Consider the following 57,671-nt stretch of genomic DNA (forward strand, 5'->3'; position numbering starts at 1 on the left):
TATCTCCGACTTCGATAGCGGTGTTCACGGGGACTTCATCGTCGGCAAATGCCAGCTCAATTTCAGCCTCGATCTCGATTTTAAATTCATCCCTTATTTCAGCAATCAGTTCTTCATTCAGGATCTTCTCGTCGCGCAGGTACTGTTCGAAATTGTTAAGCGGGTCTTTCTTCTCCCATTCGGTAAAGAGCTCCTGCCGGATATATTTAGTGCCCGAAGCTTCTTCGTGCCCGCGCATACGAAAGGTCATACACTCGACCAATACCGGCCGAGGTTTTTGCCTGATATTTTCGGCAATATCACTGATCGTATTGTAAACTTCCAGGATATTATTTCCGTCTATCTGGTAACCTTCCATACCGTATCCAATTGCCCGGTCGACAAGATTTTTACACCGGTATTGTTCGTTTACAGGAGTTGAGAGGCCGTAGGCATTATTTTCAATAATAAATATAACCGGGAGGTCCCAGACGGCGGCCACGTTAAGAGCTTCATGAAAATCACCCTCGCTGGTAGCGCCCTCACCTGTAAATACCAGTGTGGCATTTTGTTTATTTTCCAGGAGATCAGCTAAGGCAATGCCATCAGCTAAGGCAAGCTGCGGGCCCAAATGGGAGATCATCCCAACAATGTTAAACTGCTTTGTGCCAAAGTGAAACGAGCGGTCACGGCCCTTGGTAAAACCGGAGCTCTTTCCCTGCCATTGAGCCATAAGCCGGGATAAAGGGATGCCCCGGCTGGTAAAGACGCCCAGGTTCCTGTGCATGGGGAGGATAAATTCATGAGGCCGCATGGCGAGGGTCGTGCCAACGGCAATAGCCTCCTGGCCGATGCCGGAAAACCATTTGCCAATCTTTCCCTGCCGTAAAAGGATCAGCATTTTTTCCTCTATCATCCTGGGTTTAAGGAGATGCTTATAGAACTTTAAGAGGCTGCTATCGGAAAGATCTTTACGGTCGAATTTCATTGTGTCTGTGAGCTACGGGCTATGAGATATGAGCCTGAAGTATCTTTTTAAACAATATATTTTATTCAACTCTGATTACTGTTTACCGGCCACCGATCACTAATTACTCGTCCCCTTACCAATCTTTCCAGCCCACTGCTTACTAAATGACTCTTTAGAAACTTCCGGAAGACCGCGGTTCTCCCCCCAGTTCTTCTTGAAAAACGTCTTTAGCAAGACGTTTTTCCATCTGCCGTTAAGCAGGTCCATCATTTTGCGTTTCATCATGCCTAGTTTCCAGGCTTTCCAACCCAAGCTTTCAGGGCCTGAATTTAATCCTTCTTTCACGGCATCCCTGCGGTTCAGCAGGAGCATTTTGTGGATATCAATTTTCACGGGGCAAACTTCTGAGCATTTTCCACAAAGGCTGGAAGCGTAGCTCAGATGCTTGAATTCCTTCATCCCGGCCATATGCGGGGTAATAATCGAACCTATGGGGCCGCTGTAAGTAGTCTCATAGGTGTGTCCGCCGATATTTTTGTAGACGGGACATGCGTTAAGGCAGGCACCGCAGCGGATGCAGTAAAGTCCCTGCCGTTGATCTTTTTGCGCCAGAAGATTGGTTCTGCCGTTGTCGAGCAAGATAACATACATTTCCTCAGGTCCGTCAGTTTCCTCAGCCTGCCGGGGTCCGCCCAGGATAGTATTGTAAACTGTTAAGTTTTGTCCCGTTCCGTGTGTCGCAAGCAGGGGCCAGAAAAGATCAAGGTCCTGCATGGTCGGAATTACTTTTTCTATACCAACGATAGCAATATGGATCTTTGGAAATGTTGTTGTAAGCCTGGCATTTCCCTCGTTCTCCGTAAGCGCGATGCTGCCTGTATCTGCTATCAGGAAATTGCCCCCGGTAATTCCAATATCTGCAGTGGTATACTTTTCCCGCAGCAGTTCCCGGGCTTTTAATGTTAATTGTTCGGGTGTAGCGTCTATAGGAGTACCGAATTTCTCATTAAATAACCTGGCGATATCTTCTTTGCTGAGGTGCATTGCCGGGGTAACTATATGATAAGGTCTTTGGCCTAACAACTGAACGATATATTCCCCAAGATCACTTTCCACCGTGCTGATGTTATTATTTTCCAGAAATTCATTTAAATGAATTTCTTCAGTCACCATAGATTTTGATTTTATAACGCTCCGGGCATTGGCTTTCTGGATTATGCTAAGGATTTCCCTGTTAGCCTCCGCTGCATCATTCGCCCAGATTACTTTGCCGCCTTTACGCTGGAAATTAGATTCAAACTCTGGTAAGAGCTTATCCAGGTTTTCCATCACCTTCCACTTGATCGTATGAGCTTTTCGCTTGGAATTTTCGAGATTGGCAAACTTCGAGAGTCCACGTGCTACTGCTGTATCATACTTCCCGATGTTGTTGTTGATGATCCGCCGGTGGTCCGGGTCAAAAGCCTTTTTGGCAGAAGTGGAGACAAATTCTGATGCGAGTGTACTCATTATGCGAATTTAGCTATTCTTATCTCGAATTGGGCATATCATTAGTCACATCAACAACTGGCCTCTTATCCCTGTTTGCCAGGTCCCAGCCGGTATAAAACACCAGATGAGCCCGTTTGGTCAGCACGTCAAAATTGATCTTCCTGAACTCATCACTGGGTTTATGATAATCTTCGTGCACACCATTGAAATAGAATACGATCGGCACGCCGTGTTTCGCGAAGTTATAATGATCTGAACGATAGTAGATACGCTCGGGGTCGTTCGGGTCATTGTATTTATAGTCTATCTTCATTTTAGTGTAAACGGCATTTGCATTTTCGCTGATCTTGTGAAGGTCCGTACTAAGCTTATCAGAACCAATCAGGTAGCAATAGTTTGCCGAGTCCGGGGAAGTCTTGTATTCTTCGCCGGTTCTCCCAATCATATCGATATTCAGGTTTGTGATGGTATTAGCCATAGGGAACACCGGGTTTAATGAATACCATTCTGAACCCAGCAATCCTTTTTCTTCTGCTGTTACAAACAGGAACAGTATACTTCTGCGCGGCCCTTTGCCCTCTTTTTTCGCTTTGGCATAAGCCCTGGCGATCTCAAGAACTCCTGTTGTGCCCGAGCCATCATCATCAGCCCCGTTATTCACTTTATCTTTTCCACCATCTTTGGTTAGACCGATATGGTCGTAGTGTGCAGAAAAAACCAGTACCTCATCTTTCAGATCGGAGCCTTCAAGGTAACCCATGACATTCATGGAGCGTACATCCTTTTTTACCGGACCGTATGTAACTGCCAATGTCGAGTTTATGGATTGAGTCTGCGGTGTGCCGCTGATATCCACTGAAGATTTTAATGCTGAATATGTTTTTCCGGAATTCCTGAGCATGAGATCGGCTACTTCAGGTGCAATAGTTATTATCGCACCCGAACCCCCACGGGGTGCGGGTGCAGCTGCGTTCTCTTTTTTAAGGCTAAGCCTTCCGGATGCGGGAACGTATTGTTTCAATGCTTTGCTTACCTCCGGATTAACTACAATGATCAATGCCGGGCCCCGACTTGCGACATTCTGCAAGCGTTTCATATACTGATATGGCTCGCTCGATTTAGTAATTGCGGATAAGCCGTTATTCATTGGTTCGTTCGTACCGATCAGCATGACCACTTTTCCGGTCAGGTCTGTTCCTTTGAGGTCGTCGTAAGTTTCTGAACTTATTCCGTAACCAGCAAAAATAATTTCATCTGCGTTTATCGATCTGCCAGCGCCGCCACCCTGAACAAGTAAAAAATCTTTTCCCTGATTCAGAGAATTGCCATTGGCTGTGAAAGTAGCGAATTCAAATACTGTTTCTGTCAGAGGTACTTCCTGGAAATACGAGCCGTTTACCGGGGCAGTTAAACCGAGCTTTTTCAATTCGGCTGCAATATAATTAGCTGCCTTTTCCGCGCCCGGTTTTCCCGTTTCCCGGCCTTCAAATTTATCCGATGACAGGACCTTCAGATGCTTTCTTGCCAGTTTAGGAGTGATCTGTTCGGCATATTTCTGTGCTACCGGGTCCTGAGCAAATGCGTGTACGGAAATTCCTACAACAAGCAGTGCCCATAGTGCCTTTGTTTTCATCATTTTTATAAGGTTAGTTTAAAAAATTAACAGGACATTTTATTTACCCTGTTGGCATGACGTCCGCCCTCGAACGTTGAATTTAAGAATTTAAATGTAATTTCTTTCGCCAGTTCAATAGAGACAAACCGGGCAGGAATGCAAAGTACGTTTGCATCATTATGGCCCCTGGCGAGTTCAGCAAGTTCGCCATTCCAGCATATTGCGGCGCGAATTCCCTGGTGTTTATTAGCTGTGATGGCAACTCCATTGGCACTTCCGCAGATCAGGATGCCAAGTTTAAACTCACCACTCTCTACCGCACTTGCAACCGGATGCGCGAAATCAGGATAATCAACAGAATCGGTACCATAGGTTCCGAAATCTTTGATCTGATATTCCTTAAGAAAGTCGATAAGAACTTTTTTATATTCAAAACCGGCGTGGTCTCCGCCGATAGCGATGCTGATAGAGTTGTTCATGAGACAAAATTAATTTTTTAATAAAACAGGATCAAAGGTTCATTAGTCTTTATAAAATTCAATTTCGGCCTTTTTCTTCCGCTGTTCGACTATTGCCGAAACATATATACTCGCTTCATATAGCAGGAATAAAGGTAAGCTTACCGTGAACATGGTGATCAGGTCTGGCGTAGGAGTTACAACGGCAGCTATGATCAGGATAAGCACTGTGGCGTATCTTCTGGACGACCGCATAAACTTAGGCGTCATTATTCCCAGTTTTGACAGGATATAGATAATTATTGGAAGTTCAAATATTATACCCGCGCCGATACTTAATGTAGCCAGGATCGAGAAATATGAGTCGATCTCGATATTGTTGTTGATGATGGAACTTACCTCGTAATTAGAGAGGAAATTTATTGACAGGGGAGATATAATGTAATACCCGAAAAGAACTCCCACGATGAACAGCAATGATGCCCAGAAAACAAAGCCTGTAGCCGAATTGCGCTCATTTTCATGGAGTGCCGGCTTAACAAAACGCCATATTTCAAATAGCAGGTAAGGAAAGCCCAGAACTATCCCAATCATCAGAGATGAGTTTAACTGCAATGTGAACTGTCCTCCAAGCTGGGTATTGATAATAATAAAATTCAGCTTGGTAACACAGAATTCAGCTCCAAGGTTAAATTTCTCGGTGGCGGCGCACATCATCCTGTAAGTCCAGAAATTAGTCCTGCCGGGAGCCATGATTATCTTTTCAAAGATGAAATCGTAGAAGCTGAACGCGAGAATTGTAAATACAACTATTGCAATTGCAGCTCTTATCAGATGGCCGCGAAGCACATCCAGATGGTCAAAAAATGACATCTCGGCTTCTATCGTTTTGCCTTTTTCCTTGATGGCCTTAACAAGGTCGGTACGTTCTTCGCTCATATTTCAAAAACAAAAATACCATTCTGTTTGACTTGAGAATGGTATTCTGTTGATATTTAATAATAATCAATTTATTTGTGACATTTAAAGCAGTACACATATTGTATTCGCTGCTTTTGACAGCCAATTAGTTTTAATTCAGGCTATTCTGTCAAATCGAAGCTCTCCATAAATTTGGTCGTGAAATTACCTGCACGGAAGTTTGGATCTCTCATTAAACGCAAATGAAAAGGGATAGTTGTCTTCACACCCTCAATTACAAATTCGCTCAGTGATCTTTCCATGGTGCTTATAGCTTCTTCCCTGGTTTGGGCAACACAGATCAGCTTGGCGATCATGGAGTCATAGTTAGGAGGGATCTGGTATCCGGCATACACGTGAGTATCCACACGCACACCGTGCCCGCCCGGCGAATGAAAGTGAGTAATTAGACCAGGAGATGGCCTGAAGTTGTTGAACGGATCTTCCGCATTGATCCGGCATTCGATAGCATGCATCTCAGGAATATAGTTTTTACCTGAGATAGGGATGCCGGCAGCAACCTTTATTTGTTCCTTGATGAGGTCAAAATTGATGACCTCCTCTGTTACCGGGTGCTCCACTTGTATGCGGGTGTTCATTTCCATGAAATAAAAGTTGCGGTGCTTGTCGACAAGAAACTCAACAGTTCCGGCTCCTTCATAATTTACAGCCTGGGCTCCTTTGATGGCAGCTTCACCCATTTTTTCCCTTAGTTCGGGAGTCATGAATGGAGAGGGAGATTCCTCTACCAGTTTTTGGTGACGCCGCTGGATAGAGCAATCTCTTTCAGACAGATGACAAACTTTGCCGTATTGATCGCCAATTACCTGGATCTCTATATGACGCGGGTCTTCTACATATTTTTCAAGATAAAGACCATCATTGCCAAATGCGGCAGATGATTCCTGGCGTGCAGAGTCCCATGCGGGCTCAAACTCGTTATCATTCCACACAATTCGCATTCCGCGGCCGCCACCACCTGCTGTTGCTTTAAGTATGACAGGGTATCCGATTTCGTTTGAGATCTTGAGGCCTTCCTTAACATCGGTAAGCAAGCCTTCAGAACCGGGTATGGTTGGTACGCCTGCAAGCTTCATTGTCTCCTTCGCAGAGGCTTTGTCGCCCATGCCGTTAATCTGTTCGGCGGTTGCGCCTATAAATTTGATCCCGTAGTCATGACATATTGCCGAAAATTTAGCATTTTCCGATAGAAAGCCATAACCCGGATGGATTGCATCGGCGTTGGTAACTTCAGCTGCAGAAATGATATTGGGAATGCTCAGGTATGAATCTTTACTTGGAGGAGGCCCGATACAGACCGCCTCATCGGCGAAACGGACGTGCAGGCTGTCGCGATCTGCGGTAGAGTATACAGCTACGGTTTTTACGCCCATTTCCTTACAGGTACGGATGATTCGTAAAGCTATCTCACCACGATTAGCAATCAGTATTTTTTTAAACATAGGTTTCTTTGTCGATATGAATTTACTTCAAAAGCCGGGTACTTCTCATTTGTCTCTCGTTGCCCCGCTTCCCGTTTCTCGTCTCCTTACACTGGTTCAACCAAGAATAAAGGCTGATCGTACTCAACCGGGCTGGCATTATCTACCAATACTTTCACGATACGGCCACTTACTTCAGATTCGATCTCATTGAAGAGCTTCATGGCTTCGATAATGCAAACAACCTGTCCGGCCTTAATCTCATCGCCAACATTTACAAATAACGGTTTATCAGGGCCGGATGAACGGTAAAATGTACCGATCATGGGTGATTTAACAGTGATGTAATTGGACGTTTCATCCTTATCTGCCGCTTTGGCTTCGGTTGCCGGCGCAGCCGGACTTGCCGGTGCGGCGGGGGGTACGACTGCTGAAATAGTGTGTTGCTGAACGGGGGCCGGTGCTCCTGTTATATAGGTTGGCGCCTGGTTAGTCTTTATGGTAATTTTAAACTCTTTCTGCTCAATTGACACTTCATTTACTCCAGATCTGGAAACGAACTTAATGAGTTCCTGAATTTGTTTAATATCCATTGTTTATAGTTTAGTTTTCGGTTAATCTAAATTTATAATAAAATTTTAAGTTACGAACGATTATCTATCAGTTATCGGCTATGAGCTATCAGCTATCAGCTGTCAGCTATGAGCTTTCAGTTATCAGCTTTCAGCTATTAGGTGTTAACTCCCTCAATAAGCCCACTTCAAATAAACAGAGCCCCAGGTAAATCCGCCTCCAAAAGCTGCGAGGATAAGATTATCGCCCTTTTTTAGCTTACTTTCCCATTCCCATAAACACAGGGGGATAGTACCGTTGGTCGTATTACCGTATTTTTCGATGTTAATCATCACCTTTTCAGGATCGATACCGCAACGGCTGCTGGTAGCGTCGATTATTCTCTTGTTGGCCTGGTGCGGAACTAACCAGGCAACGTCTTCCGCTAAAAGATTGTTTCGCTCCATCACATCAGCAGCCACGTCGGCCATATTGGTTACCGCGAATTTAAACACTGCCTGTCCTTCCTGGAACAGGAAATGCTCATCATTATCCACAGTCTCATGGCTGGCCGGCCTTAAAGATCCACCAGCTTTCTGGTGAAGGTAGGGGCCTCCGGATCCATCGCTTTTCAGGATAGAATCGATAACTCCGCAGCCTTCTGTATTTGGTTCAAGCAAGACAGCACCGCAACCATCCCCAAAAATAATGCAGCTTTTACGGTCTTTATAATTTATAATAGACGACATTTTATCTCCGCCTACAACTAATACTTTCTTGTGTTTGCCCGCTTCGATGAACTGAGCGCCGGTAGCTAAACCGAAAAGGAACCCCGAGCAAGCGGCGTTCAGGTCATATCCCCAGGCATTGTCAGCGCCTATCTTATGCGCAAGGACATTGGCCGTTGCCGGGAAAACCATGTCAGGCGTAGTTGTACAGAAAATAATCAGGTCAATTTCTGCTGCAGAGATGCCTCGTTTCTTTAATAATCCGTTCACTGCTATAACGGCCATGTCAGAGGTGCCCAGATTTCCCTTCAGGATGCGGCGTTCCCGGATACCAGTCCGGGTGGTTATCCACTCATCATTGGTCTCTACCATGCCCTCCAGTTCCTTATTAGTTAGAATATAATCTGGTACGTAGCCATCAACGGCTGTTATTGCAGCATGGACTTTTGACATAATATTTTAGAATGTTTATTTAAAAGCTTCTTTGATTTTATCAACAAATTGAGCTTCTATCATCGTTCGACAAAGGAGGACCATATTTTTGATTGCTTCGGGACTGGAAATTCCGTGTCCAATTAATACAGGGGCATTAACACCCAGGATTGGGCTCCCGCCGTACTGTTCGTAGTTGAACCTGTCGAAGAACTCATCCTTGAATCCTTTTTTCAGTGTCAGGATATAAAAAGTTTCGGCCAGTTTAAGCATTACATTCCCGGTAAATCCGTCGCAAACAATAACATCTGCCTTATCATTGAACAGATCGCGGCCTTCAATGTTTCCTACAAAATTGACGTTGGTTTTTTGTAGCAGGGGGAAAGTTGCCTGAGTAAGTACGTTGCCTTTTTCTTCTTCCTCACCGATGTTCATCAAAGCAACTTTAGGGTCTTTTACGTGGTAAACGTGTTCAGCATAAATGCTTCCCATGATACCAAACTGAGCCAGGACATCTGGTTTGCAATCAGCATTGGCGCCCACATCCAGCATGATGCCGAAGCCGGATTTTAATTTAGGAACGTTTGTAGCAATAGCCGGACGTATTACTCCCGGTACCGGTTTTACGCTGAACATTGCTCCAACGAGCATTGCTCCTGTATTGCCGGCAGACGAAAAGGCGTCTATCTGCCCCTCCTTAAGATATTGGAAGCCCAGGCTTATGCTTGAATTCGGCTTTTGCAGAACAGCTTTTGCCGCATGCTCGCCCATGCCGATAACCTCGGTGGTATGAATATAGTCGAAAATTTCAGGGTCAACCCCTTCTTGGGAGATCAGGGGTAAGGCTTGGTCTTTATCGCCAAAAAGAACTATCTTTTGATCTGGCAATAAGGCTTTTTGGGCTTCTATAGCTCCCAAAACTGTTGCTTTGGGAGCGAAGTCTCCGCCCATAATATCTAAGCCAATCTTCATTTCTGAAAGCTATTAGGCTACAGAAGTGTTCTCGATAACCATTTTACCGTTGTAATACAAGTTGCCATCAACTGTATATGCACGGTGAGGTAAATGTACTGCACCTGTAGTCTGACAAGTGGTTAAACCTGGAGCCACAGCTTTATAATGCGTTCTTCTTTTATCTCTTCTTGATTTCGAGATTTTCCGTTTTGGATGTGCCATTTTTTCCTATGTATTTATTTACTTTTTAATATTTTTCAATGCCTCCCACCGGGGGTCACCGCTTTCATTTTCTTCTTTTGTTCCGCCGGACAGCTGCCTTAATTTCTCGATCATTTCCTGATCACACCATTTTGTATTGCCTTCATCAGCACAACGGTTGATATAGGGTACCGCCAGGTTAATATACTCATAGATCAATGGTGCTACATTGATCTCGCTTTCGTTTTTTGTCAAAACGATGATCTCTTCAGTATCCTCTTCAAGATTGGCATTGCCTGTAAACTTGGCTATCTGCCGCTCCTCAATTTCTACCTGATAGGGATAATCGGCTAAACAAACATCGCATCCTAACATCATTTCGCCGGAGATATAAAAATTCAGGATCATCATTGTTTCCTGTTTTTCTAAATCCAGCTTTACTTTCAGCTTCCCGCTTTTCACCAGCGAATACTCAAATTTGCTGAAAAACTCGTCAGTTACTTCAAATTCAAAATCATGAACTCCAAGTTTTAATCCGGTGTACGGAATGCTGTATTGCTGTAACGATTTCAATGCACGCCAATTGAGCCTGCAAATTTACGAAAATTTATTTAGTTGGGAACAGTTTTTTCAAAATCGGGAAATGAGCCTTGAGCCCTTTAATCCCGGTCTTTTGAAAATTTGCTAAGTTTTAAAGGATTTGCGGTAAGTTCCTTGCTTTCCCTGCGGCGTTCCACGATATTTATTGCAGTAAAGAGTGCTTCACGGAAGGAGTTCTCCGACGCCAGGTTCTTCCCCGCTATATCATAACCAGTACCATGATCTGGCGAGGTGCGAACAACAGGTAAGCCGGCGGTAAAGTTTACCCCATTATGAAAGGCGATCTGTTTGAAAGGAATAAGCCCCTGGTCGTGGTACATAGCAAGGACTGCATCGAACTTGGTATAGGTATGAGCGGCAAAGAAGCCGTCGGCGGCATAAGGCCCGAATGCGAAAATGCTCTTTGCGTTTGCTGCTTCGATCGCGGGGATTATAATATCGAGTTCTTCTTTCCCGATAAGGCCGTTATCGCCGGCATGTGGATTTAAACCCAGTACGGCTATTTTGGGTTTCTGGATCCAGAAATCTTTCCTGAGGCTTTCGTTCATCAGGCTCAGCTTGGAAACTATCTTCTCAACGCTGAGTTTTCCTGGTACATCATTTACCGGAATATGTCCGGTAACCACACCCACCCGGATATCCTCGCTGACCAGGAACATCAGCGAATCTGCAGAATCGGTCTTGCTCTGTATGTATTCAGTATGACCCGCAAACTGGAAATTGTCGTTTTGTATGTTATGTTTATTTATAGGAGCAGTAACAAGCGCATCGGTATTTCCGGCTATGAGGTCGTTTAACGCATTCTCAAGCGATATGAAAGCGTATTTTCCGCCCGTATCGGTAGTCATCCCAAGCTCTATCCTGACATCTTCTTCCCAGCAGTTGATCATGTTGGCGCGCCTGTCATGGGCCTGGGCGGGATTGCTGATCACGTTAAAATTAAAGTCGTTCAGCTCCATGGTTTTCCGGTGGAAGGATGCAACCTTTGTATGGCCATAGACGATAGGGGTGCAATATTCCAGTACCCGTTTGTCCATAAGGGTTTTTATGATCACCTCTAATCCGATACCATTTACATCTCCTATAGAAATACCTATTTTAATTTTATTACCCATTTCCTTAATAGAATCCTTTATTCCCGCAAATTAAAGACTTTAATTGCAATGTACAACTAAGTTGTAGGTTGTTGGTGGTACGTTCTACGTCTGGACGGTATATTAGTGATGCGTTTTACGTTTTACGTTCTACGTCTGGGCGGAGAGCGTGGCGCTTAACTCCGCGTTGGAAATCTGTCTGTGGGAACCGTTTTTGGAACGGTGGAAAGGAAACTTACAACGTATAACGTAAAACGTATAACTCAAAAGCGTAGTTTTGCTTTAAATAAGGAGTTCCCAATGACGGTTAAGGCGAAAAAGCATCTTGGTCAACATTTCTTAACGGACAAGAATATTGCTGAAAAGATTGTAAACAGCCTCAAATCGGCTGATCAATACGAGCATGTGCTCGAAGTTGGCCCGGGCATGGGAATCTTGTCAGATTTTTTACTGAGCAGGGATAATCCAAAGGCATACCTGATAGACATAGACACTGAATCGTTTAATTTCCTTAAGAAAAAGTACCCGTTGTTGGGTGAGAGGCTTATAAATGGAGACTTTCTGGAGCTTGATTTTAAAGCGATTTTTCCGGGCAAGCTGGGTATCATCGGGAATTTCCCGTATAACATCTCCTCACAGATATTATTTAAGATGCTGGATAACCGGGACCAGGTAGTGGAACTGGTCGGGATGTTTCAAAAAGAAGTTGCGGAACGCTGTGCTGAAAAGCCGGGAAGCAAGGAGTACGGTATTCTGAGTGTTTTCCTTCAGGCCTTTTATAAGGTCGAATACCTGTTTTCTGTAAAGCCCGGTGTATTTAATCCGCCGCCAAAAGTTACTTCGGCCGTTATCCGTCTGACGAGAAATGCTACTGAAAAGCTCGATTGTGATGAAAAGCTGTTCTGGCAGGTTGTTAAAGCCGGGTTTAACCAAAGGAGGAAAACTCTGAGAAATGCATTATCATCCCTGGTCAGTAAAGATAATATGCCGGATGATCCGCTGTTCGATATGCGCGCGGAACGCCTGGGGGTAGACGATTTCGTAAAGCTGACAAACCTGGTTAGCAATTCAAGATAATTCATAATCTAAATGGATAAGAAGATACTCATAGCTGATCATTTACATCCCATTTTTAAAGAAGAGGCTGAAAAGCTGGGATTTGAATGTGACGACATGCCATTGATAAGCAAACAGGAGACCCTTGATATCCTGAAGAACTATACCGCAATAGCTATCCGGACTAAATTTCGGATAGACAGGGAGGTGATAGATGCCGGGGTGAATTTAAGGGTTATTGCGAGGGCTGGTGCGGGGATGGATAATGTAGATGAGGAATACGCACACTCCAAAGGCATAACATGCATTAATGCGCCGGAGGGTAACCGGGATGCCGTAGGAGAACATCTGGTAGGGATGCTTTTAAGTCTCCTGAATAATTTGAGGAATGGCGACCAGCAGATACGCAATGGCATTTGGGACCGCGAAGGAAACCGGGGCTGGGAACTAAAAGGCAAAACCGTGGCGATAATCGGGTATGGTAATAATGGAAGGAGCTTTGCGCAGAAATTAAGCGGTTTTGAAGCTAATGTAATTGCGTACGATAAATATAAAACCGGGTTTAGCGATGAGTATGCTACAGAGGTAGCCATGGAGCAAGTCGTGAAACATGCGGATATCCTGAGCTATCATATTCCCTTAACCCGTGAAACCAGCACTTTATTTAATGAAGAATATCTTTTTCATTTCAGGAAGCCAATCATTTTGCTAAACGCTTCGCGGGGTGAGATAGTGAACACCCAAACTGTTTTGAACGGTTTAAAGAGCGGAAAGATCACGGCCGCAGGGCTGGACGTCCTGGAGGTTGAGAAATTCCCAGCTTTATCAGAACAACCCTGGTTTGATGAGTTAAAGAAAAGTGAGAGAGTCATTTTAAGTCCGCATGTAGCCGGCTGGAGCGTTGAATCGTATCGCAGGATCTCTGAAGTACTGGCAGAGAAACTGAAATTGATTAATATTATCTGATCCGGGGAAAAGGGGTGACATTCAATTAAGTCCCGGATTCATAGAAATAAACTGTGAAGATCACCGGGGCGATGACCGCAGATAAACTTTCTAAGTCAGAAGACTCCTCCTGCGCCGGGATGACATTTTCTTATTTCAATTTGGAAATCTGAAAGCAAAAATATTATCTTCGTGTTGATACGAGCAAGACTATATTGGCTTATGCCGACATAGTCTTGTTTGTTTTTATAGACTATACCATAAACAGAGAGAGATGACGGAAGTAACATATTACACCCAGGAAGGATTAGACAGGTTAAAGGAAGAACTCCATCAGTTAAAGACCGAAGGTCGTGCACAAATATCAAAGGCAATAGCAGAAGCAAGAGATAAAGGTGACCTTTCGGAGAATGCAGAATATGATGCAGCAAAAGAAGCACAGGGGCATCACGAATCCAAAATATCAAAACTTACAAACATTCTGGCAAACGCACGGTTAATTGATGAGTCGAAACTTGATACATCAAAGGTACTGGCTTTGTCCATTGTGAAGATAAAGAATACGAATAATGGAGCCACAATGACCTATCAGTTAGTGTCGGAATCTGAGGCTGATCTCAAATCGGGCAAGATCTCTGTGAAATCTCCTATTGCGCAGGGTCTGTTGGGTAAGTCGGTCGGCGACAAGGCAGAAATCGTAGTTCCTGCAGGTAAGATCGAATTTGAAATCGTTGAGATAAGCCGGTAAGAGAACCAGGACAAGGAACCAGGAACAAAGAACCAGGAGCAAAGAGCCAGGAGCAAAGAGCCAGGAGCAACGATGAACTACAGGCTTAAACTTATAACATAAAACGTACCACCCATTATGGCATCGATCTTTTCAAAAATTGTGGCTGGTGAGATACCAGCTCATACGGTGGCAGAAACAACCGAGTTTTTAGCTTTTCTTGATATTAACCCGCTCGTTGAGGGCCATGTGCTGGTAATTCCCAAAATTGAAACTGATTACATTTTTGACCTCGATAGTGAGAGCTATGTGGGTTTAATGCTTTTCGCACGGATAGTTGCGCAAGGTCTGAAGCAGGCTATTCCATGTAATCGTATCGGGGTAAGTGTTATTGGCCTGGAGGTGCCTCATGCGCATATTCACCTTATTCCGATAAATGATATGGACGACATGAACTTTAGTCGCCCCAAGTTAAGTCTTTCTGAGGAAAAGCTGGCCGGGATTGCTGATCGGATACGGGCGGAGCTGTAGTATTTTAACGCAGAGGTCGCAAAGTGCTACGCAAAGAGCGCAAAGGCTCGGTTGTGAACGTATAAATTTTCTCTGCGTTGTCTGCGAAAATCTTTGCGGCAAAGGGACCTTATTTAACCCGTTTCACATTATCCTTCACAAAAGCATCCCATCCTGAGTAATTCTTCTGGTTACCGGAAGTGCTAATTTTTTGAAATGAATGGCATACTGCAACTGCCAGTCCATCTGTTGCGTCGAGAAATTCCGGGGTTTCTGTAAATTTTAACAGGGTCTTAAGCATCGCACTGACCTGCTCTTTTGAGGAATTGCCATTGCCAGTGATAGACTGTTTTATTTTGCGGGGCGAGTATTCAAAAATTGGAAGATTGCGGGATAAAGCCGCAGCCATAGCTACGCCCTGAGCCCTGCCAAGTTTGAGCATCACCTGGATGTTTTTACCATAGAAGGGAGCCTCAATTGCCAGGCAGTCTGGCTTATACTGATCGATCAGTAAGACTGTCTTTTCAAAAATGTGTTTCAATTTGAGCGGGTGGTCATCCAAATGGTCGAGTTTGACCACGCCCATGCATATGAGGTCAACATTGATCTTTACTTCTTTCACAATACCATAGCCCATCACACTGGTTCCCGGGTCGATTCCCAGAATTATCCGCTCGTTGGCTTTCTCCTTTAACATCCGCCAATATTACTGATTTGCTATCAAAGCTGCTTTAAAATTTAAATTCAGCGAAGCTTTTTCTTAACATTGCAGAAAGAAGTCCATTGAATCGCGAAACCAAAAAGGTACTCAGCATAATTTTTAAGATCGCCATTCTGGTACTGGCGTTTGGGTTTATTTTTCAAAAGTTAAGCAACAATAACAGCATCGGCGATTTCAGGAAGCTAACCAGAACCATTTCGCCCCCGGATGTCTGGATCGTATTGACAAGCCTTTTTCTGTTAATGCTTTTGAATTGGACCCTGGAGGCCCTCAAATGGAGGTATCTTTTACAGCGAGTAGAGAAAATTAGTACATGGAAGGCAATAGAGTCGGTCTTTTGCGGCCTGACATGGGCGGTTTTCACGCCTAACCGGATCGGGGAGTACGGAGGGCGGGTGTTTTTCTTATCCCCCCGGAAGCGCATAATTGGAATAGTATCAATGGCTCTTGGGTCAGTCGGCCAAATGGTGATAACCAACGTTCTCGGCGCGTTTGCGTTGCTTTGGTTTGTTGCCACGTTTATGGAGCTGAACCTTATTATTAATTTTGCCCTCACCTTTGTTGTGGCAATATTCTGCAGCTTTTTTCTTCTCTTTTATTTTAACATTCAGTGGATGGACGGACTTTTGTCCAGGATAAAGTTTATTAAACCTTTCAGAAGGTTTTTCAGCATTTTGGCTAAATACAAAAAGCGGGATCTGGTTAGAGTTTTGGGATATTGCGTAACCAGGTATATAGTATTTACGACACAGTATTGCCTGGTCATAAATCTGCTGATCCCGGAAATCCCCCTCTTGTCTATGGTTATGATATTGCTTATATTATTTTTTATACAATCAGCCCTGCCGTCACTGGATCTGCTTGATATTGGTGTAAGAGCGGTTACAGCTACCTATTTTTTTGCATTCGTCACGGATCAGGAAGTAGCCATTATGGCGGCTACTGCATGTGTTTGGCTGATTAATCTAATTATTCCAGCTATTTTGGGTTCATTTTTCGTCCTTAAACTTAATTTCTTTGGCAATCCTCGTAATTAGCATCTTAACAGGCTGTCTTACCTTTTTCTATATCGGCATGTTGTTTTATCTTAGAAATGGCTGGAGGCGAATCCCATATTTCCGCACGGAAGCTAATGCGCCTTCCACATTCGTAAGTGTTTTAATTGCTGCCAGGAACGAAGAAGGGAAAATAGAAAAAACTATTTTGGATATTCTGGCGCAGGATTACCCCGCCGATTTATTTGAACTTATAATCGTTAACGATCATTCTACAGACCGCACAGCAGAGATCATCTCAGGATTTTCAGATAAAGGCGTTAAGCTCATAAACCTGGATGAAAGTGAAAAGTTAAATTCGTATAAAAAGAAGGCTATAACCAAGGCCATCGACGTTTCTTCCGGAGAGCTGATCATCACCACTGATGCCGATTGCAGAATGAATAAGTTGTGGCTCAGAACCATCGTTGCTTACTACGAATCGGGAGATTATAATCTTATTTCGTCACCGGTAACTTTTTTCGAAGAGAAGAATCCATTTGAAGAAATTCAATCGCTTGAATTCTTATTTCTGATCGGACTTGGAGCTGCGGGTATCGGAAATAAAATGCCGGCAACATGTAACGGGGCAAACCTGGCTTATAGAAAAGATGTTTTTCTGAAGTTAAATGGCTTTAAAGGTATTGATGATCTGGCATCCGGAGATGATGAGCTGTTTCTTCATAAAGTAGCTTCTGCCTACCCGGGCAGCATAGGATTTTGTAAGTCTCTGGATGCGGTTGTATACACACACGCCAAGGAGAATCTTAAAGAGTTTATACAGCAGCGTAAGCGCTGGGCTTCAAAAAGCACACGATATAAGAATAAAGGTGTTGTTGTTTTGGGAGTCGCTGTATGGCTGTTCAACCTGTTGTTTATCACGAACTTCTTTTCCGGGTTTTTTAATACTGATTTCTGGTGCCTGGGGTTTGCCGCCATCATTCTTAAGATGGGGTCGGAGTTAATGTTTCTATACCCGGTTTGCTCTTTTGCAAAACGAAAGGAACTTCTTTTATATCAACCTGTTTCGACGGTTATTCATATATTTTATCTTGTTTTTATTGGCATTGCCGGAAACTCAGGAAAGTACAACTGGAAGGGTAGGATGGTGAGGTGAGCGATGGGCTATGAGCATTGAGACATGAGCTCAAAACTGACAGCTCAATGCTCCCGGTACTTTTATTTTCAATAACATTTCTCTATTTTTATGCCATACCGTCAATAAAAAGGCTTGTATTGTCAAATATTCCAACCTCAATAATTAACAATGAGAGTGAGTTAATCCAGCTCCTTTTAAAACGGCAGGCAGAGTTAAATTCCCTGCTTGAAATTACGCAGGCGATTAATAAAAACAGTTCCTCGAGTGTCCTTTTCGAGATGCTTGGAGTAATCCTGAACGTCCATCTCAAAATTGGCAGGGTTCGTCTCCTTATACGTGAAAGTGAACATTTTTATTGTGCAGCACGTTTTGGCGGAGAGTTTGAAAATGCCAAGACACTGCAGCAAACTTGCCAGGCTCTTTCTGACTATAAAAATATTACTGCTTTAAGAGCGAATCCGGATGCGCTGCTTAGTCAGTATGAATATTTTGTGCCTGTATTCCATAAAGATGAGTTTCTTGCCTTTGTTTTAATTGGTGATTTTGACACCGGCCACGAGCTTTTAGGAAATGACCTGAATTTCATTGAGACCCTCATTAATCTGATAGTGGTTGCCCTTGAAAATAAAAAATTATTCAAGGAGCGGGTTGACCGGGAACGTCTGCAAAGGGATATGGAGCTGGCTGTCGAAGTGCAGGGCATGCTGATCCCGAGGGAATTACCTAAAACAGGCGCAGTGGAAGTAGGGGCTACATACCTGCCGAACCAAAACATAGGCGGAGATTACTTTGATTTTATAAAATTAGGCCCCAATGAGTTTTTATGGTGTATAGCTGACGCCTCCGGTAAGGGAGTGTCGGCCGCATTGCTGATGGCCAATTTGCAGGCAAGTCTGCGGGCGTGGTCATCTGTAGAGAAGGATCTCGTAAAGATAATCGAACGCCTGAACGAAATTGTGGTATCGAATACCAATGGAGAGAGGTTTATAACGCTATTTCTTGGATTATATAATGAAAAGACCTGCGAACTCAGGTATGTTAACGCGGGCCATAATCCGCCGATCTTGATCAGTGGCGAAAAGGTTAAGTTCCTCACGGAAGGTACAACAGTGATTGGAGCGTTTGATAAGCTACATTCTTTAAACGAGGGAATAGAAATATTGTCGCCAGGCAGCCTTGTTTTCAATTATACAGACGGCCTCGTAGAAAGTGCCGGGGAGGAAGTTTATGTTTCTGATGAGGAGCTTGTAGCGCATTTGATGAGCAGCCGCCTACTATCAGTAGACGACCTGAACGAGGCGATTTTGCGAAACATTCAGTTAACCAATAATGCCCGTATGAATTCGGATGATATTACGATTCTCACCATCCGGATCTTATAGGATATTCACTGGAAATCATAAATTTGTCGTTTATATTCCATAATTCCAATTATGCTTTTATCGTATTTTCAGGAAGAATTAGTTGAAGCGGGGTGCGATGAAGCAGGGCGGGGCTGTCTGGCAGGCCCGGTTTTTGCTGCTGCGGTGATCCTTCCGCGGGACTTTTCGCACGATGTTCTTACCGATTCAAAGCAGCTTTGCGAAAAGGACAGGTACCAGCTTCGCGAGTGCATTGAGCGGGAAGCAATCTCTTACGCAGTGGCACAGGTTGACCACGACGAAATCGACCGCATCAATATCCTGAATGCTTCTTTTCTTGCGATGCATCTGGCATTGGAGAAGCTTCATATACGGCCCGGCTTCATCCTGGTAGATGGTAACCGGTTTAAGTCTTATCAGCAAGTTCCTCACCAATGTGTAATCAAAGGTGACGGTAAGTACTATTCCATTGCGGCGGCATCGATCCTCGCCAAGACATATCGTGATGATCACATGCAGCGTTTGGCCGACGAGCATCCTCAATATGATTGGAAAAATAACAAAGGCTATCCGACCATAAAACACAGGGATGCAGTCATATCTTATGGCATGTCACCATATCATCGCCGGACGTTCCGGGTAACAGATCCTCAAATGAGCATTGCGTTTGAGGAGTAGCCAATTATAAATTAGCCGATAGCTTTGGCTGTTTTTACTTACTTTTGCCGCTATCCATAATTAAACTTTACATGAAAAATGTAGCCCTAAACGATATCCATATAGGCCTTGGCGCCAAAATGGTTCCATTTGCCGGATTCAACATGCCTGTTCAATATGCCGGGATAAATGCTGAGCATGAAACGGTACGTACCGGCGTTGGTGTATTTGACGTAAGTCATATGGGCGAGTTTATCCTAAAGGGCGAAGGTGCCCTTGACTTAATTCAACGGGTGAGTTCCAATGACGCTTCGAAGCTCTTTGATGGCAAGATACAATATGCTTACCTCCCCAATGAAACAGGCGGCATTGTTGACGACCTCCTGGTTTACCGCATAGATGAAAAAACATATATGCTGGTGGTTAATGCATCAAATATTGATAAAGACTGGGATTGGATCTCAAAATATAATACTTCTGGTGTGGAGATGAAAAATATTTCCGATCAGACATCGCTTCTCGCAGTTCAGGGACCGAACGCTGCAAATGCCCTTCAGAGCCTCACAGATATCGATCTGGCCGCAATGGAATATTATACGTTCAAAAAGGGTGTATTTGCCGGGGTGGACAATGTATTGGTCTCCGCCACAGGATACACCGGAGCAGGCGGTTTTGAGATATATTTTGACAATAAGCATGCTGAGCACATGTGGAGAGAGATCTTCAAGGCTGGCGAATCTTTCGGGATCAAACCGATCGGGCTGGCAGCAAGGGACACTCTGAGATTGGAGATGGGATTTTGCCTGTATGGCAACGATATCGATGATACTACTTCACCTATAGAAGCCGGGCTGGGCTGGGTAACTAAATTCACAAAGAAATTTGTTAACTCAGAAAAGCTTGCCGAAGAAAAACAGAACGGCGTGAACCGGAAACTGATTGGTTTCGAAATGATCGATCGTGGAATTCCACGACACGATTATGAAATAGTTGATGCCGACGGGAATACAATTGGTAAGGTAACTTCCGGTACTCAGGCGCCTTCACTTCAAAAAGCCATTGGCCTGGGTTACGTGACTAAGGAATTCTCAAAAGAGGGATCGGAAATATTTATCAAGATCCGGGATAATAAAGTCAAGGCGCAGGTAGTAAAGTATCCGTTTAAATAGTAGACATTTCGAATAATGCAGAAGCGCAACCTGGAAGTGTGTCTTACACCGGCCCTGTTACATCTTTATGATATAAAAGCAAGCATAGTAGTTGTTATTGATATTTTCCGTGCAACTTCGTCTATCTGCTACGGGATAGATAATGGCGCCGAGGCAATAATCCCGGTGGCCACGGTGGAAGCCTGTGAATCGTACAGAGAATCGCAATTTCTGCTTGCAGCAGAAAGAAACGGGGAAGTGGTTGCAGGCTTTGATTTTGGGAATTCCCCCTTCTCGTATACGACGGAAAAGGTAAACGGTAAAACCGTAGTTCTCACAACGACGAACGGCACACATGCAATAAATCTTTCCCGTGGTGCAAGCAGGATCGTAATCGGCTCATTTTTAAATCTGACCGCTTTGTGTAACTGGCTTAAGGGCCAGCCTAATGACGTTCTGCTTCTATGCTCAGGCTGGAAAGACAAAGTGAATCTGGAAGATACCCTGTTTGCGGGCGGAGTTGTGAACCATCTTAAAGATGAGGGCTATCACCTCGATGACTCTGGAATTGCATCTGAAGATCTTTACGTAATGGCTGCGAACGACTTGAATGCCTACCTGAAAAAGACATCCCATAGCGAACGGTTGAAAAAACTCGGTATAGAGGAAGATATTGCTTTTTGCTTAAATGTGGATGTGACTACTGCTATACCTGTGCTGGATGGCGAGAGATTAGTGAGACTGGCTGTTTAACGACAGGGGTAATTGCGAATAGCGATATTAGTTTAGTTTGCTATTATTTTTGTGTCTTTCTGCATCCCGGATGCTCTTCTTTTCCAGATTCTTTTCCAGTGCATTTGTTAAATCAACTCCGGTTTGATTTGCCAGGCAGATCAGCACAAAGAGAACATCCGCAAGTTCGTCACCCAGGTCCTTTCCCTCGTCTGATTTTTTAAACGATTGTTCACCATATTTCCGTGCCATAATTCGGGCCACTTCACCAACCTCTTCCATCAGTATGGCTGTGTTGGTAAGTTCGTTGAAATAGCGGATCCCCGTAGTGTTTATCCATTTGTCAACTATTTGCTGGGCTTCCTCTAGGGTCATAGCTTTTTATTCTTTAGACTTGGTATCAATGATAATGGTTACCGGGCCATCGTTAATAAGGCTGATCTTCATGTCAGCACCGAAAATACCGGTTTGGATCTTCCGTCCAGTGGCTTTCGTTAATTCTGCAATCATTTTTTCATATAGCGGGACAGCTGCATCCGGTTTAGCAGAGCGCGTAAAACCCGGCCGGTTTCCTTTTTTTGTTGACGCATAGAGCGTAAACTGGCTGATCAGGAGAATATCGCCGCTCACTTCGGATAAGGCTTTGTTCATCGCACCGTTCTCATCGGGGAAAATGCGCATGCTGGTAATTTTTTGAGCAAGCCAAACCGTATCTTCATCCGAGTCGGCATCTTCAATACCTAATAAGACCATAAAGCCAGTCTTAATCTGCCCTGTTATTTTTCCTTCAACAGAACATGATGCCTGGCTGACGCGCTGGATTACTGCTCTCATGCCCGGGTATCGTTATTGTGGTATATGCTTAAATAGCTGTCATATCTGGAGGGTTCGATCTCTCCGTTCTCCAGGGCTTTAAGCACGGCGCACCCTGGTTCATTGATGTGACGGCAATTGTGAAACTTACAATTGCTCATCAGCCCGCGTATTTCGGGGAACAAGCGCCCGAGGTCTTGTTTCTCAATATCAAATATACCAAGCTCACGTATTCCCGGAGTATCGATCAGATATCCGCCAAAAGGTAATTTAAACATCTCTGCAAAAGTTGTTGTGTGTTTCCCCTTATCACTCCAATCTGAAATATCACCTGTTTTTAACTGGAATCCGGGAAGGAGGGCATTGATCAGTGTAGATTTGCCGACACCAGAATGTCCGCTTACCAGGGTAACCTGATCTTTCAAAAGCTCTCTTACCTGATCCAGGTTAGTCTGCTCTGTTGCAGATACGCTGTAGCAGGGATAACCGGCCTTTTCATAGATAGCCTGGTACTCTGTGAGGACATCCAGCCCTTCATCGCTAAAGAGGTCGAGCTTGTTAAAAATCAATTTTGCCGGAACATGATAGGCCTCGGCAGTTACCAGAAACCTGTCTATAAAACCCAGGGAGGTCCGCGGTGAAGCAAGTGTTACAATAAGAAAGGTCTGATCAAGGTTTGCTGCAAGTATCTGAGCCTGCTTTGAAAGATTAACAGACTTACGAATGATATAATTTTTCCTGGGATGCAGGTATGAGATCAGCCCGGTTCCGAGATCAGGCTCCAGCTCGATGTCAACGTGGTCGCCGACTGCCACGGGGTTTGTGGTTTTAATTCCAAGTGTACGGAACTTACCTTTTATCCGGCAGTTGATGGTTCTCCCGTTGTCAGTAAGTACCTCGTACCAGCTTCCGGTTGATTTTATTACTAAGCCCTGCATTGGATGTAAAGATAATATTTAGTTGCCAGTTGCCGGGCAAGACGGATGTTCATTCCGCAAGGATAAAAACAACGGACCGATAAATTATTCTTAGCATGTTAGTATAGATCGCAAAATATCTCTTATTATTATAGTTAATAAATTAGTTTGCATTTATAACCTTATCAACCGTAGAACAATTATGCAAAATATTCAAAAATCAAAACTTTTCTGGGCTAGCTGTCTGGCTCTCCTGGTTACATCATTATCATTTGGAATCCGGGCAGGCATTATGGGCCCCTTGTCTGCGGAGTTTAATCTAAGTGCGTCAGAACTGGCGACAATAACGGCTACCGCATTCTGGGGCTTTCCCCTGGCAATTATTGTTGGTGCATTTGTTGTCGATATTATAGGCATGAAACGGCTGCTGGTGATGGCATTTTTATTTCACCTGGCCGGTATTGTCCTAACAATATTTGCGCAGGGTTACTGGACTTTATTCCTGTCCACCTTACTTATAGGAATTGCGAACGGTACAGTTGAAGCTGCCTGTAATCCGCTGGTGGCTGCCCTGTATCCCGACAATAAAACAACAAAGCTGAATCACTTCCATCTCTGGTTCCCGGGCGGTATTGTTATAGGAACGCTGATTGTCTACCTCCTTACAGATATGGGAATAGGCTGGCAGGTGCAGATGGGCTTTATGCTGATCCCGGCCTTGATCTACGGCTATCTGTTCTACCAGCTGGAATTCCCGGTTACGGAGCGTGTATCTTCAGGGTATTCAACTGCTGATATGTATAAGGCCGTGTTGTCGCCGCTGTTCCTGTTCATGATCATTTGTATGTTCGGTACAGCAATTACTGAATTGTTTACCGGTCAATGGATCAGTTTGTTGATGGCAAACATTACTCAGAATGCGATACTTATCGTTACACTTACCGCGGGGGTTATGGTTGTTGGAAGGGCCTTCGCTGAACCCATCGTGCATCGTTTTTCGCCATCGGGTGTGTTATTGATCTCTGCTGTCATTGCCGTGCTGGGTCTTTATATGCTAAGCACGCTTACAGGAAACTCCATTTTCATTGCAGCACTGATTTTCGGGATCGGGGTATGCTATTTCTGGCCAACCATGATCGGTTTTGTGGCCGAATATATTCCCAAGTCAGGAGCTCTCGGAATTAACCTGATGGGCGGTGCAGGAATGTTTGCCGTTTCTTTATATATGATGTTTATGGGGGGATATTACGATGAGCTGATTGCTAAACATCTTCCTGCGGGCGCAGATCTCGATAATTATGTCAATGCGCCGGCAGGTACTCAAATGGCCGCTGCCCTGCATGACGCCAAGAACCTTGCCGGTCCGGAAGTTCTGCAAACCACCCTGATCATCCCGGTATTATTGGTGATCGCGTTTAGCGGCCTTGTATTTTATATGAGATCCAGAAAGTTGGCAAATGCGTAAACAAGCTCAATCGAAATAGGGTAAGTTTTAAAATAATTTCATAATCATTTGTTATTTCCAAAACTTAGCCCGTAATTAGCGCCACAGAAAAAACAATGAACACTAACTTTTATACCACAACAACAAATACCACAACCACGCTAACGCGGGGAAGGTAGTTGTATGGTGTAATAAAATCATAAAAAACATCAAAAGCGCCTTCCTCCGAAAACGGGGAAGGCGCTTTTTTTTATCAAAATCTTAATCTCAACTAATGAAAGTTTTAAAATTCGGAGGCACATCAGTAGGATCAGTTGAATCGATCAGTAAATTATTGCAGATCGTTGAAAAAGAGGACAAAAACACGGGTAACCCGGTGGTTGTCTTGTCTGCGATGAGCGGCGTTACGAATCTGCTGTCTGCGATGGCGGGCAAAGCATCGCAGGGAGGAACTTTCCGTGATGAGCTGAAAGAACTGGAAGAAAGGCACTTTGAAGTGATCAAAGAACTGCTGGCTGTTTCACGGCAGAATCCTGTATTTACCCAATTGAGGATTTTATTCAATGAGATAGAGGATTTGTTGCAGGGTGTATCGATGTTGCGGGAACTGACACCGCAAACCCGCGATGTGATCTTAAGCTACGGCGAACGGTGCTCTACTTTCATGGTGAGCAAGATAGCTGGCCAGGAAAAGGATAATACCATATACGTAAATGCTGCTGATCTGATTAAGACCGACAGCAGTTTCGGGCAGGCGAAAGTAAACATCGAGCTTACGGAAATGCTGATTCGCGATTTTTATGAGAAAAATAAGAATAAAATGCTGTTTGTTACCGGATTCATTGCCAGCAATGATGAAGGCAGGATAACTACGTTGGGACGCGGCGGAAGCGATTATACCGCTGCTATATTTGGTTCGGCATTGAACGCGAAAGAAATTGAGATCTGGACTGATGTAAATGGTATGATGACTGCTGACCCGAGAATGGTTAAGAAGGCCTTTTCATTGCCCGAATTGTCTTATACCGAAGCAATGGAGCTTTCGTTTTTTGGCGCCAAAGTAATTTACCCGCCAACAATGATCCCGGCTTTTATGAAGAAGATCCCGATTGTTATCCGAAATACTTTTGAGCCTGATTTCGCCGGTTCTGTGATCAAGCATAATTGTGAAAATTCTAACCTTCCTATTAAAGGGATTTCCTCTATCAATGACATAAGCATCATCAATATTGAGGGGAGCGGGATGGTAGGTAAAGCGGGCTTTAGCGGCCGTTTGTTTTCACTTCTTGCGCGCGAGCAGATAAATGTTATTCTTATTACCCAATCCTCTTCCGAACACAGTATCACATTTGCCATCCACCCGGGCGATGCAGTCCGGGCACAACAGGTGATCGAGCATGAATTTGAGCTGGAGCTGCTTGCTAAAAAGTTGGATACGCCCGTATTTGAACAAGGTCTTTCTGTGCTGGCAATAGTCGGCGAAAATATGAAGCAAACGCCGGGAATTTCCGGAAAGCTTTTCCATGCCCTGGGCCGGAATGGCATTAATGTAAGGGCGATCGCACAGGGTTCTTCAGAATACAATATTTCTGTGGTCATCTCCCGTGAGGACCTTAACAAGGGACTGAATGCTATTCATGACGCGTTCTTTGCTGACCTTCACAAAACACTTAACCTGTTCTGCCTGGGAACAGGAAATATAGGTAAAACCCTGTTCAGGCAATTGCAGGAACACCGTCAATTCCTCCAGGAGCATAATGGCATACAGGTAAGGGTTGTTGGTATCGGCAACACCCGGAAGATGTATTTCGATCCTGAGGGGATAGATCTGGATAACTGGGAAAAGGCCCTCGAAGGCACAAACCAGATAGCTGATCTATCGGGATTTGTACAAAAAATGAAGGATATGAACCTTCCAAACTGTGTCTTTGCCGACAATACAGCCAGCCTAAAACCAATCGAGTTCTACCATGAGATATTTAGCGCGAATATTTCCATAGTAACTTGTAATAAGATTGGTAATTCTTCAAGCTATGAGCAGTACAGGCTCTTTAAGGATACCGCCCGTATCCATGGCGTTGATTATTTCTACGAAACAAACGTGGGAGCCGGTTTGCCGATCGTGCGTACGCTTAAAGACCTGATGATCAGCGGCGACAGGATATTGAGCATTGAGGCTATCTTGTCGGGTACAATTTCTTACATATTTAATAACTATAAAGGTGACGTCACTTTTCATGATATCGTAAAGCAGGCACAGGAAAAAGGCTATACCGAGCCAGATCCGCGTGATGATCTTAAGGGTACTGATTTTATGCGTAAGATGTTAATTCTCGCCAGGGATGCGGGATATCCTTTAGAAGCCGAGGATGTGAACATCGAAAGTATGTTGCCGAAATCTTGTATTGAGGCCGGGTCTGTGGAGGAGTTTTATTCTGAACTAAAAAACGAGAATGCTTTCTTTGAGAATATGAAGAAGCAAGCTGAAGCGGAAGGGAAGGTGCTGCGGTATATCGCTAAGCTTGAGAACGGAAAGGCAACTATTAATCTTCAAATGGTAGACGACAGTCATCCGTTTTATGCCCTTTCGGGGAGCGACAATATTATTTCATTTACAACCGACAGATATAAAGAACGTCCTATGGTCGTTAAAGGTCCCGGCGCGGGTGCCGATGTGACCGCAGCCGGGGTATTTGCAGATATTGTAAACGTTGGTGCACAATAGGCCCGTTAAGCGAAGGATTTTAATAATTTTGATGCATCTGGGCAGAGGCGCTACATCCATCTGACAGAAAAAATTAATAATGAATAGATCAGTTAAAGTTTTTGCTCCCGCTACCGTTGCAAATGTTGTTTGCGGTTATGATGTCCTGGGTTTCGCCGTCGATCAGCCAGGCGATGAAGTGATCATGCGTTTGAAGGATGAGCCCGGGGTAACAATAACAAAGATCAGCGGAGATGACGGGCGTTTACCTTATCACCCTGCGAAGAACACCGTCAGTGTGAGTGTGCAACATTATCTCGAACACATCGGGCGGCCCGATGTGGGCGTGGAGATCGAACTGTTTAAGAAAATGCCAATCGGCAGTGGTCTTGGCTCTAGTTCTGCCAGTACCGTTGCGGGGCTTTTTGCGATAAATACCCTGATGGGTAGCCCTTTGACCCAAATGGATCTGGTTCCTTTTGCGATGAAGGGCGAGGAAATGGCGTGCGGGACAGGACACGCTGACAATGTAGCTCCCGCATTGCTGGGTGGATTTGTGCTGATCAGGAGTTACGAGCCTCTGGATATCATCAAGCTGCCTTATCCTGAGGAGCTTTATTGTTCGATCGTATTTCCTCACGTTGATGTTCCAACGCGCGACGCAAGGAAGATCATCCGCAGTAATGTGCCGCTTAAAGATGCGGTGGTACAGTGGGGGAATGTTGCTGGCTTGGTTAGCGGATTATTCCTGAAAGATATCGATCTGATATCCCGAAGTATGAAAGACGTGATCGTTGAGCCTGTAAGATCGATACTTATTCCCGATTTCTACCGGTTGAGAGAAATAGCGATGGAAAACGGTGCTCTGAGTTTTGGTATCTCCGGCTCCGGGCCATCTGTCTTTACTTTTACCAGGAACGCGGACGATGCCCGGATTATAAACGAAAAGCTACAAAAGCATTTCCTTTGGCTGGATACTGAAAGTATTGCTTACCATTCTCCAATCAATTCCAAAGGCCCAATAATACTAGACTAATGCAACTTTACAGTACCAATAACAAAGACCTCCGGGTTTCATTTAAAGAAGCCGTTTTTAATAGCTTGCCTGCCGACAGGGGTTTATATATGCCGGAAACCATCCCGGTATTGGATCCTGGCTTCATTAGAGATTTACACCTGTATAGTTTGCCTGAAATTGCATTTACAGTAGCTAAGAATATTCTTAATGACGATATTCCTGACAGCGACCTGAAGAGGATTATTGACGATGCCATAAATTTTGAGGCTCCGGTAGTCAAGTTGGACGAGAATATCCAGGTTCTTGAGCTCTTTCACGGGCCTTCACTGGCTTTTAAAGACTTCGGCGCCCGGTTTATGAGCAGGGTGATGAGCTACTTCCTCGAAGCAGGAGAGAAAGAGTTAAACGTATTGGTTGCGACCTCCGGCGATACCGGTGGTGCCGTTGCACTGGGCTTTCTGGGGGTGCCTGATACCCGGGTTACCATATTATACCCTAAAGGAAAGGTGAGTCCGATACAGGAACTGCAACTGACTACGAATGGTCAGAACATCCGTGCAATAGAAATTGAGGGAACATTCGATGATTGTCAGGCTTTGGTTAAACTGGCATTTAACGATCCTGAGCTTAAAGCCAGGTTCCGCTTAACTTCCGCTAACTCGATAAATATATCAAGGCTGATCCCGCAGACGTTCTATTATTTTAATGCTTATGCACAATTACAGCGTCAGGGAAAACATGAGGTGATATTCTCCGTGCCAAGCGGTAACTTCGGTAACATCGGTGCGGGCTTCCTGGCCTGGAAAATGGGCCTGCCGGTAAAGCAGTTCATTGCTGCTACAAATATAAATGATACGGTTCCTGCGTTCTTAAAGAGTGGTGTATATCAGGCTAAGCCTTCGGTTCAAACCTATTCAAATGCCATGGATGTGGGCAACCCGAGTAACTGGGTAAGGATCATGGATCTTTTTGAAGGCGATAGTTCAGAACTTAAACAGTTGTTAACAGCGTATACGTTCACCGATGAAGAAACTCTGAAAGCTATCGAGGAGGTTTATCACGAACAGGCTTATATCATGTGCCCTCATACTGCGATTGCCTGGCTGGCATCCAGGCAGTGGTTAAGAGACCATAACGATGAAACTGCTGAACTGGTATTTCTTTCAACTGCACACCCATGTAAATTCCCGGATATTTTCCCTGAAGCGATAGCATCCAAGATCGTTGTTCCTTCCCAGGTACAGGAACTTGAAGGACGGGAGAAACTTGCTGTTAGTCTGGGTAAGGACTTTGAAGGGTTTAAGGGGTATTTGTTGAGGGGATAGGATCGGGAAGTCAGGCAATGCCCACTCAAACATTTCCCGAAATTTCGTATTTTACTTAATATGAGTAAATTTTCGATTCCTGAAAACACCATCTACATTTGCCAGGGCAGTAAGTGCTCCAAGCGGGGGAGCAGGGAATTGTATAAGAATCTTAAGCAATACCTCAAGAGTAAAGGAGTGAAGGACGATATTGAGCTGATTGTTACAGAATGCACTGACAGGTGTAAATATGCACCGGTTCTTGCCGCCCAGCCATCAAATATCTGGCTAAAAGAGTACACGGCTAAAGATGTTGTCAAATTAGTGGAAGACATTTTAAAGAAGAAAGTCTGAGGTCTGACTGGATTTCCGGCCTCTGGCTTCCGCATCGGACCTCAATTATTTTCCTTGCCAAGCAACAGCCTGGCCTGCGTACCCCAGCCACCTATAAATACATCATTAATACCATCCTTGTTTACGTCGCCTATACAAATACCCCACGACCGCCCTTCAGTGCCTTCAGGAATAACTTCTGTGCTGACGTCGGTGAACACGCCATTACCATTGTTGCTATAAGCCCGTATTTTATCCGGACTGAATCCCGGGATCTTAACGGCGCTTAGTAAAATGTCTTCGTCGCCATCGTTGTCAAAATCGATCACATTAGCTGCATAGGTAGAAAATTTGTTTGATGGCATCCGTTTACCTGTCTCATCCTTGAATACGCCTTTTCCGTTATTTATTAGCAGGCGGGTTTGCGGGTCTTTTTCCCATTGCCCACCGTTATTTGTTAGGTTGGCAAATAGAATATCCTTGTCGCCGTCACCATCCGCATCAAATAATACAGATTCGCGGGTATGCAGAGGTACAAGCAGCTCGAGCTGAGCTGCCCGCTCTGTGAAGACACCCTTACCGTTGTTGAGGTATAACCTGTTCGGTGGAATTTCATTCCCTATAATCATATCGAGATCTCCGTCACCATCAAGGTCTGCAAGCTTTATATCCTGGGTTGAGTCATTTATTTGCGGAATATTTGAGGATGTAGCATCTGTAAAGCTGCCGGGTTTTCGCCTGTTATTAAGCCAGAGGAAATCCTGGCCCTTCGACCCTGAGTTGCCAACAAGAATATCCGGAAGGCCGTCTCCATTTACGTCGCCGACAGCCAGGCCATTTCCCTCGCTTTTTGCCGGCAGGTAATCACTCAGGTCACGGAACGTGCCGTCACCATTACCCAAATATAATTCAGGCGTTTGATCGTCTTCTGCAACAAAAACGGCATCTAGCTTGCCATCATCGTTGAAATCCGTAAGCCGGACATGTTCTGAATCTGCCTTGATCCCACGGAATATACCCTCTTTCCAGGTAAATTTTCCTGAGCCGTCATTCAGGTATAATCTGTTTACATCATTTTCTACCGCTATAACGATGTCAAGGTCGCCATCCATATCTACATCCCCAAAGGCAGCATCAAGAGAATGAAGTTTGGGCGCCTGGGGCAGGTGAGTTGCCGTTACGTCATTGAAATACGCAGTAGAATTAGCTGAGGGGGTTTGGGTTGAAGGGATGCAGGCTATATAAGTTCCAAGCACTACGATGGTTCCTGCAAAAACATAAGCATAAGTTGGGATAGTCTTCATGTTTTCAGGTTGAATGGTTAACCTAACTTACCGAAATCCATAGAATAAAAAAGGCCGTCGTTTCGGACAGCCTTTTGCTTTTTATTCAGCAGAATATTTAATATTCCCGATGTTCTTATCAATATCCCAGTAGCCTGTGCCCTGTTCTCCGATAACCTCGAACAGTTCGAGGGCCCGGCGTGCCACGTATTCTTCTTCGCGTTGTTCTCTCAGGAACCAGTTAAGGAACTCAAGGGTTACATAGTCCTGCTCTTTATGGCACCTTGCAACTATATTCTTAAAAGACTGAGTAATGGCGATCTCCTGGTCAAGGGCATCTTCAAATACTTCGCGGAATGTGCTCCAATCGTTTTTTATATTGGTGACTTCAGGAGAAACTGAGGTTCCTCCCATATCCAGAATGTACTTGTAAATTTTCAGCTGGTGCTCTCTTTCTTCATTCGACTGTTTGAAGAAAAAATCTGCCGACCCGTCGAAACCATTGCGGTCGCACCAGGATGCCATTGATAAATATATAGATGAAGAGTGGGCTTCCTTTTTAACCTGCTGATTTAACAGAGCCTCTATTTCAGTAGACAGAAGGCTTTTTATACGCATCAAATCTTTCATAACCAGTTATCTTTTTGTGTATAAACAAAACTAAAGATAATAAGTTGCAGATAAGTTGATTAAAAGTAATATGTAGTTAATCTAAATTAAGACATGACCAGGCGGTCAAGGCAATCGGTAATGATGTGATTTAAGCCGAACATGGCGAAAGCACCGTCAAGAATCTCTTTAAGATAGATAATTTCAAGGCCGGAAAGTACAAAACAATTATCCTTGATCAGGATGATCTCGATATCTGCATGCTCTATAAGCGTACACATATGGCCCAGGTCCACTTTGTCTATAATCTTCTTCAAATCGTTTAACGAAGAAAAACTAAGCCGCGACGTTTTACCTGAGAAATTAAGATAGAGGCAATTCTCAACATCAGATTGATAGATGCCACCCCTGGAAGTAATGAATACTTCTATTAAATCGGCTGTGATAATATGCTGTTCTGACATGAGAGTACAAAGATCACATTATTTAGAAGCAATCCAAATAAATTTGATAAAATATTTATCTGGATTGCTCTGTCAGCTAGTAACTAAGGTTTGGACTCAGCCATCTTTCCACATCCTCTAATGGCATTCCTTTCCTAACCGCATATTCCTCGACCTGGTCTTTCTCTATCTTACCGAGACCAAAGTAGCGGGATTGCGGGTGGGCGAAATAGAAGCCGCTTACAGCTGCAGTGGGATACATTGCATAACTTTCTGTAAGGTAGATGCCGGTGGCATTTTCTGCATCCAGGATTTCAAACAGGGTCGCTTTTTCGGTGTGATCGGGGCAGGCAGGATAGCCTGGTGCAGGGCGTATTCCAGCATACTTTTCTTTTATCAGTTCCTCATTGGAAAGTGCTTCGTCTTTCGAATAAGCCCAGTATTCTTTACGGACCATTTCGTGCATCCTTTCTGCAAAAGCTTCCGCCAGGCGATCGGCAAGGGCCTTAACCATGATACTGTTGTAATCATCATAGTTCTTCTCATACTGAGCGACGAGTTCATCCACACCAATTCCCGCAGTTACGGCAAAACCGCCCCAATAATCAGGTATGCCCGATTCTTTAGGAGCAACAAAATCGGCCAGGGCATAATATGGTTCCCCCTCAGGTTTTTCAGCCTGCTGGCGAAGTGTATGAATAGTTTTATAAACTTTCGTTCTTGTATCGTCCGTATAAAGTTCAATATCGTCACCTACAGAATTTGCAGGCCAGAAGCCTATTACGCCGTTCGCGCGCAGGGACTTGTCTTTGAGGAGTTTGTCAAGTAAAGTCCTCGCTTCGTCATACAGCTTCTTCGCCTCAACCCCCACAAACTTATCATCGAAAATCTTAGGGAAGCTGCCCCTCAGTTCCCAGGTATGGAAGAATGGAGTCCAGTCAATATACGGAACCAGTTCATCCAGCGAGAAATCAGCAAATATCTTTGTGCCTGTAAATGCCGGCTTCGGGGCTATTGATCCGTTAAGATCAATCCGGAAACGGTCGGCTCTTGCATCGGCGATGCTTTTAAAGCGCTTATCAGATTTCTTGCTTAAGTGAGCTTCCCGTGCTTTAGTGTATTCGTTATGAATGGTGGAAATGTATTCTTCTTTATTTTCATCGCTCATCAGGGTACTGCAAACGGTAACACTTCTTGAAGCATCAAGAACATGGACAGTTGCGCCGGAGTAGTTAGGAGCAACTTTTACAGCTGCATGTATGCGGGAAGTAGTTGCACCACCGATGATCAGGGGAATTTTAAATCCTTCACGTTCCATCTCTTTTGCAAAGTGAACCATTTCGTCCAGGGAGGGAGTAATCAGTCCGCTAAGGCCAATAATATCGACATTTTCTGCCCTTGCTGTTTCGATGATCTTTTGAGCTGGAACCATTACTCCCAGGTCTATGACCTCGAAATTATTACAGGCAAGAACAACACCCACGATATTCTTTCCGATATCGTGAACATCCCCTTTAACAGTCGCCAATAGTATTTTTCCGGCGTTCTTACGCTGGCTGCTGTCCACATTATCAAGCTTTTCCTGTTCGATAAACGGCAGAAGGTAGGCTACGGCCTTTTTCATTACCCGGGCAGATTTCACTACCTGCGGAAGGAACATCTTGCCCTGGCCGAACAGGTCGCCAACAATGCCCATGCCATCCATTAGCGGTCCTTCTATGACTTCCAGCGGCTTAGGATATTTCTGCCTGGCCTCTTCAACATCATCGTCAAGGTAGTCGATAATACCTTTAACCAGCGAGTGTGAAAGCCGTTCTTCCACAGTTCCCTTACGCCACTCCTCGTCCTTCACCATCACCTTGCCCTTGGTTTTAATGGTTTCAGCAAACTCTACCAGTCGCTCAGTAGCGTCCGGCCGGCGGTTTAAAAGAACATCCTCAACCAGTTCAAGAAGGTCCTTGGGGATCTCTTCATAAACCTCGAGCATGCCCGCGTTCACGATACCCATATCCAGGCCTGCCTTAATCGCATGGTAAAGGAATGCCGAATGCATGGCTTCACGAACCGTATTATTGCCTCTGAAAGAGAATGAGATGTTACTTACACCACCGCTTACTTTAGCAAGAGGCAGGTTCTGTTTAATCCATCTCGTTGCTTCAATAAAATCTACGGCGTAGTTGTTATGTTCTTCCAGTCCGGTAGCTACCGTAAGGATATTAGGGTCAAAAATGATATCCTGCGGCGGGAAGTTGACTTCGTTTACCAGGATGTCGTAAGAACGTTTACAGATCTCTTTTCTTCGTTCCAGTGAATCCGCCTGACCCTCTTCATCAAAGGCCATTACCACTACTGCTGCTCCGTACTGAGCTATTTTTCTAGCTGAAGTTTTAAAGGCTTCTTCGCCTTCCTTTAAAGAAATTGAGTTTACTATCCCCTTGCCCTGTAAGCACTTCAGCCCCGCTTCGATGACCGTCCATTTCGAAGAATCGACCATGATGGGGAGTTTTGAGATATCAGGCTCGGAAGCGATCAGGTTCAGGAACTTCACCATAGCGGCTTCGGAATCGATCATCCCTTCGTCCATATTGATATCGATGACCTGAGCACCGCCCTCTACTTGCTGACGGGCAACAGAAAGTGCTTCTTCAAATTCACCGTTTAATATGAGTTTTGAGAATTTCGGTGATCCGGTGATATTAGTCCGCTCCCCAATGTTCGCAAAGTTGGTTTCAGGAGTGAGGGTAACCGCTTCCAGTCCGCTAAGACGAAGGAAAGGTTCCGGTGTCGGAGGGACACGCGGAGGGAACGTTGCTGCTTTTTCAGCGATCTTCCGGATATGTTCCGGGGTTGTTCCGCAGCAGCCGCCAACGATATTTACGAATCCATTTGCCATGAAATCTTCCACCAGGTGGGCAGTTTCATGCGGCAACTCATCATAAGCCCCGAACTCGTTCGGAAGGCCCGCGTTTGGATAAGCTGAAATATAACATCCGGCCTTCTGAGATAACTCTTCAATATGAGGGCGCATGTCTTTTGCACCCAAAGCACAGTTTAACCCTATACTTAGCAGGTTTGCATGTGTCAGTGAATTTAAAAAAGCTTCAACTGTTTGTCCGGACAGGGTACGGCCGCTGGCATCGGTGATTGTGCCTGAGATCATGATTTCTATCTTTCTGCCAATCTCGTTCTCGTAGTTTTTAGCAGCAAACAGTGCAGCCTTAGTGATCAGGGTATCTGTGATAGTTTCGAAAAGAAGTACATCAGCTCCTCCGTCAACCAGACCCTTGATCTGCTCATAATAAGCATCAACCAATTCGTCAAACGTCACGGCACGGAAGCCGGGGTCATTTACGTCGGGCGACATGGAAGCCATTTTCGTAGTGGGGCCTAATGCTCCTGCAACGAAACGTGGCTTGTCTGGGTTCTTTAATGTGAATTCCTGTGCAACTTCTTTTGCAATCCGTGCGCCCTCATAGCTCATCTCGTAGGAAAGGTCTTCCATCTGATAGTCGGCCATAGAAATGCGCTGCGTGCTGAACGTGTTTGTTTCTATAATGTCTGCTCCCGCTTCAAGATATTTGGCATGAATAGCCTTAATAACGTCCGGGCGGGTTATATTCAGAAGGTCATTATTGCCCCTTACATCGCAGGGATGGTCTTTAAACCTCTCTCCGCGAAAATCTTCTTCCGTTAGCTGATAAGCCTGGATCATGGTACCCATTGCACCATCAATAACCAAAATGCGTTTTTGTAGTTCTTCTCTAATGCTCATACTATATTTTGATACGAGATACAAAACATAAGAAGCGAGAAGACAGGTGACCAGCTTTCAAAGTCCGCTGTGTCAATCTCATCTCTCGTCTTTCGTATCTCAAAAGCTTATCTTCGAAAAGTCGGTATGCTTTGACTTTCACTTATCTGTTCCGCCGGAGGCGGATAGAATGTAGCACCTTGTTAGCACAGGTTGCTAAGACTTCGCAGGGTCTAATCCCTCCGTCTTTCTGAATAAGCAATGCAAAGGTGGGTGATTTTTTGGTGAAATGCAAGTGCCTAACTACTTCCGTCCTCCAAAAAGACGGAGCAGCATGATAAACAAATTAATGAAGTCAAGGTAAAGCGTCAAGGCTCCCATGATCACCATTTTGCTGGCCGATGCATCGCCATACTCGATACCGGCAGCGATGCGTTTGAGGCGCTGCATGTCGTAAGCCGTGAGGCCTACAAACAGAGCTACTCCAATGAAGCTGATAATATAATCTAACTGGCTGCTGCCCAGGAAGAAATTGACAACGCTTGCTATAATGATTCCCACCAGGGCCATCATCAGGATAGCGCCGAATTTGGTGAGGTCTGTTTTTGTTGTATAGCCGGCTACTGCCATTACTGCAAAGAGGACTGATGCCGAGATAAAACACCCGATTACAGAAGCAGAGGTGTACACTAACAGGATATAGCTCAAACTAATTCCGGTTGCCGCAGAATAAAGTACGAATACTAGCGCCAGCATGGGAAATGAAAGCCGGTTCAGGCCGAAAGACATGAGAAGAACAAAGGCAAGAGGTGCAAACATAGCTATTGTACCCAGACCGGTCCTGCTACCGCTAACCGGGTCAACGAGTAAGCTCAGCAGGGCTGCATCCGTAGAAAAGAAATAGGCGAAGCCTGCAGAAAGCCCTAAAGCAATGAACATCCACAGGAAAACATTGGGAAGGAAATTGCTGGAAGTTATTCCTCCTTCGCGCATAGAATGGTTTTGGCTCCACTGGTAGCTGTCTCTGATCTCTGACATGATTCTGATTTTTCTAAATTTATCGAAATTAACTCAATTTAACCTTTTACCCAACTCTTGCTCCACATTTTTGAATAACTGCAGGGGTTTTACATTCCTCCAGTTCATTTCGTCGAGCTTGCCGCCGAAATTGATATAGTAATCAATATTATTACGCTTGAACTCACTGATAACATGTTCCCGGAAGTTGATCCCCGCAATCCAGCCCTCATCAGCGTCCTGGAACCATTCTTCATAATAGCAGTCGTCTGACGAGTGAAAGTTCAGGACATTCTCTCCGATAAGGATGAACTTCGTAATCCCATCGGTCACCATCAGGTCGAGAATTTCGCGCTTCAGGGTCATGATGTCATTATTCAGTGCGTCATTCCATTCGCCAATAAATTCAATGACTGTATAACCCCGGTCGTAATCCACATAAAGAACTTTTAAATACAATGTCTGGGAGCCAAAGAAATCCCATTGCGGATGAATAAGATAATTGTAGATCTGCTTATCGAATTCAAACTCATTGTACTTCGTGTCGAAGAAAGGCGAACGGGGATCTTCAGCCGCAATGTAGTCATCACGCCACCTGTAATATGGTTCTATATCATGCATTGCCTTTTACTCCTGAACGAAGAAAGCTAAGTTGTTCTTATGCAAGATCCATGTTATTTTTAGGCGCATTATCTATGGCCTTGCGAACACTTCCATATTTATCCAGCAATTGCTGAGCGGTTTCCTGGTCCAGGTTGGTTGATTGCATTACCATGTTTACGGCACGCCCAACAAGTTTATTGTTAGTCATCTGCATATCAACCATCTTATTCCCCTTTACCCTTCCGAGCCGGATCATGGTAGCGGTACTGATCATGTTAAGCACAAGTTTCTGGGCCGTTCCGGACTTCATCCTGGTTGAGCCGGTTACAAACTCAGGTCCGACTACAACCTCTATGGGATACCTCGCTTCAGCAGCGATGGCGCTGTTTTCATTGCAGACGATACATGCGGTTTCCAGGCCTTCTTCATTGGCTTTGCGTAACCCGCCGATAACATAAGGGGTGGTTCCCGATGCTGCAATACCGACTACAACATCTTTTTTATTAATGTTGTACTGCTGAAGATCCGTCCACGCCTGTTCCATATTATCTTCTGCATTTTCAACTGCTTTTCTGATCGCAGTATCACCACCGGCTATAATCCCTATGACCATATCAAAAGGTACGCCGTAAGTAGGAGGGCATTCCGATGCGTCGAGCACACCCAGCCGGCCGCTGGTACCTGCACCTATATAGAACAGACGTCCCCCGTTGCTGATCTTCTCTACGATCACATTCACTACCGTTTCAATAGCTGGTATAACCTTTGCTACTGCATAGGGTACTGTAGTATCTTCCTTATTTATTCCGTGCAGCAATTCTGCAACAGACATTTTTTCAAGATCATTATAATTTGAATCCGCCTCGGTCGTTCTTTTCATTTTCTAAAATTAATGTCGCTAAAATCGGAATATTATCCAATAGCTTAAAATATTAATAGAGCTAATATACATTCATCAACCGATTTGATCAGAAAAACGTAAAGAATGTAAGAATATTTGAATAATATGGTGCAAAGATAGTGTTAAACGCACATTAAGCTAGTAACTTTACGTTCTGTTTTCGTAGTAAATCAAATGGGATCTTTTACCAGGAAAAATTTATGGGTGGCCGCAGGCTATACCGCTGTATTGGTGGCTGGGCTCTTCCTGGGGCCTAAACTTGCAACCGAGGACCGGAATTCCAGGAACGGCTCTTTCCTGCCGTTTGGTTTGGGGAACCGTGCGGGTAAAGTAGAGCAGGTCATCAAGATCATCAATGATAATTATGTCGATTCTGTAAAGATCGATACGGTGCAGGATATGGCCATCCAGGAGATTTTAAGGCATCTGGATCCGCACTCCGCTTATCTTGGGCCTACAGAAGCCCGTCAACTCACAGAAGATCTTGACGGTAATTTTGACGGCATCGGCATCGAATATTATATCCTCAACGATACTTTGCTGATAACCTCGGTAAATCCAGGCGGGCCGGCGCATAAGGCTGGTCTCAAGCACGGCGACAAAATCCTGGCGATAAACAGGCAGCCGGTATCAGGCATCCGTATAACGGCTAAAAAAGTAGTTGAGCAGATACGGGGAAAAAAGGGCACACCGGTAGAGATCCTGGTAAAGCGAGATACCACCAGGAAGAACTTCAGTGTACTCCGCGAAAGAATAACGATAAGCAGTATAGATGCGGCTTACCTGCTGAACGAGCAGACCGGTTATATAAAGATCAGCAAGTTTGGTGCACGAACTGATGAAGACTTCCTTGAAAAACTGCAGAAGCTGCAAAGGCAGGGAATGAAATACCTGGTGCTCGACCTTCGGGATAATGGCGGCGGCTATCTGAGTGCTGCTACCGGCCTGGCGGATGAATTCCTTGGGGATAGTCAACTCATCGTTTATACACAAGGGCTGCATGAACCACGGACGGATTACTTTGCCAGTTCAAAAGGTAGTTTTGAAGACGGAAAGCTTGTTGTGCTGATCAATGAAAACACAGCTTCGGCCAGTGAGATTGTGGCCGGGGCAGTGCAGGACCTTGAACGTGGCACGATCATAGGACGCCGTTCTTTTGGGAAGGGTCTTGTGCAGGAGCAGTTCGATTTTGGCGACGGGTCTGCGCTTAACCTTACAATTGCCAGGTATTATACTGCCTCGGGAAGGTCTATTCAAAAATCCTATAAAAAAGGAAATGATGCCTATTATAACGAAGTAGGCGAGCGCTATAAAAACGGGGAGGTTGTGTCGGACGGCAAAAACCTGGCTGATACACTTTATGATAAGAAGAAAACCTTTACCACCAAATCCGGAAAGATACTTTACGGCGGCGGGGGTATTATGCCTGATATTTATGTTCCCGCAGATACCAGCGGATACAACGGAACTTACCACGCCCTGGCATCAAAAGGGGTAATGAACGACATGGTATTTAACCATCTCGTCAAGGACGGCCTGAGGTTTAGCTCTACCGAAGAACTGGTGAAAAGCTTTAAGCTTACAGAACCCGATGTCAAAAAGATCATTCAGCTGGCAGCAATAAAAAATGTCAGGGTAAACGAAAAGCAAATAGAATTATCCAGAAAGGAGATCGAAGCCCAGATCAGGGCCCTATTCGCCCGGTATTATTTTGGAGATGAAGGGTATTACAAAGCCTTAAACTTTGGCGACCAGGCCATCGCCCGGTCGCTGGAAGTTTTGAAATAGCTTATTTGTTTGTTGTGTCAACTACGGCGCTATCCGCATTTAATGAATCAACACTTAACGTATCGGCAGCCATAGCTGAATTTAAAATTGAATCAGCTGCAGCTGCTGCTGCGATAGAATCCTGTTTTTCTTTTTCTTCTTTTTTGACGCTGTTACAAGAAACTGCAACCATCGCTACTGCGAACAAGGTAAAGATCAATTTTTTCATATTTATTGTTTTTTAGGTTAAAAATTATTTCTGTCTGAAGTAAATCTGTACCGGGACCCCGCTAAAGTCAAAGTGCTCCCTGAGTTTGTTTTCAATAAAACGCTTATAAGGTTCCTTGATATATTGCGGCAAATTACAAAAAAATGCAAACATCGGAGATGAACCGTTGATCTGTGTTACATACTTGATCTTAACATATTTCCCTTTAACAGCAGGTGGTGGGTAGTTTTCAATGATCGGCAGCATCACATCGTTCAATTTTGATGTTGGTATCTTTTTAAGTTTATTCTCATAAACTTTCGATGCGGCTTCCAGTGATTTATATATCCTCTGTTTCTCTACAACCGATGTAAACACGATCGGCACGTCAGTGAAGGGAGCTATCTTATCCCTGATCTGTTCTTCGAACACACCGGTAGTCTTGGTGTTCTTTTCAATAAGATCCCATTTGTTCACCAGGATCACCACACCCTTTTTGTTTTTCTCGGCCAGGTGGAAGATGTTAATGTCCTGCGACTCGATCCCTTCTACCGCGTCGATCATCAGGATGATCACGTCGGCTTCTTCCAAAGCTTTGATAGTCCGCATAACCGAATAGAACTCAATGTTCTCCTTAACCTTGGTCTTCTTCCGCAAACCAGCAGTATCGATCAGCATGAACTCATGACCGAACTGGTTGTAATGAATATGGATGGAATCGCGTGTTGTGCCGGCAATAGGAGTTACAATATTTCTTTCTTTGCCGATCAGCGCATTGATCAGCGATGATTTCCCGACGTTCGGGCGGCCAACGATCGCATATTTAGGCAGCTGGTTCTCATTTTCTGGCTCATCTTCAAAGTGCTTAACGACTTCGTCGAGCAGCTCACCTGTGCCTGAACCCGACATGGCCGACAAGGAATAGATCTCTCCCAGGCCAAGGCTGTAGAAGATACTTGCATCGTTCAGACGCTGGTTATTGTCTACCTTGTTAACAACTACGAATACTGGCTTTTTACTGCGGCGCAGAAGCTTGGCGATATCATCGTCCAGGTCGGTAACGCCAGTCACTACGTCCACCATGAAAAGAATAACTGTGGCCTCTTCGATCGCGATAATAACCTGCTCGCGTATAGCAGTCTCAAACACGTCGTCAGAATGCGCCACATACCCGCCGGTATCTATTACTGTAAAGTTCCTATCAGTCCATTCTGCAGTTCCGTAATGCCTGTCACGCGTTACACCGCTATAGTCATCAACTATCGCTTTACGCGTTTCCGTCAGCCGGTTATATAATGTCGACTTACCTACGTTGGGGCGGCCTACTATTGCTACTATGTTACTCATTGTAATATGATAAAGGAACAAAGAACAAGGAGCAAAGACTGCATAAAGTCTAGGATTCTGAAGTTCATTCCTAATGTTTATTTTCGATATAATTTATTAAGGAACCGGGATCTATCCTTGTTCTTTGCTCTTTGTTCCTTGCTCTAGTCTTCGTATCCGAACGACTTCAAATAATTCTTCCTGTTCCTCCAATCCGGAATAACTTTCACGAACATCTCGAGAAAGACCTTCTTTTGCAAAAACTCTTCCATATCCTTGCGGGCATAGGTTCCTACTTTCTTTAACATTTCACCTGCCTTGCCGATGATGATATTTTTTTGAGAATCACGTTCCACAATAATTTCTGCACTGATGCGGGTGAGCTTGGGTTCTTCTTTAAAGGCTGTAATGATTACCTCGGTGCTGTATGGGATCTCTTTTTCGTAAAGTTTAAATACTTTCTCGCGGATGATCTCAGAAACAAAGAAACGTTCGTTGCGGTCGGTGAGGGCATCCTTTTCATAATAGGCCGGGTGCTCAGGAAGGTTATCCATAATGAACTGCATAACAGCGGGCACATTATGGTCGTGCAGGGCCGATACCGCAAAAACAGCTTTTGGCTTTAAGGTTTCTTCCCAGTAGGCAACCTTTTCCTTAACATACTCCTCCTGCGACTTGTCGATCTTGTTGATAACCACCGCAATAGGGGAGGTGGTTTTAGCCAGCTTTTCGAGCACGTCGTTCTCATCATATTTTTCATTGATGTCAGTGACGAACAGGATAATATCGGCATCGACCAGGGATCCATTGACGAAACTCATCATAGATTCCTGCATTCCGTACACCGGTTTTATAATCCCGGGTGTATCAGAAAATACGATCTGGTAATCATCTTCGTTCACGATGCCCAAAATCCGGTGACGGGTAGTTTGTGCCTTTGGAGTGACTATTGAAAGCTTTTCGCCAACCAAAGCATTCATAAGCGTGGATTTTCCTACGTTTGGCTTTCCGACAAGACTAACAAATCCGGCTTTATGAGACATGTAAAATTTATTTTGAAATTTATTTGGACTGCAAAGAAACGAAATATATCTTTGCAGTCCAATTTAAAAGCAACACAGGGACGTTCTTTAAGCTTAAAATTGTCGTGAATGTGGCCTTTGCCACCGAGCTTATAGCTCGTTAAAAACATAATACAGTGCGGGATGGAGCAGTTGGTAGCTCGTCGGGCTCATAACCCGAAGGTCGTCAGTTCGAGTCTGGCTCCCGCTACCTGAGAAGTAATACGTTATAAGTATTACGTTGTACGTGCCAACGTACAACGTACGACGTAAAACTTACGACTCAAAATGGCCCGTTCGTCTAGGGGTGAGGACGCCAGATTTTCATTCTGGAAACAGGGGTTCGATTCCCCTACGGGCTACGAAAAACAGTAACAAAAACGCTTAAAAGCCTGCAAATCAAACGATTGCAGGCTTTTTTGTTTTTTAAGATTTGCCAAAATATGCCTATTATTCGCATAATTCTGGTGAACGATACGGTGAACACTTTTTACACAAAATAATGTTCACCAGAAATGACATAATATCCTGACAATCAACATGTTTAACCATTAAACATCTTGCAGGACGCGGCGGCAAAGGGTAGTTTTGTTTCACCTTTTTAACCGTTTTATTATGTTCACCACATTCAATGTGCTTTTTTATCTTAAAAAGCGAAATCCAAATCAGACAGGCCCATTGCCGATTTCTTTAAGGATCGGCGTTAACGGGCAGCGTACAGAGGTATCTACCGGACGCACATGGGAAGCTTCCCGCTGGAACTCTCATGCCGGGAGAGCTCTGGGAACAAAAGAGGATGCCAAGGCACTAAATGCCTTTCTAGACACTTTGCAGGCAAAATTAAGCGGATGCCATCACCTGCTCACCGAAGCCGGGAAAGAGATCACCGCCGACAACCTGCGGGATATGCTCACCGGGAGGAAAAGGCAGCGGTCGAAAATGCTGCTCGATGTTTTTAAAGAGCATAACGACCGGATCGAAGCTTTGCTCGGCAATGGCTTTGAGCCGAACACGCTGAAAGGCTACCGGACTACCGTCAATCACCTGACCGCTTTTATCGGCTGGAAATTTAAAGCTGAGGATATCGAGCTGTACAAGCTGGATCATGCCTTTATTACGGATTTTGACTTCTACCTCCGCAGCGAATGCGGGATCAGCGGCGTATCAGGTGCCAAGTATATCAAAAACCTGAAAAAGATCGTCAACAGTGCCCTGGCACATGGCTGGCTGCCTAAAAATCCTTTCGCTAATTATAAATCGAAAGCAAAGGCGGGTGAGCGGGTTTTCCTGACCAAAGATGAACTGGAGAGAATGCATACTAAAGAAATCGCTATCGGAAGGATAGCCCAGGTGCGAGATATTTTTCTTTTCTGCTGTTATACCGGGCTAGCATATATCGACATAAAAAAGCTCAAGCGCTCAGAAATAGGCGTTGGAGTGGATGGTGAGACCTGGATCTTCACTACTCGACAGAAGACAGACACTTCTTCCCGTATTCCTTTACTAAGCCAGGCCCAGGAGATCCTGGACAAATACAAAGATCATCCCCAATGCGATGCGGACGGCGCCCTTCTGCCGGTGCTGAGCAACCAGAAGATGAACAGTTACCTGAAAGAGATCGCAGACACTTGCGGGATCACTAAAACGCTGACTTTTCATATCGCCAGGCACACGTTCGCGACTACAGTAACGCTATCCAATGGTGTACCGATTGAAACGGTCTCCAAGATGCTGGGGCATACGAATCTGAAAACGACCCAGCATTATGCGAAGATCCTGGATATTAAGGTGAGTGAGGATATGAAGATGCTCAGGAAAAAGCTGGCTCGAAACAGATAACAGAAGTCTCTTTTAACGGATAGTCGGGTAGTTTCCGATTATCCGTTCCTGTCGAAGCTGAACACACCAAGCCATTTTCATCGCGTAAGCAGCCAGAAGCGGATAGCCGGACGGGTGTCAAGGCCGGGCAAGCCGATGAACAATAATTATAAATTGCCCGCTCTGTATAGCCTTGACGCCTGTTCGGCATGGCTAAATTTGCGGAGGCGGTGAATTGGATTATTTTTCTTGCTTCTAATGGATAACAGCTCTTATCAATTTTTGCAAGTTTTCACAAAAGTGATTTATATTTCATATCATTGTAGTCAGGTTAAACCTGACCGTGTCGCTATGAGAAACAAGTATATCTCTACACAATCTAATGAACTCCTATCCTATTTTAATGAAAAGGATAGGTTCTGCTTTGGTTATGCAGAGGCTTTTAATGCTCTTCCTGAATCTAGCGAAAGTGCCGTGAAAGAACTACTAAGTGACATGACCAAAAGAGGGCTTCTAATGCGCTTAAAAGAGGGTGTTTATTATATCATACCCTATGAACAAGATGCTGAATCATTTATGCCTGACTGGCACTTGATACCGGAATTTATCGTAAAAGATGCTCAGTACTATATTGGTTACTATTCCGCTTTGCAAATTCATAACCTTATTACACAACCATCATTAAAGGAACAGATCGTTGTTTCTAAGCAGCTTAGACCTTCAGTGATTAAAATTAAGAACATTCCCTTTCAGTTTGTATACCATAATCCTGATCACTTCTTTGGCATGAAGAAGATTTGGATTGACAACTTCCACAAAGTACAATGTTCAGATCTTGAAAAAACGATTATCGACTGTTTATTTAAGCCGGATTATGCCGGAGGGATTGTTGAGATTGCAAGGGCACTTAGCTCTTCCTCGCCTCAAATTAAATTTGATAAGCTACTGGAATATGCAAATAGGTTCAAGTCACAGGCAGTGATCAAAAGGCTCGGTTTTCTCTTAGAGCTATTAGATATTGATAATCCTATCATCGAGAAGTTATTAGCAAGGAAAACAGCATCCTATGTTTTATTAGACACTGAATTACCTAAGTCAGGGAAAATGATAAGCAGGTGGGGCATTTATCAAAATCTGGAAACAGAAACTATTAAGTCCGCCATTTACACATGATTAAACCAGGAGAAATACAGCAAAAAGCAAGAGAAGCCGGGGTTCGAGATCAACAGATAGAAAAAGATTATGTGTTATCATGGATACTCAAAGGTATATCTCAACATACGCAACTCTCGAAAACTATTGTATTTAAAGGTGGGACTGTATTAAAGAAAATCTATTTCGAAAATTACCGCTTTTCAGAAGATCTGGATTTCACGCTTCTGGATGACAATATAACGAACGAGCAAATATTCACATGGTTTAAAGAAGCTTTTGAATATATAAGGGATGAAGCAAATATTCCCCTCGAAATAATAGACAATAACGAGCATGAGGATAGCGGAATAAACTTTTATATCAGCTATGTAGGGCCATTGGGAGGCCAGGGTAATAATAAAAGGGTAAAAGTAGACATTTCAAGAAGCGAGAAACTTGAATTTGAACCTGTCTCAAAACCTGCCTTTATTGATTATAGTGATTTGGAGGGCTACAGCCTTTTATGTTATCCACTGGAAGAAGTATTGATTGAAAAACTTCGTTCTGTGATGCAGCGAATGGCAGCAAGGGACTTTTATGATATCTGGTACTTATTGGTAGAACATGGAATGGAACCAGATTTTTACCTGCAGGAGTTCAGTAAGAAATGTGCTAGTAAAGGATTAGATCCTGCAGATTTCTATAAGAAGTTAATGGAACGGCTCCCACAATATAAAGGTCGCTGGAGAAGCTCTATGAGCGAGCAAATACAGAATTTGCCGGAATTCGATAAAATAGAAAGAGAGGTGCAACGACACTTAAGGAAGATGAAATTATGACACAGAAACAATTAGAAGTTTACTTATGGGGTGCAGCAAATATTCTTAGGGGAATGATTGATGCCGCTGACTTTAAACAATATATATTTCCTTTACTTTTTTTTAAACGCATTAGTGATGTATGGGATGAGGAATATGAGGCTGCATTACAGGAATCGGGTGGAGATATCACGTATGCAGAATTCAGAGAAAACCATTGGTTTGATATTCCATCCGGGTGCCATTGGAAAAACATCCGTAATAGATCTGTGGACGTAGGCAAGCATTTACAAAACGCATTACGTAAAATAGAAAATGCCAATTTTGAGCAATTGCATGATGTGTTTGGTGATGCCCAATGGACAAATAAAAGACGGATGAGTGATGAAAAGATGCTTAATTTAATTGAACACTTTTCTAAAATGGATTTGAGTTTAAAAAATGTCCCTCATGATATTATGGGTGAAGGATACGAATACTTAATTAAGAAATTTGCAGACGATAGCGGGCATACGGCTGCAGAATTTTATACCAATCGAACTGTGGTGAAACTCATGACTATGATTACCGATCCGCAGCCTGGCGAAGCTGTCTATGACCCCACATGTGGAAGTGGTGGTATTCTACTGAATAGCGCATTACATTTAAAAGAGCAAAAGAAAGAGTATCGTACATTAAAATTATACGGTCAGGAACTGAACCTGATTACATCTGCGATAGCACGCATGAATATGTATATGCACAATGTAGATGAGTTTCAGATTGTACAGGGAGATACATTGGATAATCCTCAACTGCTAGAAAGCGATGAATTGAGAAAATTCGAGGTCATTATGGCGAATCCGCCTTATAGTATAAAAAGATGGAATCAGCAAAAATGGATGAACGATCCATTTGGCCGAAATATATGGGGAACACCGCCACAAGGATGTGCAGACTATGCTTTTCAGCAGCATATCATTAAAAGTCTAAAACCTGATACCGGCAGATGCGTAGTGCTGTGGCCGCATGGGGTTTTATTTAGGGATTCTGAAAGTGAATTGCGAAAAAAGATGATTGAGGCAGACCTTGTGGATGCAGTGATCGGATTAGGTAAAAACCTATTTTATAATAGCAGTATGGAAAGCTGCTTGCTGATTTGCAGAATGAAAAAGACAAAGGAGCGGAAAGGGAAAATTATTTTTATAGATGCGAAAGAAGAAATTAGACTTGAGCGAAGCACAGCTTATTTAAAAGACGAGCACTTGAAAAAAATTTCTGAAACATTTCACAAGTTTAAAGATGTTCAGGGTTTTGCAAAAGTTGTCAGTAATGAAATTGTTTTGAATGAACTACATGGGAATCTCAGTATTCAACTTTTTGTAAAACAAGCGAGCAATGACGACGGACATGAAATTGACCACCTTCTGGAATTGGCTAGGAATAATCAGATGGAGATGAATTCAAATATTAATGACTTATTCAAAAAGCTTAAAAATTTAGGTATAGAATGAATAAGTTGAATAAAGAAAAATGGAAGAAGGTTTTTTATGGTGATTATGTTGACCATATAGAAGTTAATGAAACCAATCCTGATAAACGATATACTGCAAGATATGTAAGTGTCGAGCACATTGAGACGGGTAAATTTAAAATTGAGAATTGGATAAGTGAAGAAATGCCGACTTTTTCTAGAACATTTAAAGCTGGCCAGATTTTGTTTGGAAAAAGAAGAGCGTATCAAAGGAAAGTTGCAATTGCCGACTTTGCAGGCATTTGCTCTCCGCATATTTGGGCACTAGAAGCTAAAAAGGAATTGCAACAGGATATTTTGCCATATATTATGCTAACTGATAATTTCTATGAATATGTAAATGCAAATTCAGCGGGAACAATGTCCGTTTATTTAAAATGGCCACAGCTTTCAAAATATCGATTTCTACTTCCCTCTGCTGAAGATCAAAAACAATTAGTTCAATTATTTCAATGTATTGAAATTACTATTGATCAAACAGATCAACAGGAAAAGGATTTAAGGTCACTGCAAAAGAGATTAGTTGACGGATTATTAAATAGAGAGCCTGAGTTTGGAAATTTATTAAATGCTAGGAATTGCGATCTGACGACTTTTGATGAAATAGCAGAATGTGATAAAAAATATCCTGAACATAGTAAAATGGTTGAGCGGTTTGTGGGATTAGAAAATATTGAATCCGAAGATTTCCAGATCAAAGGCTTTGGTTTAATTTCAAATGGAACCACGTTTACCAAGAGGTTTACAAAAGGGGATATATTATTTGGTAAAAGAAGAGCCTATCTAAACAAAGTTGCTATCGCAAATTTTGACGGTATTTGCTCAAACGATATTTTGGTAATAAGAGCAAAATCCGAAAAAATGCTTCAAGGATTATTACCCTTTTATATTTCTGCCGACACCTTCATACAACACGCAGTAAGCACTTCAGCAGGTTCTCTTTCGCCAAGAACCAAATGGAAAGATTTAGCTATTTTAGAAATAGCTGTACCTGACTTGCGGGCACAGAAAAAAATACTGGAAGTATTTGAGCAACTCCAAAAAACATTAGAACAAATTAAAACCCAGAAACAAATCTTGAAGCATCTTAAACAAAAACTTTTAAATGAACTATTAGGATGAATTTCAACGAACTCAACAGCGTAGAACATTTTATTATCCATCGACTTACCGGTGTAAATCTCAATGGGGTGCAGTCAGGTATAGTGGCAGAAGATCCTGTTGAGTACGACACCGTCAAATGGAAATATCTTCAAAGCGAATTATTGCAACGTAATGTAGATGATGTACTGCTTGAGAACGAGCTAACAGATGCATTATGTCGTTTGAATCCTGAAATAGCAACCAAGCCGGAAAGGGCCGAAGAAATAATACATAAGCTCCGGGCTATTTTAATTACCGTAAACAATATTGGCCTTGTTCGTGCCAATGAAGAATTTGCAAAATGGTTAAGAGGAGAAGTAAGTTTACCTTTTGGTAATGAGGAACATCATATTCCCATCCGCCTTATCGATTTTGAAAACAAAAAGAATAACTCTTATATACTTTCTAATCAGCTTTCTATTAGGGCAAGAGAAACCAAGATACCGGACATTGTATGTTATGTTAACGGTATCCCATTAATAATAGGTGAAGCCAAAACACCGGTAAGGCCGGCAGTAAGTTGGCTTGATGGTGCTCACGATATTCATGTTATTTATGAGAATGCTATTCCTCAGTTATTTGTACCTAATATTTTATCATTTGCCACTGAAGGAAAAGAATTATTTATTGGGGCCGTTCGTACGCCATTGGAATACTGGACTCCTTGGCGGGTGGAAAATGAAAAAGATGAACTGGAACATTTTGCCGGACTAAACGATGTGGGCAAACAGCTCACTCATTTGCTTAAACCATCTACCCTGCTCGACATATTACAGCATTACACGGTTTATGCAACCAATAATCAAAAAAGAAAAATAAAAGTAGTTTGTCGTTACCAGCAATATGAGGGAGCTAATGCAATAGTACAAAGAGTGCTGGAAGGAAAAATAAAGAAGGGTTTGATATGGCATTTTCAGGGTTCAGGTAAATCGCTACTGATGTTGTTTGCCGCACAAAAGCTTCGTAAGCTCGAAGCATTAGGCAATCCTACAGTAATGATTGTAGTGGACAGGATTGATTTGGACACACAAATCACCGCAACATTCAACACTGCCGATGTTCCAAATATGCTTACCACCGACAGCATTAAAGAACTTCACGATTTATTAGAAGCTGATACTCGTAAAATCATTATCACGATGATTCATAAGTTCAAAGATGCTTATGTCGACATGAACAAACGGGATAATATCATTGTGATGGTGGATGAAGCACATCGTACTCAGGAAGGAGATTTAGGTAGAAAGATGAGGGCGGCTTTGCCCAATGCATTCTTATTTGGTTTAACCGGAACACCGATTAATAAGGCAGACAAAAATACTTTTTGGGCTTTTGGTGCGGAACAGGATGCCGCAGGTTATATGAGCCGTTATACTTTCCAGGAGAGCATTCGCGATAAGGCAACACTGCCTTTGCACTTTGAACCCCGATTGCCCAATTATCATATCCGTAAAGAAGATTTAGACACCGCTTTTAAGGAACTTACTAATGATTTAGGAGACGAAGACAGGAATACATTAAGCCAAAAGGCAACTAATATGAACGTGTTTTTGAAATCTCCTGAAAGGGTAAGAGCAATAGTAAAAGATATTGCAGAACATTACACAAGACATGTAGAACCGGAAGGATTAAAGGCGATGATCGTAACACCCGACCGTTTTGCCTGCATTCAATATAAAGAAGAACTAGATAGCTGGTTCCCTGCTGAAGCGAGTGAAGTGGTCATCAGTACCTCTGCTAATGACAGTTTTGAGTTTAAACAACGTTGGGGTATGGATAAAGACCAGCAAGAAAAAGTAGTAGAGAAATTCAATGATCCTGATTCACCTTTAAAGTTCATTATTGTTACGGCGAAGCTGCTTACGGGCTTTGACTCGCCGATCTTGCAAACTATGTACCTCGATAAATCCTTAAAAGACCATACCCTCTTACAGGCAATTTGTAGGACTAATCGTTTGTTTCCAAATAAAACATTCGGAAGAATAGTAGATTATTTCGGTGTGTTTGATAATACTGCGAAAGCATTGGCCTTTGACGAAGAATCAATAAAGGCCGTTATTACTAATTTACAGGAGTTAAGAGACAAACTTCCGGAACTGGTACTAGTATGTTTATCCCATTTCTTTAATATAGACAGAAGCATTATTGGCTTTGAAGGGCTACAGGCAGCACAGGATTGTATTAATACGAATGAAAAGCGGGATGCCTTTGCTAAAGATTTCAGTGGGTTATCAAAATTATGGGAGGCTCTTTCACCAGACGAGGTATTAAATCAATTTCAAAAGGACTATAAATGGCTTTCTCAGGTTTATACTTCTGTTAAACCAACATCAAGCGATAATGGGAGGTTGCTATGGCATGCTTTGGGAGCACAAACTACCAAACTTATACATGACCACATCGTTGTTTCCGGTATAACAACAGATATGGAGGAGATGATTTTGAACGCGGAAGTGATAGATGATTTAATGAATAAGAAAGATCCAAGACAAGCCCAAAAACTGGTAAAAGTTTTAAATAGCCGCCTGACAAAGCATAAAGGCATTTTGCAGTTCAAAGAATTAAGCGAACGATTAGAAGAACTCCGCGATAAAGCGGAAAGAGGATTAATTAATTCGATTGATTTTATAAAAGAACTTTGTCAGATCGCAAAAGAAACATTGCAAGCGGAGAGAGATACAGATTCTAAAGAGGAGCAAAAAAATGCCAAAACCGCTTTAACAGAACTGTTTCTTCAAATGAAAACCGATAAAACTCCAGCTATAGTGGAAAGAATTGTGAATGATATTGATGAAATCGTAAGAATTGTACGTTTTGATGGATGGCAACACTCCACAACCGGTGAGAAGGAAGTTAAACGCGAACTTAGAAAGATCTTGTGGGTAAAATATGTAATTAAGGATGAAGAACTTTTTAATAAGGCGTACGAGTATATTAAAGAATATTATTAGGATACAGCTATTTCACTGAGAGTTGTCAGCAACATTGGATCAAAATGTGTTAGCATTGTGCTTATTATAAATTGAATAGTGTCATCCATTTTCATCGCGTAAGCAGCCAGAAGCGGATAGTCGGACGGGTGTCAAAGCAGGGCATGCGATAAAATGATAAGCTTCCAGCTCTGTATAGCCTTGACACCTGTCCGGTGTGGCTAAAGAGAGACTGTAGCATGTAACATACTGGGAATCAATTAAATTTTTAATTTTATTTAAAAATTCACTCTTATAGAAAAGAATGGGGAATTTTATTTAAGTCATTTTATATAGTGGAAACAAGCCAAACTGGTTCTAACATTAAATTAAAACCTATTCATCCATTTGCAGCCAGGATGGCTCCTGAAATTGCTTTTGAAGCATTGGAAGGATTGCCAAAAGAATCAATCATTCTGGATCCAATGACTGGATCAGGTACAGTTTTGCGGACAATATCGGAATTAGGATATAATGGTATTGGCTTTGATATAGATCCCTTATCTGTGCTTATGGCCAAAGCCTGGACGATCCCAATTAATGAAAAGTTTTTTTTGCAAAAAACTGATCAAATTCTGATTAAGGCAAATAGGCTAACAGAAACATCCATTCACTTACCTTGGATTGACGATGATAATAATACAAAGGACTTTATACGCTTTTGGTTCGGACCAAAACAGATCACCGATTTGAGGAAATTGAGTTGTATTGTCAACCAATACAAATACGGATATGCTTCCTTGTACAAAATTGCACTGAGTAGATTAATTATTACTAAAACTCGGGGAGCCTCATTGGCGGCCGACGTTTCACATAGTAGGCCACATCGAGTAAGGGAAACGAATGACTTTGATGTCTTCAAAGAATATGAAAAATCGTGCAGAAAGATTTCTAGGATATTGAATGATAATTCGCGTGAGGGCACTATAAAAGTAAAAAAAGGTGATGCGAGAAAATTGCGTCTAAAAAGCAGTTCTGTTGACTGTATAATCACATCGCCGCCGTACTTAAATGCACTTGATTATATGAGGGGCCATAAATTATCACTGGTGTGGCTTGGACATAGCATAGGAGAATTGTCTTCTATCAGGAGTACTAGTGTTGGTTCAGAGAAAGCACCAGAAGCATCATCAAATATTAGCATAGCAAAAGAAATCACTAAAAATATAACTGGTATTACAGAGCTGCCTCCTAAAAAGATCAACATGGTTTATCGTTATGCACTTGACATTCATAATATCTTAAAAGAGTCAGCTAGAGTATTGAAACCTGAATGTAAAGCAACATTTGTCGTAGGAAACTCTTGTCTGCAAGGAATTTATATCGAAAATACTAGTATTGTCAAAGAAGCTGCCGGCAGGTTCGGACTGAAACTTGTTAAAAGTGAAGAGCGGGAGATTCCGGAAAATAAACGCTATCTGCCTCCTCCAAATGCGGGAGAGCAATCAGTTCTGAGCAAACGTATGAGGACAGAAGCTGTGATGACTTTTGTTAAGCAATGAAAATAGTAAAAGCTACTCCTAAAGAACTTGCATTGCATCAGGCGGTCACAGACCGAAGTGATACAGCATTACTAAAATTGTACGACCTGTACGGGGAAAGCATCATTCGAAAACTAAAAAGCTGGTACTCCAAGCTAGCTGCTAAAAATGATGATTCTATACCAGCGGCAGTCAATGAGGCATTCTTAGGATATTATAACAATCCTGCCACATTTAACCCGCAGATAAGTTCTTTGGAGAGATTCTTAGAAATGGCCGCTGAGCGCGACCTCAAGAACGACATCGAGCGAGAAAAGGATCAGGAAGGAAAAGAAAATTTGCCTGATGGTGTCGAACTTCAGGCAAATTTCTGGAATAGCCTGAAAAAGGATCAGACCGCCACCGATCAGAGAATAATTCATAAAGAAACAATAGCGGCAGTTGATCAAGAACTGGGTTTGCACTTTAAAACAGATCAGGACCTTACGCTTGCTAAGATGGTTTTAAGCCGGGAGAGGGAAACAGGTCCATATGCCGAAGTGTTAGAGATTGGAGAGCTTACTACAGAGGAACAAAAGGCAGAAGTCAAAAAGCACAAGGATCGGATCAAAAAAATTCTGGAAAGACACGGGGTGGAAGCGAAACTTAAAAAACTACTTCAATGAACGACAAAATAAAACTGTTTGAAATGGCAAATAAGAAGCTTGCTAATGACAGCGGGTTCATTGCTTATTATCTGAAAAAATACCAGGAACTGGAAAGTGTTTCGGCAAATGCTATATGTTCGGAACTAAACTGTTCGGAAGAGAATTACCTAAGACTATCCCTGTGTAAAACTCCAGATGCATATGCAGAAGATTTCAGTACAAGAATCAATGACATAAGCCAGCATACTGGCGTGTCTCCTTTTGGGCTAAGCAAGATCATAAAAAGAGTTGCTAATATTCTTAAACTCTCCGAGAATGTCAGTCCTGCTTTCCTTATGGCTGCACGCGACAAAAAGCGGAATAATGATAATGACAAGTCAAACTAATGCAGATTGTTAAGCCTCATATCGTAAACATTGCTAGTAATTTTTGGAAAAAGGCTGGGTTAGGTAAAACTCAGCCGGTAGACATAAAGGGAGCGGTGTATTTAACGCTTCCAGTAGATGTGGTCGATGACATACCGGAACTGAGCCTAAGAAAAATAGAAAAGTGGCTTATCCAACGAAACATTCCTATCTCGATTGATATTGACGATCGTGAAATTCATGGATTCATCCTTACCGCTAATAGTTGTGGCTTTATCTTTATAAATGCAACCGATCCTGAAGAGGAAAGGAGATATACCCTGGCGCATGAGCTCAGCCATTTTATTCTGGATTATAAGATACCCCGAGATCGTGCTATCGGGAAGCTAGGAACAGCTATCCTGGAAGTTTTAGATGGTCATCGGGAACCATCACTTGCCGAGAGGATAGATGGCGTACTAACCGCTATTGAAATAAAGCCTTACACACACCTTTTGGAAAAAAAGGGTGATGGGTCTTTTGAAAGTATGCGGGTGTTCGAGGCGGAAACCGAAGCTGATATGTTGGCCCTGGAACTGATAGCTCCTTGCGCCAAAGTCGTAAAAGCCGCAAAGAACGGAAAAAGCAAACCTGCTTTTTCTGAATTCAGGAGTAATTGCCACAAAGTCCTGAAAGAAACATATGGTCTGCCGGGATCTATTATTGAAGAATATGCTTCACGGATCGCCTATGCAACCACGGGGGGTCCATCACTTTTGACCAAACTTGGATATTGATGTCGAACTTTCGCAAAGTTGACGGAATAGAGTGGCATAACAATAATATTGCTCATGGCTGAGGAAGAAGAAACAATAAACCCAGACGAAACAGCATCGTTAGACGACTTCAAAAAAGCCTATGGAGAGAATTTTTCCGATACCATAGACATCGATACGTGGAGAGTGGGAGAAAATCTCGCAGAGCTCTATCCTTTGATCGAGAGTGAAATTCTTTCTTCGAAAAAGGATGAATTAAAGCACCACAAAACCTTACGTGATGATATATTCGTTCGGATTAAGGAAAAGGCCCGCGTCCCACACGCAGGTTTGCATTCAGACATTGACATAGATATCATCCAGAAAATCCACAGAGGATTTCTCTTCAACGGTGCGGTTACTGCCTGTGGAAGTGTTAGTGCGGTATACAATTCAGTGCCCATATCAATTACTCAAATTGGCGTATGCCTGGTAACCTATCAGGGGCAGCATGGAAGCTATTCACACCGGCTCTTCAGAAGGGATTTGCGCTATAAGAGTGATGATCCGATAAAAGAGGCATTAAATCTTATTGAAAAACGACAAAGTAGTAGTGACAAATCCGGAATGAGCACATTGGCTATTCGGGGTATAAAAACGTATGCAGAATGTGCAATTTTGCTAGATAAATCTGAGTCCAACTGGCTACTTGGCGCAGGCTCTCCTACGCCTTATGAGATGATGACAGGCTTTTGGGCTAGCAGGCCTGAGATGAAGGATAAATCAATCGCCTTGATGCAAAAGATGATACTCAGCCATCAACGCTTCGTTTATGTGCAGAACAGTTCTCGGAATCAATTGCTATGGACATTCGGAAATGCGCTGAATCCATATGAGTTTCTGGTAATAGATACGATGGAAGACAACCTGACACAAATGGTAGAGCTCGGTGGCACGAGAGGTGAATTCAGGCAATCCTATGAAAAATTCGCAAAAGAAGTGGGGGCAAAGATTGCATATGGAGTATACCGGGTTTCTCAATACTCACAACCCCAAATATTCTATTGCCACGTGGATCACGTACAGACGGCCGCCTTGATTGCGATGGCAGACGGTGCGTTACAATTGCATAAAGGATCGCCTATGCTTCTGGACTTAGCAGACAACCTTTGCCAGACGGCATTTGGTAAGAATGACTTTGTTGCATCCATAGATCAGGCACACGCAAAAGCAGATGTCAACCTTCGAGGGAATAATAACATATAAGATACCTATCCGATGAACGAGAACGAGCATATAAAAACTGATGATCAGCCAAGCCGCGATGAAATTCTACAGCGGGAGATTGATGCAAATGGAGGAGAATGGAAAGACGATCCCAATTGTGTAGGTGCTGCTGGAATGACAATGTTTGATTCATCCAGTAGCCAGGATAATTTGATCACCGTACTTCTGCCAAAGCAGAACGTAAGAACCATAGGAGCACATTCTCTGGTCGAGATCAGGAGTCGAACAGATCAAAATGGTGGTGATGGAAGGAAATATCGTGGGATAGTCGTAGCTGGTCCTTTTCACGAGCCTGATGGTATTAAGGCAGATGCTCCGATGATCATTACTACTACGATTCATGGGGCTATTTTTATGCCGAATTTTCACGGCAAAGTCTATGTCGAATTAATCGGAGAGTTGAAGGATGGGGCAGTTGTACCTCCAAAGTTTCGTCCTTTACCCAATAGCCCAGTCTTTGTGCTTAGCAATGATGAAACAGGAGCGGCACTGAATGTGGCGGCTGATCCAGGCATAACTATGGGTATGGCTATCGGACATGATAATATAGAAGTCCAGATACCATCAGATAAAAAGACGGTTCTTCCTCGCCATATAGGCATCTTAGGTACAACAGGTGGCGGAAAATCAACTACGGTATCAGGATTGATGGCTCAATTCCAACAAAAGAACGTAGCCACAATTGTTATCGATACAGAAGGTGAATACACCCAAGTGGATCGTCCAGCTGAGAACGCCAACATGAAGAAAATTCTTGAGAAGCGGGAAATTGCTAACCAGGGAATCAAAAATAT

54 protein-coding genes, 2 tRNA genes and 1 riboswitch (2 of these 57 running past the window's edge) are annotated in these 57,671 nt (G+C 43.4%); of the genes, 30 read left to right on the top strand and 26 right to left on the bottom strand.

Going from position 1 to position 57,671, the window contains the following annotated elements; all coding sequences use genetic code 11:
* The 12 genes from P2W76_RS15370 to pdxA form a co-directional block, all read right to left on the bottom strand.
* On the bottom strand, positions 1–967 hold the start of the coding sequence (locus tag P2W76_RS15370; protein ID WP_276348784.1) for a dehydrogenase E1 component subunit alpha/beta. It extends 1,013 nt beyond the left edge of the window; only the first 967 of its 1,980 coding nucleotides appear in the window; it begins with the start codon at positions 965–967; the stop codon falls past the left edge of the window.
* Between the two features lie 99 nt (positions 968–1,066).
* The gene (locus tag P2W76_RS15375; protein ID WP_276348785.1) at positions 1,067–2,458 is read right to left on the bottom strand and encodes a LutB/LldF family L-lactate oxidation iron-sulfur protein; all 1,392 of its coding nucleotides are present in this window, start codon (positions 2,456–2,458) and stop codon (positions 1,067–1,069) included.
* 19 nt (positions 2,459–2,477) lie between these two features.
* Complete coding sequence (locus P2W76_RS15380) at positions 2,478–4,076, bottom strand: M28 family peptidase (RefSeq protein ID WP_276348786.1); 1,599 nt, start codon at positions 4,074–4,076, stop codon at positions 2,478–2,480.
* Between the two features lie 23 nt (positions 4,077–4,099).
* Positions 4,100–4,534: a ribose 5-phosphate isomerase B gene (rpiB, locus tag P2W76_RS15385; RefSeq protein WP_276348787.1), complete on the bottom strand. Its 435-nt coding sequence runs from the start codon at positions 4,532–4,534 to the stop codon at positions 4,100–4,102.
* A gap of 42 nt (positions 4,535–4,576) precedes the next feature.
* Entirely contained in the window at positions 4,577–5,452 is an 876-nt protein-coding gene (gene tatC, locus P2W76_RS15390) for a twin-arginine translocase subunit TatC (protein WP_276348788.1), read from the bottom strand.
* Between the two features lie 143 nt (positions 5,453–5,595).
* Positions 5,596–6,936 carry an acetyl-CoA carboxylase biotin carboxylase subunit gene (gene accC, locus P2W76_RS15395; RefSeq protein ID WP_276348789.1) on the bottom strand — a complete coding sequence of 447 codons (1,341 nt, stop codon included), beginning with the start codon at positions 6,934–6,936 and terminating at the stop codon, positions 5,596–5,598.
* A gap of 86 nt (positions 6,937–7,022) precedes the next feature.
* Entirely contained in the window at positions 7,023–7,508 is a 486-nt protein-coding gene (gene accB / locus P2W76_RS15400) for an acetyl-CoA carboxylase biotin carboxyl carrier protein (protein WP_276348790.1), read from the bottom strand.
* 153 nt (positions 7,509–7,661) lie between these two features.
* Positions 7,662–8,648, bottom strand: a complete 987-nt coding sequence (locus tag P2W76_RS15405) for a beta-ketoacyl-ACP synthase III (protein WP_276348791.1) — start codon at positions 8,646–8,648, stop codon at positions 7,662–7,664.
* 15 nt (positions 8,649–8,663) lie between these two features.
* Positions 8,664–9,599 (bottom strand): phosphate acyltransferase PlsX, encoded by a 936-nt coding sequence (gene plsX / locus P2W76_RS15410; protein ID WP_276348792.1) that lies wholly within the window; start codon positions 9,597–9,599, stop codon positions 8,664–8,666.
* A 12-nt stretch (positions 9,600–9,611) separates the two neighbouring features.
* The gene (rpmF, locus tag P2W76_RS15415; protein ID WP_276348793.1) at positions 9,612–9,803 is read right to left on the bottom strand and encodes a 50S ribosomal protein L32; all 192 of its coding nucleotides are present in this window, start codon (positions 9,801–9,803) and stop codon (positions 9,612–9,614) included.
* Between the two features lie 18 nt (positions 9,804–9,821).
* Positions 9,822–10,355: a DUF177 domain-containing protein gene (locus P2W76_RS15420; protein ID WP_276348794.1), complete on the bottom strand. Its 534-nt coding sequence runs from the start codon at positions 10,353–10,355 to the stop codon at positions 9,822–9,824.
* An 86-nt stretch (positions 10,356–10,441) separates the two neighbouring features.
* Positions 10,442–11,497, bottom strand: a complete 1,056-nt coding sequence (gene pdxA / locus P2W76_RS15425) for a 4-hydroxythreonine-4-phosphate dehydrogenase PdxA (protein WP_276348795.1) — start codon at positions 11,495–11,497, stop codon at positions 10,442–10,444.
* A 279-nt stretch (positions 11,498–11,776) separates the two neighbouring features.
* Here pdxA and rsmA point away from each other — a divergent pair, with 279 nt between their 5' ends.
* The 4 genes from rsmA (at position 11,777) to P2W76_RS15445 (ending at position 14,735) form a co-directional block, all read left to right on the top strand.
* Positions 11,777–12,553, top strand: a complete 777-nt coding sequence (gene rsmA / locus P2W76_RS15430; protein ID WP_276348796.1) for a 16S rRNA (adenine(1518)-N(6)/adenine(1519)-N(6))-dimethyltransferase RsmA — start codon at positions 11,777–11,779, stop codon at positions 12,551–12,553.
* 12 nt (positions 12,554–12,565) lie between these two features.
* Positions 12,566–13,498, top strand: coding sequence for an NAD(P)-dependent oxidoreductase (locus tag P2W76_RS15435; RefSeq protein ID WP_276348797.1), 933 nt, complete (start codon positions 12,566–12,568; stop codon positions 13,496–13,498).
* A 253-nt stretch (positions 13,499–13,751) separates the two neighbouring features.
* The gene (gene greA / locus P2W76_RS15440) at positions 13,752–14,225 is read left to right on the top strand and encodes a transcription elongation factor GreA (RefSeq protein ID WP_276348798.1); all 474 of its coding nucleotides are present in this window, start codon (positions 13,752–13,754) and stop codon (positions 14,223–14,225) included.
* A 117-nt stretch (positions 14,226–14,342) separates the two neighbouring features.
* The gene (locus P2W76_RS15445) at positions 14,343–14,735 is read left to right on the top strand and encodes an HIT family protein (RefSeq protein WP_276348799.1); all 393 of its coding nucleotides are present in this window, start codon (positions 14,343–14,345) and stop codon (positions 14,733–14,735) included.
* A 109-nt stretch (positions 14,736–14,844) separates the two neighbouring features.
* Here the strand turns inward: P2W76_RS15445 and ruvC are convergent, their stop codons facing one another.
* Entirely contained in the window at positions 14,845–15,411 is a 567-nt protein-coding gene (gene ruvC / locus P2W76_RS15450) for a crossover junction endodeoxyribonuclease RuvC (RefSeq protein WP_276348800.1), read from the bottom strand.
* Between the two features lie 86 nt (positions 15,412–15,497).
* Between ruvC and P2W76_RS15455 the strand changes: the two genes are divergently transcribed.
* From P2W76_RS15455 to P2W76_RS15480, 6 genes are all read left to right on the top strand, one after another.
* Positions 15,498–16,472, top strand: coding sequence for a lysylphosphatidylglycerol synthase domain-containing protein (locus tag P2W76_RS15455; RefSeq protein WP_276348801.1), 975 nt, complete (start codon positions 15,498–15,500; stop codon positions 16,470–16,472).
* Positions 16,453–17,586 carry a glycosyltransferase gene (locus P2W76_RS15460; RefSeq protein WP_346429838.1) on the top strand — a complete coding sequence of 378 codons (1,134 nt, stop codon included), beginning with the start codon at positions 16,453–16,455 and terminating at the stop codon, positions 17,584–17,586. The genes P2W76_RS15455 and P2W76_RS15460 overlap by 20 nt, the downstream gene beginning before the upstream one ends.
* Positions 17,587–17,705: 119 nt before the next feature.
* Positions 17,706–18,950 (top strand): PP2C family protein-serine/threonine phosphatase, encoded by a 1,245-nt coding sequence (locus P2W76_RS15465; RefSeq protein WP_276348802.1) that lies wholly within the window; start codon positions 17,706–17,708, stop codon positions 18,948–18,950.
* A 51-nt stretch (positions 18,951–19,001) separates the two neighbouring features.
* On the top strand, positions 19,002–19,607 hold the full coding sequence (locus P2W76_RS15470; RefSeq protein WP_276348803.1) for a ribonuclease HII: 606 nt from the start codon (positions 19,002–19,004) through the stop codon (positions 19,605–19,607).
* Positions 19,608–19,678: 71 nt separating this feature from the next.
* On the top strand, positions 19,679–20,755 hold the full coding sequence (gcvT, locus tag P2W76_RS15475) for a glycine cleavage system aminomethyltransferase GcvT (protein ID WP_276348804.1): 1,077 nt from the start codon (positions 19,679–19,681) through the stop codon (positions 20,753–20,755).
* A 15-nt stretch (positions 20,756–20,770) separates the two neighbouring features.
* Positions 20,771–21,487 (top strand): 2-phosphosulfolactate phosphatase, encoded by a 717-nt coding sequence (locus P2W76_RS15480; RefSeq protein WP_276348805.1) that lies wholly within the window; start codon positions 20,771–20,773, stop codon positions 21,485–21,487.
* A gap of 27 nt (positions 21,488–21,514) precedes the next feature.
* On the opposite strand, the gene P2W76_RS15485 is transcribed toward P2W76_RS15480, so the two are convergent.
* Genes P2W76_RS15485 through rsgA form a run of 3 tightly spaced genes read right to left on the bottom strand, consistent with a single transcriptional unit; the run spans position 21,515 to position 23,217 of the window.
* On the bottom strand, positions 21,515–21,841 hold the full coding sequence (locus P2W76_RS15485; protein ID WP_276348806.1) for a nucleotide pyrophosphohydrolase: 327 nt from the start codon (positions 21,839–21,841) through the stop codon (positions 21,515–21,517).
* A 6-nt stretch (positions 21,842–21,847) separates the two neighbouring features.
* Positions 21,848–22,300, bottom strand: coding sequence for a D-aminoacyl-tRNA deacylase (dtd, locus tag P2W76_RS15490; protein ID WP_276348807.1), 453 nt, complete (start codon positions 22,298–22,300; stop codon positions 21,848–21,850).
* Positions 22,297–23,217: a ribosome small subunit-dependent GTPase A gene (rsgA, locus tag P2W76_RS15495; protein WP_276348808.1), complete on the bottom strand. Its 921-nt coding sequence runs from the start codon at positions 23,215–23,217 to the stop codon at positions 22,297–22,299. The genes dtd and rsgA overlap by 4 nt, the downstream gene beginning before the upstream one ends.
* A 181-nt stretch (positions 23,218–23,398) precedes the next feature.
* Here rsgA and P2W76_RS15500 point away from each other — a divergent pair, with 181 nt between their 5' ends.
* The 5 genes from P2W76_RS15500 (at position 23,399) to P2W76_RS15520 (ending at position 30,020) form a co-directional block, all read left to right on the top strand.
* Positions 23,399–24,661 carry an MFS transporter gene (locus P2W76_RS15500; protein WP_276348809.1) on the top strand — a complete coding sequence of 421 codons (1,263 nt, stop codon included), beginning with the start codon at positions 23,399–23,401 and terminating at the stop codon, positions 24,659–24,661.
* A gap of 253 nt (positions 24,662–24,914) precedes the next feature.
* On the top strand, positions 24,915–27,365 hold the full coding sequence (gene thrA, locus P2W76_RS15505) for a bifunctional aspartate kinase/homoserine dehydrogenase I (RefSeq protein ID WP_276348810.1): 2,451 nt from the start codon (positions 24,915–24,917) through the stop codon (positions 27,363–27,365).
* Between the two features lie 79 nt (positions 27,366–27,444).
* Positions 27,445–28,380, top strand: a complete 936-nt coding sequence (locus P2W76_RS15510; RefSeq protein ID WP_276348811.1) for a homoserine kinase — start codon at positions 27,445–27,447, stop codon at positions 28,378–28,380.
* On the top strand, positions 28,380–29,687 hold the full coding sequence (gene thrC / locus P2W76_RS15515; protein ID WP_276348812.1) for a threonine synthase: 1,308 nt from the start codon (positions 28,380–28,382) through the stop codon (positions 29,685–29,687). The genes P2W76_RS15510 and thrC overlap by 1 nt, the downstream gene beginning before the upstream one ends.
* Before the next feature lie 60 nt (positions 29,688–29,747).
* Complete coding sequence (locus tag P2W76_RS15520) at positions 29,748–30,020, top strand: (2Fe-2S) ferredoxin domain-containing protein (RefSeq protein ID WP_276348813.1); 273 nt, start codon at positions 29,748–29,750, stop codon at positions 30,018–30,020.
* Positions 30,021–30,061: 41 nt separating this feature from the next.
* On the opposite strand, the gene P2W76_RS15525 is transcribed toward P2W76_RS15520, so the two are convergent.
* The 7 genes from P2W76_RS15525 to murQ all read right to left on the bottom strand — a co-directional run bounded on the left by P2W76_RS15525 (position 30,062) and on the right by murQ (position 38,585).
* Positions 30,062–31,303 (bottom strand): VCBS repeat-containing protein, encoded by a 1,242-nt coding sequence (locus P2W76_RS15525; RefSeq protein ID WP_276348814.1) that lies wholly within the window; start codon positions 31,301–31,303, stop codon positions 30,062–30,064.
* Between the two features lie 81 nt (positions 31,304–31,384).
* Positions 31,385–31,912, bottom strand: coding sequence for a ferritin (locus P2W76_RS15530; RefSeq protein ID WP_276348815.1), 528 nt, complete (start codon positions 31,910–31,912; stop codon positions 31,385–31,387).
* 86 nt (positions 31,913–31,998) lie between these two features.
* Complete coding sequence (locus P2W76_RS15535; protein ID WP_276348816.1) at positions 31,999–32,355, bottom strand: hypothetical protein; 357 nt, start codon at positions 32,353–32,355, stop codon at positions 31,999–32,001.
* 76 nt (positions 32,356–32,431) lie between these two features.
* Positions 32,432–36,106, bottom strand: coding sequence for a methionine synthase (metH, locus tag P2W76_RS15540; protein ID WP_276348817.1), 3,675 nt, complete (start codon positions 36,104–36,106; stop codon positions 32,432–32,434).
* Between the two features lie 139 nt (positions 36,107–36,245).
* A riboswitch (SAM riboswitch) is annotated at positions 36,246–36,346 on the bottom strand.
* A gap of 42 nt (positions 36,347–36,388) precedes the next feature.
* Positions 36,389–37,123, bottom strand: coding sequence for a Bax inhibitor-1/YccA family protein (locus P2W76_RS15545; protein WP_276348818.1), 735 nt, complete (start codon positions 37,121–37,123; stop codon positions 36,389–36,391).
* A 33-nt stretch (positions 37,124–37,156) separates the two neighbouring features.
* Complete coding sequence (locus P2W76_RS15550) at positions 37,157–37,723, bottom strand: hypothetical protein (RefSeq protein ID WP_276348819.1); 567 nt, start codon at positions 37,721–37,723, stop codon at positions 37,157–37,159.
* 37 nt (positions 37,724–37,760) lie between these two features.
* Positions 37,761–38,585, bottom strand: a complete 825-nt coding sequence (murQ, locus tag P2W76_RS15555) for an N-acetylmuramic acid 6-phosphate etherase (RefSeq protein ID WP_276348820.1) — start codon at positions 38,583–38,585, stop codon at positions 37,761–37,763.
* Positions 38,586–38,780: 195 nt separating this feature from the next.
* On the opposite strand from murQ, the gene P2W76_RS15560 reads away from it, so the two are divergent.
* Positions 38,781–40,394, top strand: a complete 1,614-nt coding sequence (locus P2W76_RS15560) for a S41 family peptidase (RefSeq protein ID WP_276348821.1) — start codon at positions 38,781–38,783, stop codon at positions 40,392–40,394.
* Between the two features lies 1 nt (position 40,395).
* Here the strand turns inward: P2W76_RS15560 and P2W76_RS15565 are convergent, their stop codons facing one another.
* The 3 genes from P2W76_RS15565 to era form a co-directional block, all read right to left on the bottom strand.
* Entirely contained in the window at positions 40,396–40,602 is a 207-nt protein-coding gene (locus P2W76_RS15565; protein WP_276348822.1) for a hypothetical protein, read from the bottom strand.
* Between the two features lie 24 nt (positions 40,603–40,626).
* Positions 40,627–41,928, bottom strand: coding sequence for a ribosome biogenesis GTPase Der (gene der, locus P2W76_RS15570; protein ID WP_276348823.1), 1,302 nt, complete (start codon positions 41,926–41,928; stop codon positions 40,627–40,629).
* A 143-nt stretch (positions 41,929–42,071) separates the two neighbouring features.
* Positions 42,072–42,950 carry a GTPase Era gene (era, locus tag P2W76_RS15575; RefSeq protein ID WP_276348824.1) on the bottom strand — a complete coding sequence of 293 codons (879 nt, stop codon included), beginning with the start codon at positions 42,948–42,950 and terminating at the stop codon, positions 42,072–42,074.
* Positions 42,951–43,106: 156 nt separating this feature from the next.
* On the opposite strand from era, the gene P2W76_RS15580 reads away from it, so the two are divergent.
* From P2W76_RS15580 to P2W76_RS15645, 14 genes are all read left to right on the top strand, one after another.
* A tRNA-Met gene (locus tag P2W76_RS15580) sits at positions 43,107–43,179 on the top strand.
* Between the two features lie 79 nt (positions 43,180–43,258).
* Positions 43,259–43,330 (top strand) — tRNA-Glu (locus tag P2W76_RS15585).
* Positions 43,331–43,583: 253 nt separating this feature from the next.
* Positions 43,584–44,807: a site-specific integrase gene (locus tag P2W76_RS15590; protein WP_276348825.1), complete on the top strand. Its 1,224-nt coding sequence runs from the start codon at positions 43,584–43,586 to the stop codon at positions 44,805–44,807.
* Positions 44,808–45,137: 330 nt separating this feature from the next.
* On the top strand, positions 45,138–45,959 hold the full coding sequence (locus tag P2W76_RS15595; RefSeq protein WP_276348826.1) for a type IV toxin-antitoxin system AbiEi family antitoxin: 822 nt from the start codon (positions 45,138–45,140) through the stop codon (positions 45,957–45,959).
* Positions 45,956–46,759, top strand: a complete 804-nt coding sequence (locus P2W76_RS15600; RefSeq protein ID WP_276348827.1) for a nucleotidyl transferase AbiEii/AbiGii toxin family protein — start codon at positions 45,956–45,958, stop codon at positions 46,757–46,759. Before P2W76_RS15595 ends, P2W76_RS15600 begins: the two co-directional genes overlap by 4 nt.
* A complete protein-coding gene (locus P2W76_RS15605; RefSeq protein WP_276348828.1) occupies positions 46,756–48,231 on the top strand; it encodes a class I SAM-dependent DNA methyltransferase in 1,476 nt (491 codons plus the stop codon). Before P2W76_RS15600 ends, P2W76_RS15605 begins: the two co-directional genes overlap by 4 nt.
* A complete protein-coding gene (locus tag P2W76_RS15610; RefSeq protein ID WP_276348829.1) occupies positions 48,228–49,373 on the top strand; it encodes a restriction endonuclease subunit S in 1,146 nt (381 codons plus the stop codon). Before P2W76_RS15605 ends, P2W76_RS15610 begins: the two co-directional genes overlap by 4 nt.
* On the top strand, positions 49,370–52,345 hold the full coding sequence (locus P2W76_RS15615) for a type I restriction endonuclease subunit R (protein ID WP_276348830.1): 2,976 nt from the start codon (positions 49,370–49,372) through the stop codon (positions 52,343–52,345). The genes P2W76_RS15610 and P2W76_RS15615 overlap by 4 nt, the downstream gene beginning before the upstream one ends.
* 314 nt (positions 52,346–52,659) lie before the next feature.
* Positions 52,660–53,865: a hypothetical protein gene (locus P2W76_RS15620; RefSeq protein WP_276348831.1), complete on the top strand. Its 1,206-nt coding sequence runs from the start codon at positions 52,660–52,662 to the stop codon at positions 53,863–53,865.
* Positions 53,862–54,509 carry a hypothetical protein gene (locus P2W76_RS15625; RefSeq protein WP_276348832.1) on the top strand — a complete coding sequence of 216 codons (648 nt, stop codon included), beginning with the start codon at positions 53,862–53,864 and terminating at the stop codon, positions 54,507–54,509. Before P2W76_RS15620 ends, P2W76_RS15625 begins: the two co-directional genes overlap by 4 nt.
* Complete coding sequence (locus P2W76_RS15630) at positions 54,506–54,877, top strand: hypothetical protein (protein ID WP_276348833.1); 372 nt, start codon at positions 54,506–54,508, stop codon at positions 54,875–54,877. Before P2W76_RS15625 ends, P2W76_RS15630 begins: the two co-directional genes overlap by 4 nt.
* The gene (locus tag P2W76_RS15635; protein ID WP_276348834.1) at positions 54,877–55,632 is read left to right on the top strand and encodes an ImmA/IrrE family metallo-endopeptidase; all 756 of its coding nucleotides are present in this window, start codon (positions 54,877–54,879) and stop codon (positions 55,630–55,632) included. The genes P2W76_RS15630 and P2W76_RS15635 overlap by 1 nt, the downstream gene beginning before the upstream one ends.
* A 54-nt stretch (positions 55,633–55,686) precedes the next feature.
* Complete coding sequence (locus P2W76_RS15640; RefSeq protein ID WP_276348835.1) at positions 55,687–56,856, top strand: hypothetical protein; 1,170 nt, start codon at positions 55,687–55,689, stop codon at positions 56,854–56,856.
* A gap of 12 nt (positions 56,857–56,868) precedes the next feature.
* Positions 56,869–57,671, top strand: partial view of an ATP-binding protein gene (locus P2W76_RS15645; protein ID WP_276348836.1) — the 5' portion only. Its footprint extends 1,042 nt past the window's final position; the window shows 803 of its 1,845 coding nt (coding positions 1–803); it begins with the start codon at positions 56,869–56,871; the stop codon falls past the right edge of the window.

It is taken from the genome of Daejeonella sp. JGW-45 (assembly GCF_029360805.1).
Taxonomy (GTDB): Bacteria; Bacteroidota; Bacteroidia; order Sphingobacteriales; family Sphingobacteriaceae; genus Daejeonella.

What these genes read in the sequence shown, in the direction of transcription:
- P2W76_RS15375 (WP_276348785.1), bottom strand. Translation starts at nt 2,458, where the DNA reads ATGAGTACACTCGCATCAGAATTTGTCTCCACTTCTGCCAAAAAGGCT.
- P2W76_RS15380 (WP_276348786.1), bottom strand. Translation starts at nt 4,076, where the DNA reads ATGATGAAAACAAAGGCACTATGGGCACTGCTTGTTGTAGGAATTTCC.
- rpiB (WP_276348787.1), bottom strand. Translation starts at nt 4,534, where the DNA reads ATGAACAACTCTATCAGCATCGCTATCGGCGGAGACCACGCCGGTTTT.
- tatC (WP_276348788.1), bottom strand. Translation starts at nt 5,452, where the DNA reads ATGAGCGAAGAACGTACCGACCTTGTTAAGGCCATCAAGGAAAAAGGC.
- accC (WP_276348789.1), bottom strand. Translation starts at nt 6,936, where the DNA reads ATGTTTAAAAAAATACTGATTGCTAATCGTGGTGAGATAGCTTTACGA.
- accB (WP_276348790.1), bottom strand. Translation starts at nt 7,508, where the DNA reads ATGGATATTAAACAAATTCAGGAACTCATTAAGTTCGTTTCCAGATCT.
- P2W76_RS15405 (WP_276348791.1), bottom strand. Translation starts at nt 8,648, where the DNA reads ATGTCAAAAGTCCATGCTGCAATAACAGCCGTTGATGGCTACGTACCA.
- plsX (WP_276348792.1), bottom strand. Translation starts at nt 9,599, where the DNA reads ATGAAGATTGGCTTAGATATTATGGGCGGAGACTTCGCTCCCAAAGCA.
- rpmF (WP_276348793.1), bottom strand. Translation starts at nt 9,803, where the DNA reads ATGGCACATCCAAAACGGAAAATCTCGAAATCAAGAAGAGATAAAAGA.
- pdxA (WP_276348795.1), bottom strand. Translation starts at nt 11,497, where the DNA reads ATGGGTAATAAAATTAAAATAGGTATTTCTATAGGAGATGTAAATGGT.
- rsmA (WP_276348796.1), top strand. Translation starts at nt 11,777, where the DNA reads ATGACGGTTAAGGCGAAAAAGCATCTTGGTCAACATTTCTTAACGGAC.
- P2W76_RS15435 (WP_276348797.1), top strand. Translation starts at nt 12,566, where the DNA reads ATGGATAAGAAGATACTCATAGCTGATCATTTACATCCCATTTTTAAA.
- greA (WP_276348798.1), top strand. Translation starts at nt 13,752, where the DNA reads ATGACGGAAGTAACATATTACACCCAGGAAGGATTAGACAGGTTAAAG.
- P2W76_RS15445 (WP_276348799.1), top strand. Translation starts at nt 14,343, where the DNA reads ATGGCATCGATCTTTTCAAAAATTGTGGCTGGTGAGATACCAGCTCAT.
- ruvC (WP_276348800.1), bottom strand. Translation starts at nt 15,411, where the DNA reads ATGTTAAAGGAGAAAGCCAACGAGCGGATAATTCTGGGAATCGACCCG.
- P2W76_RS15470 (WP_276348803.1), top strand. Translation starts at nt 19,002, where the DNA reads ATGCTTTTATCGTATTTTCAGGAAGAATTAGTTGAAGCGGGGTGCGAT.
- gcvT (WP_276348804.1), top strand. Translation starts at nt 19,679, where the DNA reads ATGAAAAATGTAGCCCTAAACGATATCCATATAGGCCTTGGCGCCAAA.
- P2W76_RS15480 (WP_276348805.1), top strand. Translation starts at nt 20,771, where the DNA reads ATGCAGAAGCGCAACCTGGAAGTGTGTCTTACACCGGCCCTGTTACAT.
- P2W76_RS15485 (WP_276348806.1), bottom strand. Translation starts at nt 21,841, where the DNA reads ATGACCCTAGAGGAAGCCCAGCAAATAGTTGACAAATGGATAAACACT.
- dtd (WP_276348807.1), bottom strand. Translation starts at nt 22,300, where the DNA reads ATGAGAGCAGTAATCCAGCGCGTCAGCCAGGCATCATGTTCTGTTGAA.
- rsgA (WP_276348808.1), bottom strand. Translation starts at nt 23,217, where the DNA reads ATGCAGGGCTTAGTAATAAAATCAACCGGAAGCTGGTACGAGGTACTT.
- P2W76_RS15500 (WP_276348809.1), top strand. Translation starts at nt 23,399, where the DNA reads ATGCAAAATATTCAAAAATCAAAACTTTTCTGGGCTAGCTGTCTGGCT.
- thrA (WP_276348810.1), top strand. Translation starts at nt 24,915, where the DNA reads ATGAAAGTTTTAAAATTCGGAGGCACATCAGTAGGATCAGTTGAATCG.
- P2W76_RS15510 (WP_276348811.1), top strand. Translation starts at nt 27,445, where the DNA reads ATGAATAGATCAGTTAAAGTTTTTGCTCCCGCTACCGTTGCAAATGTT.
- thrC (WP_276348812.1), top strand. Translation starts at nt 28,380, where the DNA reads ATGCAACTTTACAGTACCAATAACAAAGACCTCCGGGTTTCATTTAAA.
- P2W76_RS15520 (WP_276348813.1), top strand. Translation starts at nt 29,748, where the DNA reads ATGAGTAAATTTTCGATTCCTGAAAACACCATCTACATTTGCCAGGGC.
- P2W76_RS15525 (WP_276348814.1), bottom strand. Translation starts at nt 31,303, where the DNA reads ATGAAGACTATCCCAACTTATGCTTATGTTTTTGCAGGAACCATCGTA.
- P2W76_RS15530 (WP_276348815.1), bottom strand. Translation starts at nt 31,912, where the DNA reads ATGAAAGATTTGATGCGTATAAAAAGCCTTCTGTCTACTGAAATAGAG.
- P2W76_RS15535 (WP_276348816.1), bottom strand. Translation starts at nt 32,355, where the DNA reads ATGTCAGAACAGCATATTATCACAGCCGATTTAATAGAAGTATTCATT.
- metH (WP_276348817.1), bottom strand. Translation starts at nt 36,106, where the DNA reads ATGAGCATTAGAGAAGAACTACAAAAACGCATTTTGGTTATTGATGGT.
- P2W76_RS15545 (WP_276348818.1), bottom strand. Translation starts at nt 37,123, where the DNA reads ATGTCAGAGATCAGAGACAGCTACCAGTGGAGCCAAAACCATTCTATG.
- P2W76_RS15550 (WP_276348819.1), bottom strand. Translation starts at nt 37,723, where the DNA reads ATGCATGATATAGAACCATATTACAGGTGGCGTGATGACTACATTGCG.
- murQ (WP_276348820.1), bottom strand. Translation starts at nt 38,585, where the DNA reads ATGAAAAGAACGACCGAGGCGGATTCAAATTATAATGATCTTGAAAAA.
- P2W76_RS15560 (WP_276348821.1), top strand. Translation starts at nt 38,781, where the DNA reads ATGGGATCTTTTACCAGGAAAAATTTATGGGTGGCCGCAGGCTATACC.
- P2W76_RS15565 (WP_276348822.1), bottom strand. Translation starts at nt 40,602, where the DNA reads ATGAAAAAATTGATCTTTACCTTGTTCGCAGTAGCGATGGTTGCAGTT.
- der (WP_276348823.1), bottom strand. Translation starts at nt 41,928, where the DNA reads ATGAGTAACATAGTAGCAATAGTAGGCCGCCCCAACGTAGGTAAGTCG.
- era (WP_276348824.1), bottom strand. Translation starts at nt 42,950, where the DNA reads ATGTCTCATAAAGCCGGATTTGTTAGTCTTGTCGGAAAGCCAAACGTA.
- P2W76_RS15590 (WP_276348825.1), top strand. Translation starts at nt 43,584, where the DNA reads ATGTTCACCACATTCAATGTGCTTTTTTATCTTAAAAAGCGAAATCCA.
- P2W76_RS15595 (WP_276348826.1), top strand. Translation starts at nt 45,138, where the DNA reads ATGAGAAACAAGTATATCTCTACACAATCTAATGAACTCCTATCCTAT.
- P2W76_RS15600 (WP_276348827.1), top strand. Translation starts at nt 45,956, where the DNA reads ATGATTAAACCAGGAGAAATACAGCAAAAAGCAAGAGAAGCCGGGGTT.
- P2W76_RS15605 (WP_276348828.1), top strand. Translation starts at nt 46,756, where the DNA reads ATGACACAGAAACAATTAGAAGTTTACTTATGGGGTGCAGCAAATATT.
- P2W76_RS15610 (WP_276348829.1), top strand. Translation starts at nt 48,228, where the DNA reads ATGAATAAGTTGAATAAAGAAAAATGGAAGAAGGTTTTTTATGGTGAT.
- P2W76_RS15615 (WP_276348830.1), top strand. Translation starts at nt 49,370, where the DNA reads ATGAATTTCAACGAACTCAACAGCGTAGAACATTTTATTATCCATCGA.
- P2W76_RS15625 (WP_276348832.1), top strand. Translation starts at nt 53,862, where the DNA reads ATGAAAATAGTAAAAGCTACTCCTAAAGAACTTGCATTGCATCAGGCG.
- P2W76_RS15630 (WP_276348833.1), top strand. Translation starts at nt 54,506, where the DNA reads ATGAACGACAAAATAAAACTGTTTGAAATGGCAAATAAGAAGCTTGCT.
- P2W76_RS15635 (WP_276348834.1), top strand. Translation starts at nt 54,877, where the DNA reads ATGCAGATTGTTAAGCCTCATATCGTAAACATTGCTAGTAATTTTTGG.
- P2W76_RS15640 (WP_276348835.1), top strand. Translation starts at nt 55,687, where the DNA reads ATGGCTGAGGAAGAAGAAACAATAAACCCAGACGAAACAGCATCGTTA.